Here is a 48,103-nt window from a genome sequence, read left to right on the forward strand (position 1 = left end):
ACAAGTAAGCCGAGTCCAAAGGATATCGAGCGAGTTCAAATCGGCATCGAAATGATGCAAGCTCAGTTTCAATTAATGGGATATTAAAAAGGAGAAGTTAAAATGACAGTATTAGATGTAAAACACGTTCAAAAGATTTATAAAACTCGCTTTCAAGGCAACCAAGTAGAAGCCCTGAAAGATATTCACTTTACAGTTGAAAAAGGCGACTACGTCGCTATCATGGGTGAGTCTGGTTCTGGGAAATCAACCCTACTCAATATTCTCGCCATGCTTGACAAACCAACTCGTGGTCAGGTCTTCCTAAATGGAACTGACACAGCTACCATTAAAAATACTGAAGCATCAAGCTTCCGTCGTGAAAAGTTAGGTTTTGTCTTCCAAGACTTCAATTTGTTAGATACGCTTTCTGTTAAAGACAATATCTTACTCCCTTTGGTATTGTCTAGAAAGCCTATAACAGAAATGATGAAAAAATTGGTCGTGACGGCCGAAAATCTTGGCATCAATCAATTGCAGGAGAAGTACCCTTATGAAATCTCTGGAGGGCAAAAACAAAGGGTTGCAGTTGCACGGGCCATTATCACAGAACCAGAAATTCTCCTTGCGGACGAGCCAACAGGTGCCCTAGACTCTAAGTCATCTGCTGCCCTCCTTGATATCTTTGATCAGATCAATGAGCAAGGGCAAACCATTCTCATGGTAACCCACTCGACAGCTGCGGCTAGCCGTGCGAAACGTGTCCTTTTCATCAAGGACGGCATTCTCTATAATCAAATCTACCGTGGTGAAAAAACGGATCGTCAGATGTTCCAAGAAATCTCTGATACCTTGACTGTTATGGCAAGTGAGGTGAACTAGTATGTTTCGATTAACCAATAAGTTGGCCATATCCAACTTAATCAAAAACCGCAAACTCTATTATCCTTTTGCTCTGTCTGTCATTTTGGCAGTCACTATTAGCTATCTCTTTTATTCCCTAGCCTTTAATCCTAAAATTGTGGATTTGCGTGGTGCATCCGCTATACAATTTACCCTACAACTAGGGCTTGTCGTAGTGACACTTGCATCTGCCATTATCGTGCTTTATGCCAACAGTTTTGTCATGAAAAATCGGTCCAAAGAACTGGGTGTATATGGCATGTTGGGCTTAGAGAAACGCCATTTGATTGGTATGACCTTCAAGGAACTCTTAATTTTTGGTCTGGTAACAGTGACTGCTGGTATTGGGATTGGTGCCCTCTTTGACAATCTCATCTTTGCCTTATTGCTCAAACTTGCAAAGATGAAGGTAGAGTTAGTTGCAACCTTCCAATGGTCCGTTGTTTTTTCTATCCTTCTAGTATTTGGACTTGTCTTTTTAGTCCTTGTCTTCCTAAATGCTATCCGCATTATCCGTATGGATGCCCTCCAACTCTCTCGTGAGAAATCAAAAGGTGAAAAGAAAGGGCGTTTCCTAGTCCTTCAAACTTTAGTAGGGCTAATTACTCTAGGTGGTGGCTACTACTTAGCACTAAGCGTAACAGATGCTTTCAAAGCTGTCGCTACTTTCTTTATTGCGGTTATGTTAGTTATTGTGGGAACCTATCTCTTATTCAATGCTGGTATTACAGTCTTCTTGCAGTTGCTCAAGAAAAACAAGAGATATTACTACCAACCCAACAACCTCATCTCTGTTTCTAACCTCATCTTCCGTATGAAGAAAAATGCTGTCGGATTAGCAACCATTGCCATCCTTTCAACTATGGTTTTAATCACCATGTCGGCAGCAACCAGTATCTACAACGGTTCTGAAAACATGAAAAAACTCCTATATCCTCACGATTTTGAAGTCAAGGGGCAACATGTAGAAGTTGAGGATTTAGACAAGCTTTTGACTCAATACGCTAGCGAAAAGAACCTAACCATCAGCACTAAGGATGTTCTCAGTTATGCAAGTTTCGGTCTTTCGAGTCAAGACGGGACCAAATTAACCATCTTTGAAAAAGGGCAAAATAGTGTTATGCCCAAGACTGTCTTCTTAGTTTTCGACCAAAAAGATTACGAAAAGATGACTGGTCAGAAATTAAATCTCACTGGAGATGAAGTAGGGCTTTGGGCTCGAAATGACCAACTTAAAGGACAGAAAGCATTTAGTCTAAACAATCAGAACTATACGATCAAGGAAGCAATCCAGCAGGATTTTATTGCCAATCATGTTTCCAATCCTTATGTACTATTGGTATCGGATTATAACTATCTTGTAGTAGCTGATATTCAAAGCTTTTTGGAACAATACCAGGATTCAGCTATATACACACAGCTCTACGGTGGTATGGATGTAACAGCTAGTCTAGAGGAACAGTTAAAGCTATCTGATGATTTTGAGGAGTTTGCAAATAATTTTAGTCATAATCTCAAAAATGAAGACGGTATGGTATATGGTGGAGGCACTGCAAGTGACGCAATTGCCCAAATGAATGCTCTCTTTGGAGGAGTTCTCTTTATTGGTATTTTCCTATCTATCATCTTTATGATTGGAACTGTACTCGTTATCTACTATAAACAAATCTCAGAAGGTTATGAAGACCGTGAACGCTTTGTCATCCTGCAAAAAGTTGGCTTGGACCACAAACAAATCAAGCAAACCATCAACAAGCAGGTCTTGACTGTTTTCTTCCTCCCTGTAATCTTCGCCTTTCTTCATCTGGCTTTTGCTTATCATATGTTGAGTTTGATTCTTAAGGTTATTGGCGTCGTGGATACCGCCATGATGTTAAGTGTAACACTTTCTATCTGTGGTATCTTTGCCCTCATCTACGTACTTATCTTTATGATTACTTCAAGAAGCTATCGTAGAATTGTTCAAATGTAAAAACAGAAACATCAAAAAGAGAGTGGGACAGAAATCGTTAATTCGTTAGAATTCGATTTCGTCGTCCCACCTCCGCACAGTTGAGTAGGGCTGTAAAAGCTGATGAAATCAGCGTAGTAGAGCCCACTCAACCACTACGTCTTGCTCGACAATCCAAAGACAATTGAGAGGCTAGGACTTTTGTCCCAGGTTTTATCTCTTATTTCTCAACACGTGATTTGTTGGCGATATCAGCTAGGATTGATGCTACAAACTCATCATATTTAAACATTAAAACGGTATCTACTTTCAGAGGAGATATCGTTTTTCTTCTTCTTCTTCGGATAAGGATACAATAATTTCTTCCTTTCTCTATCTTTTAAATTAATTGATTTGCTCAGAGAAAGACTGTAAAATTTTTGATATAATATGTAGGATGGACTGATGGATATTTAAAAGATAATGTTCAAAAGAATCACAGCTAAGAATTAAAACCATGTCAGTTTGGACAGAAGTCTCTCGACCATCATCCATGCAGAAACAAGATTATATGAAATAAAAGGAGTAACCAATGTCCGGAAACTATTCAACACGTGAATTCCGCGAGAAACTATATGATGACCTTCATGTTCGATTAAGAGATACACTGATTTTGATGTGTGCGATTTTTATTGCCTCTATAGGTCTAAATATGAATTCAACAGCTGTCATTATTGGAGCCATGCTGATTTCCCCTCTTATGACATCGATTGTTGGACTGGGTTTTGGTTTAGCTATTTTTGATACCCGTTTAATCAAACAATCTCTAGAGGTTTTATTTACTCAAGTATTGGTCAGTTTGCTTGTCTCGACTTTGTATTTCTGGATTTCTCCCTTATCTTATGCAAGTAGCGAACTGATTGCACGAACCTCTCCAACCATTTGGGATGTTCTCATTGCTATTGCTGGTGGGATAGCAGGTGTAATTGGATCAAGGGAAAAAGAAGCAAACAATATCGTGCCAGGAGTAGCCATTGCGACAGCTCTAATGCCACCTATCTGTACTGCAGGCTATGGTTTAGCTAATGGAAATGTACGATTTTTATTTGGGGCTCTCTATCTTTTCTTGATCAACTGTGTCTTTATCATGCTAGCCAACATTGTTGGAACAAGAATTTTGATGAGAAAATCTCCCTTAAGTTCATTTAAAGAGCTAAATATTAAAATGAAAATTGGCTTGATATCCTTGATTGTATTATTGGTTCTTCCAGCCAGTTATTCAGCAGTCACTCTGACGATAGATCAAGCGCGAAAAGAAGGAATCAAACAGTTTGTAGTAAAAGAGTTCGCCAATCACACGGTCATTAATCAAGTCTACAAGTCAAGGAACAATGAATTGGTCTTGACAGTTGTTGGAGATCCGATTTCAGAAGAAGAATTAGAAACCATCCGCCAAAAACAAGCCTCTTACGGTATTCAATCTGTTCAATTAAAAGTCAATCAAGTCCATAATTCGACAAAATTAGATAGTGAGACGACCAAGGAATTTTACGAAATAATTAACCAGTATATCGATCAAAAACTCTCTGAAAAAGATTCACAAAAAGACCTCGTAAAAGAAAATGAGGCAGACAAGGATTGAGGATATTGACCTTATCTAACTCATGGAAGCAAATCCTATATCCAAAAGTTAATGGATAGAAAGGATTGTTGATGAGGCTACCATTTGTGGTGATTTGCCCAATCACTACTAGCTCAGGCTAAATAAAGAAGCAACAACGTTTTCAGTTGTTGCTTCTTTATTTAGCTGGAATTTTTATCCCAGGTTTTATCGTTTATTTTTCAACTCGTGATTTGTTAGCGATGTCTGTAAGAATCAATTCTACAAATGCATCTACCGGCATGGTTTCTGTTTCTTTTTGACCATAACGACGAACGTTTACAGCCTTCTCTTCCATTTCCTTGTCTCCAACGATTAATTGGTAAGGAATCTTTTGAGTTTGTGAAGCACGGATCTTGAACTGCATTTTTTCATTGCGTTCATCGACATCAGCACGGACACCACGGTCACGGAGTTTCTTAGCTACTTCCCAAGCGTAGTCCACGTGTTTTTCGTTAGATACTGGGATGAGGGTTACTTGGTGTGGCGCAAGCCATGTTGGGAAGGCACCCTTGTAGTTCTCAATCAAGATAGCTGTGAAGCGTTCCATAGTTGAGATAACCCCACGGTGAATCATAACTGGACGGTGTTCTTCACCATCAGCTCCGATATATTTAAGGTCGAAGCGTTCTGGGAGCAAGAAGTCAAGCTGGATAGTAGAGAGGGTTTCTTCTTTTCCAAGGGCAGTCTTAACCTGGATATCCAATTTTGGTCCGTAGAAGGCTGCTTCCCCTTCAGCTTCAAAGTAGTCAACGCCCATCTCATCAAGGGCAGCACGAAGCATGGTTTGGGCATTTTCCCACATTTCATCGTTATCAAAGTACTTGTGAGTATCTTGAGGGTCACGAAGAGAAAGGCGGAAACGGTACTCGTTTAGGTTGAAGTCTCCGTAAACATCGATAATCAACTGAAGGGCACGTTGGAATTCTTCTTGGATTTGTTCTGGAGTCACAAAGAGGTGACCGTCATTAAGTGACATTTCACGTACACGTTGAAGCCCTGTGAGGGCACCAGATTTTTCATAGCGGTGCTGCATCCCAATTTCAGCGATACGGATTGGCAATTCACGGTATGAGTGAACATGGTGTTTAAAGACTTGGATGTGGTGTGGACAGTTCATTGGACGAAGGACAAATTCTTCCCCGTCACCCATGTCCATAGTTGGGAACATATCTTCTTGGTAATGATCCCAGTGACCAGAAGTCTTGTAAAGCTCAACAGAAGCAAGTGGTGGAGTGTAAACGTGTTGGTAGCCAGAAGCCAACTCCTTGTCAACAATGTAGCGTTCCAATTCACGACGGATAGTCGCACCATTTGGCAACCAGAATGGAAGTCCTTGACCAACCTCTTGAGAAATCATGAAGAGATCAAGCTCTTTACCAAGTTTACGGTGGTCACGTTCCTTAGCTTCTTCACGCATTTGAAGGTAGTTCTTCAAGTCTTTCTTGTCAAACCAAGCTGTACCGTAGATCCGTTGCATCATGGCATTGTCGCTATTTCCACGCCAGTAGGCACCAGCTACGTTGAGAAGGTGGAAGATTTGGATGCGACCTGTTGATGGGACGTGTGGGCCACGGCAAAGGTCTACATATTCACCTTGACGGTAGATGGTCAAACCACCCTCATCTTCTGAGTGCTCTTCAATCAATTCCAATTTGTATGGATCGTTTTTGAAAATTTCACGCGCTTCATCTTTAGTCACTTCCTCACGAATAGATGGGAAGTTTTCTTTCACGATTTTCTTCATTTCTTCTTCGATACGAGGAAGGTCTTCGTTAGAGATTTGACCCGCTTGGTTGTCTGTATCGTAGTAGAAACCATCTTCGATAGCTGGACCAACACCCAAGTGAATGTCTGGGAAGAGGCGACGAGCAGCTTGGGCAAATAAGTGAGCCGCTGAGTGACGCAAGATTGGAAGAGCATCTTCGTGATCAGGTGTCACGATTTCGATGCTCCCATCTTCAGTGATAGCACGAGTTGTGTCAATGAGTTTGCCGTTAAATTTACCAGCAAGAGCTTTTTTAGCCAAAGAATTGCTGATGGATTGGGCAATGTCAAAAGTTGTAACGCCAGATTCGAATTCACGAACAGCGCCATCTGGGAAAGTAATGTTAATCATGATTTTCTCCTTATATTGGTTATCCATTATTTATAAAGCAGAGGTGTTTCCCTATTTTGCAGTCTTAAATCAAGAAAAACAAAAAGCGACATCCTAAAAAGGACGTCGCAACGTGGTTCCACCTTCATTTATGTTCCTCAAAAAAGAGGGACACCTCTGATTGGCTCTAACGTGGCCACCGTTTTATGTTTGCATAAAAGTCAGTAGAGTAGTATCAGTTTAGGCTTCCTATGCGTTCTCAGCAACCACGCACTCTCTGGTAGAAAGGGGCTAAGTGACTTGTCTCTATGCATTATTATAGCATGATTGTGAGATTTTTCAAGGATTTTGTGAAAGTTTTTTGTTTTTTCTTTTTTGTATTTCTTTTTTGTAGAAGATACTTGATTCCAAGACCAGAAGCCATACCCGCGAGGGCAAAGATTTCATAGGCTAGGAAGTAGAGAAGGATAAATTCTCCGAAAGTAATGATGGTAAAGCAAAAGAGCAAGCCAACTCCAATTAACCACCAAACTGAGAACTTGAAACGATAAGAGTAGAATAGTGATACTATGAAAGTCACCAGTGGAGAGAAGATAATAACGTTGCCGATGGTGAGCTCCTTCAAGATATAGTTTTCAGTAATAGTCCATAATAACAGCTCATAAAGTGGCCAATAAAAGAAAAATATGACCAGATAGTAAGGGAGATAATGCGAGAATTTACGCATGGGAATCACCTCTCTTTTCAAGATGTCAACTTAGATATCCTTCCTATAACTATTATAGCACTTTTGCGGTAAGAATAGTAAATCAGTTGACAAAGAACTTAGTTATTGGTAAAATAGAAATTGTCGTAAGGACAAATAACTTCTTCTTGGTTACAGGCATGCCAACCTGTCACTCGGATGAAGCCAAATAAAAAGGAGAAACATCATGGCAATCTCAAAAGAGAAAAAAAATGAAATCATTGCACAATATGCACGTCACGAAGGTGATACAGGTTCAGTAGAGGTTCAAGTTGCTGTCCTTACTTGGGAAATCAACCACCTTAACGAACACATCAAACAACATAAAAAAGACCACGCTACTTACCGTGGATTGATGAAGAAAATCGGTCGCCGTCGTAACTTGCTTGCATACTTGCGTAAAAACGACGTTAACCGTTACCGTGAGTTGATCAACTCTCTAGGACTTCGTCGCTAATTCAAGATACAAAGGCCGTCAAAAGCACAAAGCAAAAATAGGAAAATTGACGAAGAAACTTCAGTTTCTAGGAGATTTTATCTTTTTTGCCAAGTGCTTAGGCCGTGTTCAATTGAGCATATCTTGAAAGTAAGGCTACTCTAGTTGAGTAGCTTTTTTTATTTTTGTCACCTTACCTCGATATACTCAAGTATAATCTTCGGTTACGGTTCCTAGCACTGTAAGGTAAAATAAACCAGAATGATCTCCCTTCGGGGAGATTTTTTTGTTTCACTAAAATTTTTGTACAATCTTCGGCTTGCCGCCTAGTCTATAAACGTTTTATCCAGCAAGAATCATGATGCTAAGGGCGTTAAAAATCCGTATGAAAATAGGGAAAGGACACAGTGTTCGATGAACACAAGGAGTTTCATATTTTTCACTAGGATTTTAGCCCATGATCAAATCAGCCCTCTGACTTCAGAGGGCTTTTTTGTGTGCTTTTTTCTAGCCTTGTTCCTGATTTAGAAATGTGGTATACTATTTATGAAAATTGTCTAAATTTTTAATTTTATTAAGGGAGAGTTTTATGATTTCCAAATCTTCTGGAAGCCATCAAAACCTGCGGTATGTTTTTCTCCTATCTCTGTTGCTCGGAACTTTGGGAGTTTCTCTATTTTTGGCTGTTTCTATGGGTTCAGTTCAAATTAGTTTGAGTGATACCTATCGGATTATATTGAGTAAGATGGGAGCTCCGTTGGATATAGGAGACCTTTCAAAATCTACACTTGCTATTGTTTGGAATATGAGGTTACCCCGGGTTTTTCTTGGTTTGATAGTTGGTGCTGGCCTTTCCATGTGTGGTAGTGTCATGCAGTCAACTGTCAACAATCCAATCGCAGAACCATATGTGTTAGGTATTTCTGCCGGGGCAACCTTTGGCGCGACTTTGAGTATCATTCTTGGTTTTAAAGTCATGATTGGACTTGGTTCTTTCATTGGCGCGATTTTAGCAACACTTGCAGTCCTTCTGATTGCTTCCATGCAAGGCAGGATGACAACTTCCAGCCTGATTTTATCAGGAACGGTTGTGAATGCCCTATTTTTGGCTTTTTCAAACTTTATTATCTCTATTGGTGCCAATGCTGATAGCGTTATGACCATCAAGTTTTGGACAATGGGTTCCTTAGCGGGAACCTCTTGGGGACACTTAACGTTACCAACTATAATCGTAGGAATCGCTTTTTTATTTTTCTCTACCCAATATCGTGTTTTCAATGCCATGATGATGGGAGATGAGGCGGCTTTGACTTTGGGAATTCCCTTGCGTTTTTATTGGTATCTCTATGTGACGATTGTAGCTGTGATGACGGCAGTCCTAGTTTCAACTTGTGGGATCATCGGTTTTGTCGGTTTGATTACACCACATTTGGCCCGAAGTTTGGTAGGAACAAATTACAAAAGGCTTTTTCCAATTGCAACCTTACTAGGCGCCCTCTTTGTCGTCTGGGCAGATGTCTTTGCTCGCGTTTTGATTCAAAATGCTGAACTACCGATTGGAATTTTCACAGCCCTAGTAGGTGCACCTTTCTTTATCTACATGGTTGCAAGTAGACGAAGGGAGGTGAGAGTCTGATATGGACTTAATGTGCCAGGATATTCACTTTGGAATCGGAGAAAAAAAGATTCTCAAAGGAGTCTCACTTAAACTTGAGGGAAACCAATTTCATACTATTTTGGGACCAAATGGAAGTGGAAAGACCAGCTTGCTGAAACTCTTCTATCGACAGGAAAAGCCGAATCAGGGCTTGATTTCTTTAGATGGGAAGCCTCTAGACCAAATGAGCGTCAAAGAAACGGCAAAGCAGATGGCAGTTATCACGCAGTTTAATCAACTCCAGTTTGATTGTACGGTTGAGGAGATTGTCATGCTGGGTAGAACTCCCCATCTCTCTTTCTTACAAAAGGAAAAAGACAGAGACTTTGCTTTGGTTGAGGATGCTTTGGTCAAGGTAGATCTTCTTGAGAAGAGAAATCGACTCTACTCTTCTTTGTCAGGAGGAGAGAAGCAGCGGGTTTTGTTAGCACGCGCCTTGGCCCAAGAGCCGAACCTCTTGCTCTTAGATGAACCGACCAATCATTTGGATATCAAGTATCAGCTAGACTTATTGACCATTGTCAAAAATCTTCAAATCAATGTGCTAGCTGTCTTGCATGATATTCAGCTGGCTTGTCGCTATTCAGACTATCTCTACCTCATGAAAGAAGGGGAGATTGTTTACCAAGGTACTCCAAAAGAGACCATCACACCCGAGTCATTACAGACTGTCTATGGCGTTCAAAGTAAGGTAACTTGGACAGAAGATCAGCAAGCCATGATTCACTATTTATAAAAATTAAAAAGGAAAATAAAAACATGAAAAAAACACTTAGTATTTTACTTGTAACAGTAGCTACCTTATCTTTGGCAGCTTGTGGTAACGCATCTAAAGAAACAGCAACGGCACCAGCTACAACAGAAGCTAGTCAAAAAGCTAATACAGAAACCAGCTATCCTGTAACTATCAAAACTTATGATGCTAAAGGAAACGAAGTCGAACAAGTATTTGAAAAGGCACCTGAAAAGGTCATCACCAACAACCTCTCAACAACTGAAATCCTGCTTGAACTCGGTTTGAAGGATAAAATTGCCGGTATGCTCAATCCTGATAATGCGGTAACTGGTAAATACAAGGAAGCAATTGAAGCCATCCCTCATATTGGTGATAAAAAATCTGTCTCACAAGAAACAGTTCTTTCTTATGAACCAGATGCCTTGATGGGCCGCAACATGATGTTTTCTGAAAAGTCAATGGGAACCATTAGTGCTTGGAATGAAAATAAAATCCCTGTTTATACGCAAAAAGCTTCACTTTCAAATATCCAACAGGATTTGGGAAATATCGTAGAAGATGTGAAGAATCTTGGTACCATTTTCAATGTCCAAGACAAGGCGAATCAATACGCAGAGCAATTACAAGCTAAAATCGATGCGGTTAAGAAAGCAAACCCCGAAACACAGGGTGAAAAGAAAAAGGCTTTGATTATGGTGGCCTACAATGATGAAACCTTTGGTGCCTACAAGTCAGCCCTTCAGGAAAGCTTGCTCAACCAACTTGGTTATACCAATGTTGCAACAGGAACTTCTGGTTTGACCTTGGAAAATCTAGTATCAATGGATCCAGAGTTGATTATCTATGTAACTAGTGACCGTAATCAAAAGTTAGATGAAAAAGCAGTGGATTTGATGAAGGCAAATGCTGTTTTGGAAAATGTCCCAGCAATTAAGAATCAAAAAATCATGACGATCTCTTACGATGAGTTGATGGATTACGGTCCTGCAGTGATTGATTCCCTTGAAAAGATCAATGACTTTATCAAGAAATAAGGAGTTTAACTGGGAAGGGATTCGAGTTAGGGTCAGTCTTCCTTCAAACTATGATCCTCAACAAGCCTACCCAATGATTCTTTTAAATGATGGACAATTGGACTATTTATCAGACCTATCCCAATCTGTAATTTTAGTGGGGTTGATTCCAGAAAATCGTCTGAATGACTTTACACCTTGGAAAGCTAGTGCTTTGAAAGAAGGAGCGCCAGACCTTGGTGGGAAGGTAGACCAATACCATCAGAAGCTCTTTCAAGGAATTCTAACAACTCTAAAAAAAGACTACTTAATAGATGAAAGTAGGATTGCTTATGGTGGTTATTCACTGGGTGGTCTTGCTGCCGTCTATAGTCTCTATAGTAGTTATCTTCCTGCGACCTGTATCTTCTCTATCTGTGGCTCTTTCTGGTATCCAGACTTTATAGACTTTTGTAGGGAACATGACCTGATACAGAGCCAAAGCCTGATTTATTTGCAAAATGGTCAGACAGAAGGTGCCAATCATTCCAATCGTCTGTCTAAGGCTCCTATTTATGCCAGAGATCTACATGATCTGATTTCAGAGAAAGTCCCTTCGACTTATTGCACATTTGATGCTTATGGGCATCATGAAGCTCTTAAGGAACGTTATCATCATTTTTGTGATTGGCTAAGGAAAGAGTGGAATCTTACGTAAAAATCTAATACTCTTTGTTTAGGATGGACAGAGAGTATTTTTCTTGTCATTATTCGGGTATATTTTGAAATTTCCACGTGATTATCTAAACCGAAAGTTTAACTGTAATGTATCAAAATGTGGTATAATGAGTAGATAGATAGAATCGAGGATATTATGTCATTTACGAAATTTAAGTTTAAAAAATATATAGAGGAAGCCTTGGAGGAGTTGAAGTTTACCACTCCAACAGAGGTGCAAGATAAGTTGATTCCTATTGTCCTGGCAGGTCGTGACTTGGTTGGTGAATCAAAAACAGGTTCAGGGAAAACTCATACCTTTTTGCTTCCAATTTTCCAACAGTTGGATGAAGAGAGCGATAGCGTGCAGGCAGTTATCACAGCTCCAAGTCGTGAATTAGCGACTCAGATTTACCAAGCTGCTCGTCAAATTGCAGGCCACTCGGATGTAGAAGTACGTGTCGTTAACTACGTTGGTGGAACAGACAAGGCGCGTCAGATTGACAAACTGGCAAGTAACCAGCCCCATATTGTTATCGGAACACCAGGTCGTATCTATGATTTGGTAAAATCAGGCGATTTGGCTATCCACAAGGCTAAGACCTTTGTAGTCGATGAAGCTGACATGACCTTGGATATGGGATTCTTGGAAACAGTTGATAAGATTGCAGGAAGTCTTCCAAAAGACTTACAGTTTATGGTCTTTTCAGCGACTATCCCACAAAAACTGCAACCATTCTTGAAAAAATACTTGTCTAATCCAGTTATGGAAAAAATCAAGACCAAAACAGTTATCTCAGATACCATTGATAACTGGTTGATTTCGACTAAAGGTCGTGATAAGAATGCCCAGATTTATGAGTTGACTCAAGTCATGCAGCCATACTTAGCAATGATTTTTGTCAATACAAAAACTCGTGCGGATGAATTGCATACATACTTAACAGCTCAAGGATTAAAGGTGGCAAAGATCCATGGGGATATTGCACCTCGTGAACGCAAACGGATCATGAATCAGGTCAAAAATCTTGATTTTGAGTATATCGTAGCAACTGACCTGGCTGCGCGTGGGATTGACATCGAAGGTGTCAGTCACGTTATTAATGATGCTATTCCACAAGACTTGTCCTTCTTTGTCCACCGTGTTGGACGAACTGGACGTAATGGTCTGCCAGGTACAGCCATTACCCTTTACCAGCCTAGTGACGACTCAGATATTCGTGAGTTAGAGAAATTAGGAATTAAGTTTGTGCCTAAGATGGTCAAAGACGGAGAATTCCAAGATACTTATGACCGTGATCGCCGTGCTAATCGTGAGAAGAAACAAGAAAAGCTGGACATCGAAATGATTGGCTTGGTTAAAAAGAAAAAGAAAAAAGTCAAACCAGGCTATAAGAAAAAAATCCAGTGGGCCGTCGATGAAAAACGCCGTAAAACCAAGCGTGCTGAAAGTCGTGCCCGTGGACGTGCAGAACGTAAAGCCAAACGCCAAACATTTTAAAAATAAGACAGTAGAACCAAGTCGGTTTTACTGTTTTTTTATAGTTCTACACTGGGATTGTCAGAATTCATAAGTGGATGATATTGGAAAACTTAAAGTTTAATCAGAACATTCTTTTAATTTTTTGAAGTTTATAGTATATTTAAATTAAAAGTTGATTGTAGGAGAAGGTAAATGAAAGATTTTATTGCTGGGATTGGTGAAATAAATGTTATTGCTTATTTGATATATGTGTGTACCGGTCTCTCTCCTCTCTTTCATATATTGGTCATCGGGTCAGAATTGAGTACTGGAAAAGTAGTGGTGCGTGATAATAATATCAGAAAGAGTAGATTTAATGGTAATCAGCATAGCATTAAATTGCGGTAAATAGATAAGTGAATTCTATTTTTCTAACTAATTATATAACAGTAAATGAATTGATTTTACTGTTATTTTAATTTATAATTATAATAGGTCAAATTTTCAGTTTTTGTTTAGAAGTATATCTAATACAAAACATAAAACTATGTAATATTGTATTAAGTTATTGGAGGATGCATTGATGCCAAGAAAAGGAGTGACTGTTTACGATTTATTGATTTCTTGCCCCGGAGATGTTAATGATTATCTTGAGTTAATTAAAGAAGCTGTTGATAATTTTAATAAACTTTATGGTAGTTTGAATAATATACAAGTATCAGTCAAGCATTGGTCAACGGATAGTTTTCCTGAGTCGGGTGATAAACCACAGGAATTATTAAATAAGCAAATTGTTAGGGACTGTGATGCAGCTGTTGCTATATTTTGGACAAGATTTGGTACTGCAACAGATAGGTATGGTTCTGGAACGGAAGAAGAAATTGAGGAGATGTTATTAGCAAAAAAACAAGTTTTTATGTATTTTCTAGATATTCCTATAACTCCTTCAGAAATAAATGAGGAGCAATTTACTGCTGTAAAAAATTTCAAAGAAAGATATAAGGATAGAGGAATATTTTTTACAGTTAAGGACAAAAGTGAATTTAAACGTCAGTTTACAAATCATTTAACATTATATTTTTTAAATTTAGTTAATGAAAAAGAAACTTTTCAAAATGAACAATTAAAACCTCTTTTAACGATAAGAGATAAGAATACATCTTCCGACGAATGTTCTGTTCCTATAAAATTTAATTTACTAGAGTCAAAATTTTTAAATGAAAACTACAAGAAAATTATTGACCATATTGAAGAATTAAATAAAACTGTTATTTCTGAGGTTCCAACTAAAGTAGATAATAATACTAAAAAGTTAACTCTTTCTCTAAATGAAGAAGATAACGTTAATTTTCTGTCTAAAATAGCTGATGATGTGACTATTAGTGATGATTTTAAAAAACTCACAAACGATTTTGCAATCAAAGAGGAAATCAAACTACATGAGAATTTCTGGTGTTTAGGAAATTTGAAGAAACATAAATTTCAAATGCCAACGCCTTTCGGAAAAAGTGCGCCTTCGTATATTGGAACCGATGAAGAAAGGAACCGATTTTCTTTATTAAAAAAATTATACTGGGAAATAAAATCATTCAATGAATACACAGAATATTTTACATTCATGGATAACATTGAATGTATAGAGTTAATGGTTTCTAATACAGGTAAGACATATGATGAAGATATTGATATTAAACTAATTGTACCTAAAGGTTGTCTTTTGAAACAACATGACTTATTGTATCCAGGAGAAAATATAATAGAGGAGATACAGGAAATTAAAATAGAAGAAATGCTATTTAAAATTGAAGAAACTGATACTGTTTGCGCATATGATTATCCTCAGCAACCCTTATTACGGTCAGAAGAAATAAATGTTTCTCCACTTCTAACATATAATAGAACATCTAGTTATGAAAGCCAAAAAAACTATTATAAAGATTCATTAAACGATATATTTATATACAGATATTTTGATAAACCAGAATCTGATATTTTAAGATTTGATATTGAGTATTTGAAACATAACACTTCAATGGCATTTCCTTCTAAACTATTATTTAAAAATATTCCTAGAACAATTGAATATGAAATAACATCGAAGTTTACACCAGATATGGTGAAAGGAAAAATAAATCTAAAATCCGATTAATTTGCTAAAAAAGTAGGAAGTTTTATAATAAATATATAAATAAGAACATGGTTTAATGAGGTTGATATGAATCAGAACAAAGAGTTAAGTTGTGAATTTGAGTATAAAAATGATTTATACCGAGTTTACGAATTAGATGAAGATGATAGTGATTATGTCAGAATTGTTAGTGAGTCTAAGAAAGGTATGTATATAGAAAGTACCAAAAATGTTAAAAGGATATTGGGTTTAGATAGTGAAAAATAGTTTTTTCGTTGTAAAATGTTGCCAAAGTAAAACAAAAAGCCTTAGAAACATTGATTTCTAGGCTTTTTTAACTTATTTACTCTACTCCCACTCAACAGTTGCAGGTGGTTTACTTGTGATATCGTAGACGATACGGTTAACGTGGTCAACTTCGTTTACGATGCGCACAGAAATCTTTTGGAGGACTTCCCAAGGGATCTTAGCGAAGTCAGCTGTCATACCATCGATAGAAGTGATAGCACGGATAGCGATGGTGTAGTCGTAAGTACGTCCATCTCCCATAACACCTACTGAACGAACGCCAGTGTTAACAGTGAAGTATTGCCAGATATCGCGGTCAAGACCTGCTTTAGCAATTTCTTCACGAAGGATAGCGTCTGATTCGCGAACTGTTTCAAGTTTCTCTTCAGTGATTTCACCCATGACACGAATAGCAAGACCTGGACCTGGGAATGGTTGGCGCCATACGATGTGGTCTGGCATGCCAAGTTCTGTACCAAGGGCACGAACTTCATCTTTGTAAAGAGTGTTGAGTGGTTCGATGAGTTCAAACTGCATGTCTTCTGGAAGTCCACCTACGTTGTGGTGAGACTTGATGGTTTGAGCAGTATCGGTACCAGACTCAATCACGTCAGTATAAAGAGTTCCTTGAGCAAGGAATTTCACATCTGTTAGTTTGCTTGCTTCGTCATCAAAGACATAAACAAACTCGTTACCGATAATCTTCCGTTTTTGTTCAGGATCAGATACACCAGCCAATTTATCAAGGAAACGTTTGGCAGCATCTGCTTTGACAATGTTCAAACCAAACTTACCACCAAGCATATCCATAACTTGGTCAGCTTCACCTTTACGGAGAAGACCGTGGTCTACAAAAATACAGATCAATTGATCCCCGATGGCTTTTTGGAGAAGAACCCCAACAACAGAAGAGTCAACACCACCAGAAAGTCCGAGGAGAACACGTTTGTCTCCAACTTTCTCACGGATTTGTTTGATTTGCATCTCGATGAAGTTATCCATTGTCCAGTCGCCTTTGGCACCACAGATGTTCAAGGCAAAGTTACGGAGGATATCATAACCGTGTACTGAGTGGCGAACTTCAGGGTGGAATTGGATACCATAGATTTTCTTGTCTGGATTTTCAATAGATGCGTAAGGACAGTCAGCAGAAGTTCCAGTACGAACAAAATCAGCAGGAATTTCTGTAACAGCATCCCCATGGCTCATCAAGACAAGTTGCTCATCTGGAGTACCCGCAAAAAGAGCTGATTCTGTGTGAGTCAATGTTGATTGACCGTATTCACGGTTACCAGCATCGCCAGCAGGAACAACCTTACCACCAAGCTTGTGAGTCAATAGCTGCATACCATAGCAGATTCCCAAAATCGGAATTCCAAGTTCAAAAATCTCTGGATCAATATCAAATGATCCTTCTTCGTAAACAGAGTTTGGACCACCTGAAAGTACAATCCCGATAGGATTGATAGCGCGGACTTCGTCAGCCGAAATCTTGTGACTTTTTAGTTCTGAAAAGACACCAATCTCACGGATACGACGTGAGATGAGTTGGTTGTACTGGCTACCATAGTCCAGTACGATGATCTTTTCGACATCTTGCAAATCAGTTGAAATGTTGCTCATCTTTTCCCTTTCTTAAAAGAAATATCTTCTTGAATATTCTATCATAAAAGGGTTAGAATTACCAACCAAACAAGTGCGGTTTGACTTTTCCCTATGAGATAGGGTACAATGGAAAAAATAAAGAAAAGAAGTGAGCAAGCATGTTACCAGCTTATATGAAAATCCACGACCAAATCAAGAAAGACATTGATGAGGGAAGTTGGAAAATTGGGGAAAGACTTCCAAGTGAGCGAGACTTAGCTGAGGAATTTGAAGTTAGCCGTATGACCCTGCGTCAAGCCATCTCCCTTTTGGTCGAGGAAGGAGTTTTGGAGCGTCGTGTGGGTAGCGGGACCTTTGTTTCTAGTACTCGTGTTCAGGAAAAAATGCGTGGAACGACTAGTTTTACGGAGATTGTAAAAGCTCAGGGTAAAACACCATCGAGTCATCTGATTTCCTATCGTCGAACGATCCCTAATGAGCAAGAAGTTGAAAAATTAGGGATCAAGGCTACTGAAAATATTATCCGGATGGAACGTGTTCGTTATGCAGATCAAGTTCCTGTAGTCTACGAGGTGGCTTCTATTCCTGAGAAATTTATCAAAAATTTTAAGAAAGAAGAAGTAACCAAGCATTTCTTTCAAACCTTGCAGAAACATGGTTATCGGATTGGTAAATCTCACCAGACCATTTATGCCCGCCTAGCCAAGGAAAAAATTGCTTATTACTTAGAGGTCGAAAAAGGGCATGCTATATTAGGACTGACTCAGGTGTCTTACTTTGATGATGGTACAGCTTTCGAGTATGTAAAGAGCCAATACGTCGGAGAACGTTTTGAGTTTTATCTAGAAAATAATTAGTTTTAACAATACTCTTGAAGTAAAATCAGATCTACTTTAAGAGTTTTTTTTATTTGGTTTGGATTAGAAAACATTTTCCTTCTGATAAAAATAGTAATCATACGAGTATTTTTCAAAGATTCGTGTTATAATAGTTAGGTTATATGGTCCCGATAAGGTGGCAGGATTGATTGCAAATACTCTTCCTACCAGTTCTTTGTAACTCTATAACGAATATTTTTTAAGGGGGGACATTTTTATGTCAGAACGTAAACTTTTCACGTCTGAATCTGTATCTGAGGGGCACCCAGATAAGATTGCAGACCAAATTTCAGATGCTATCTTGGATGCTATTTTAGAGCAAGATCCAGAAGCCCACGTTGCTGCTGAAACAGCTGTTTATACTGGTTCAGTGCATGTCTTTGGTGAAATTTCAACTACTGCTTATGTAGATATTAACCGAGTAGTTCGTGATACCATTGCAGAGATCGGTTATACCAATACTGAGTATGGATTCTCAGCTGAAACAGTAGGAGTTCATCCATCATTGGTAGAGCAATCTCCAGATATCGCTCAAGGTGTTAATGAAGCCTTGGAAGTTCGTGGAAATGCGGATCAAGATCCACTTGATTTGATTGGAGCTGGAGACCAAGGTCTCATGTTTGGTTTTGCGGTGGATGAAACTGAAGAACTTATGCCATTGCCAATCTCACTCAGCCACAAGTTGGTTCGTCGTTTAGCAGAGCTTCGTAAGTCTGGTGAAATTAGCTACCTTCGTCCAGATGCTAAATCTCAAGTTACTGTTGAGTACGATGAAAATGACCAGCCAGTGCGCGTGGATACAGTCGTTATTTCAACTCAACACGATCCAGAAGTGAGCAATGAACAAATTCATGAAGATGTGATTAACAAGGTTATCAAAGAAGTGATTCCAGCTTCTTATCTTGACGATGAGACTAAATTCTTCATCAATCCAACAGGTCGTTTCGTTATCGGAGGTCCTCAAGGGGACTCAGGTTTGACGGGTCGTAAGATCATCGTAGATACTTATGGTGGTTACTCACGTCACGGTGGTGGCGCTTTCTCTGGTAAGGATGCGACTAAGGTTGACCGTTCAGCATCTTATGCAGCTCGCTATATTGCCAAAAACATTGTTGCTGCAGGCCTTGCTAAGAAAGCAGAAGTACAATTGGCTTACGCAATTGGTGTAGCCCAACCTGTATCTGTTCGTATCGATACCTTCGGTACTGGTACAGTAGCGGAAAGCAAGCTTGAAAAAGCAGCGCGTCAAATTTTTGACCTTCGTCCAGCAGGAATCATTCAAATGCTTGACCTCAAACGTCCAATCTACCGTCAAACAGCGGCTTATGGACATATGGGACGTACAGATATCGACCTTCCATGGGAACGCTTGGATAAGGTTGATGCCTTGAAAGAAGCAGTTAAATAAAGTAAAAAGGAGTTGATTTAAACTCCTTTTTAGTTATGATTTATTGAGCGATATTCTTCAAAAAAGCCCAGTTACCAATGGACTTAGTCCCGTACTCTAACTCCATAAAATCTAGCAATACATAATCATTCTTTTTATAGAATGGAACATTTTTTTCTGTACTGGTAATGAGCCTTAAGCGCTTGCAGCCCTTGGATTTGACATAAGGCTCAACTGCGTCTCTAAGAAAAGCACTGCCCACACCTTGTCCTTTAACGGATGAATTGACTGCAAGGAGCATCAAATACCAGTCAAAGCTATTCGATTTTTTCAAATGTTCTTCGGAACGGTCTACTAGATCAAGATACTTCAAAAAATTTCGTGGGCTAATGTAGCGAAATAGTTTTATGACACCATTTAGCAAGTAAGATAGGATGGAAAAATCATTTTGTTGTAATAAGGCGACAGCTAGGATTTCTCCGTCTTGTTCAGCTACTAAGCAGGTCTCTTCTTTGATATAGAGGCGAGTCAGGAGACTTTCCAAGAGTTCTAAAAAAGCAGGATAGTTTTCAGGTTTCTTGAGATCATCTATGATTAGAGTTAAGAATGGATAGTCAAAGAAGCTATCGGCTATTACTTTTCCAATTTTTTGGTATTCGTCTAGCCTGGCTTTTCTGTATACTATGTTCTCCATTTATGAGCTCCTTTTTTATTGTTAGTAAATTATAATAACCGAGTTTTTACAAAAATATTGCCAAACTTAGTAAGTTGAAAGATTGTTAGAAAACTCTCTCTGTAACACTGAATCTGATTCTAGAATATCGGATCAGACAGACAAAGAACACTCTAAAAAGTTAGAATTTTTAGAGTGTAGTCCAATTATTGCTAAGTTTTATTTTGTTGGGATTGAGATTTCAATCAATTTTTCAGAGTAGAGGGTCTTGATATTAGCTTCATCGATATTTTGCTTGTCGATCTTACGATTCAAGAAAAATTCTTGGATTTTTTCAATTTCTTGTTCGCGGATAGCACGATGTTTATTGGAAATGAGGATTTCATAATGAAGCGGTGCCTGAGTAAAGATAACATCAGTGTTGCCTGCAGAGTAGACTTCTACGAGTGTAGCGTCGGTACTCTCTAGTTGGCTTTTAACAAGGTTTGAGTGAGAATTAGTAGTGTTGATGAGCTTCATAGGCTTTCCTCCTGTGTTTCTATGTCTATTATAGCACTTTTTGGAAAAATTGGAAAAGTTAATTTAAACTTGATGCTGTTTTTTCCAAGCTTCAATTGCCCATTTATGACTGCCACGTTTTAAGTTTGAAATAGCTTCATCAATTGGGAACCAAGCTAGGTGATTGAAGTCCTCCAAAGGTTTTTGGATTTCTTGATAAGAAGTAGCTTCATAGAGATAGGCTGGATTGTAGTAGTAGGTATCGCGATGGCTGGAATAGAAATACTCATCTGCTTGTCCATAATAAGTACCAATCTCAGCTGTAAAACCTAATTCTTCAATCAGTTCTCGTTTGAGAGCTTCAAAATGATCTTCGCCTGCTTCAATCTCGCCACCAGGCAAGAACCATGCACCATTTGGAGCTTGAACGAGGATAATCTTTTCATGTGCTGAGTCAGGGATGACTGCATAAACACCATATCTAGTTTTGTAGGTTACACCCTCTTTTTTTTCTCCAAAGGTTGGATTTGTCATAAATTTCTCCTTTATGTGTGCGCTTTCTTACTATAATAGTAAAGAATGCTCTTACTGTCAAGTAAGAACATTCTTTTAGTATGTGGAATTAGTCATTTGAGTTAACTGTTTCCAATTTATTTTTTGATTTAATCATGATTTTACCATTGCTAGTCATGACGGCTTTGAGGTTTTTCTCGCTTGGATTTTCAAGGTAGTAGTCTGTAATCGCATCTTCGATATAATCTTGGATTGTACGACGGAGTGGGCGAGCTCCCATTTTTGGATCGTAGCCAAGGTCTACGAGTTTCTCCTTAACCTTATCTGTTACATCCAAATGGATGTTATTACTTGAGAGTCGTTTATTGACATCATCTAACATGAGGTCAACGATTTGAAGGAGATTTTCCTTGCTGAGAGCCTTGAATTCGATAATGCCATCAAAACGGTTCATAAATTCTGGACTAAAGAAGTTGCCTAATTCCCCAAGGACAGAGTTAGTACGGCCTTCTCTAGCAGCACCAAATCCAACACTAGCTTCTGCCTTACCTGTACCTGCATTTGAGGTCATAATAATGATAGCGTCTTTAAAGCTGACAGTACGCCCTTGGCCGTCCGTTAAGCGCCCGTCATCTAAGACCTGAAGGAACATATGCATGACATCTGGATGGGCTTTTTCAACCTCATCTAGGAGGATCAGTGAGTAGGGGTTACGACGAACTTTTTCAGTCAATTGTCCAGCTTCATCATAGCCTACGTATCCCGGAGGGGCACCAACGAGTTTAGCAACGCTGTGTTTTTCCATGTATTCACTCATATCAAAGCGAATCATGCTATCAGCAGAACCAAAGAGTTCGATGGCCAGTTGTTTAGAAAGTTCTGTCTTACCGACACCGGTAGGACCAACAAAGAGGAAGCTACCAATTGGACGGTTTGGAGTACCGAGTCCGACACGGTTACGACGGATAGCCTTAGCAATCTTATCTACAGCGTCGTCTTGGCCAATAACATGAGCCTTGAGGTCATCTGCTAGATTGATAAGTTGAGACTGTTCTTTTTCTTTCAAATCACCAACTGGAATATTAGTCTTTTGCTCGATGATGTGTTCGATTGTCTTTTCGCTGATGATTGGAGTATCCTGATCCGTTACCTTGGTCTTTTGCATTTCCTTATATTTGGCAATCTGGTCACGGAAGTAGGCTGCTTTTTCAAAATCTTCATCGCGGGTTGCTTGTGCCTTGAGATTTTCTGCTTCGATTAAGCGTTGGTCGATGACCTTAGGATCTACAAAGTTCAAGGTTAAGTTCATTTTTGAACCAGCTTCATCTAGAAGGTCAATAGCCTTGTCTGGCAAGAAACGATCTTGGATGTAGCGGTTAGAAAGGGTAGCGGCAGCTTCGATAGCCCCATCAGTATAGTGAACATGATGGTAATCTTCGTATTTCTTTTGGATACCTTTCAGGATAATAATGGTTTCTTCAACGGTTGGTTCATCAACTTTAACAGGTTGCATACGACGTTCAAGGGCAGCATCTTTTTCGATGATGCGATATTCATTGAGGGTAGTAGCACCAACAAGTTGGAGTTCGCCACGAGCAAGAGCTGGTTTTAGGATATTTCCTGCATCCATATTCCCTTCTCCTGCTGAACCAGCACCGACAATTTCATGAATTTCGTCAATGAAGAGAATAACATCCTCGCGCTCACGAATTTCTTCCATGAGTTTTTGCATGCGCTCTTCAAACTGACCTCGGATACCTGTTCCTTGAACAAGGCTAACGACATCTAAGCGGATGACTTCTTTACCTTGAAGCTTATGGGGAACATCACCGTCAACAATTTTCTGAGCTAAACCTTCGACAACAGCTGTCTTACCAACACCAGGTTCACCGATAAGAACAGGATTGTTTTTAGTTCTGCGGTTGAGGATTTCAATGACACGGATAATCTCTTCGTCACGGCCAATTACAGGGTCAATATTTCCACGACGGGCAATCTCAGTGACATTGATACCATATTCATCCAAGAGTCCTTTTTCCTGGATTGGTGGTGGGGTTTGGGCAGGACCACGATTTTGGACACCATAGCCACCATTTCCACCGTATCCACCCCCTGACTGGGTTGGGGGGATATTGTTGTTATTAGAAGAAGGTCTAAAGTTGTTGAGATCGTTAAAGAAGTCTCCAAAGGGATCAAAATCACGGTTGTTTAAATCTGTAATGCCCTTGAATAAGCTATTGTTAGGATCTGTTTTGATAATTTTGTAGCAATTTTGGCAAAGATCGATTTGCTTTTGTTGTCCATTGAGATTGGTATAAAGATGAATTGTTGAGTCATTGATTTTACAGTTTTGACAGAGCATACCGCCACCTCATTTCTTTCTTAGTTTTGACTAAATCTAAAAGGTCAAAAATAGTCAAACAAGTATATAATTTAATTATATCATGATTATTGGGCAATTCAAGTAAAAAGATTGGATACTAGCACTATAAATAGTAGAGCGCTAATCATGAGAAAATCTTGATAGTAAGAAAAAAATCCTATTTGTCATACAAAAAGGATTCTCGTTGGTGAAAGGCGGTGGGACAGAAATCGATAGACAAAGTCTCGATTTCGTAGTCCCAGCCCCGCGAAGATGATTAGGAGTTTTGGGAGTCTAAAAGACGAACGAAAAGTCCAATCAGCTACCGCGTCAAAGTTTGATTGCTAATAAAAAGTGAGGTCGGGATCTTTTTATTAGCCTCTGTATATCTATCATTAGTATAGAAGTTCGTAGATTTCCATCGCAATCAAGTCGATGCTATCAAAAGTATATGTTTCACGAGCTTCAACATCACGAAGAGTAAAGATTGGGCCATTTTCTTCATCATGGTTAAAAGCAACTTCAGCTACAACAACTCCCTCGCGCTCAAAGTTACGTTTTAAGTTACCACCATCTTTTGTCATTGCTTCTAGGCGGTTGATGATTCTAACCAAATGTGATTCCATTTTGATTCTCCTCCATTTCTTATCGTTACTATTTTACCATAAAGAGTATCTACTTGACTAGGAAAAACTAAGATTTCTCGCTATTTCTGTTTTCTTTGAAATTTTATTGAAAATATCAGGAAAAGAAGTTGCATTTTTATGCAAAATATGTTATCCTTATACAAGTTTTAAGTTAGAAAGTAGTGTATCTATGAATTTTTCTTTTTTACCTAAATATCTGCCATATTTTAATTATGGTGCTCTCGTAACGGTCTTGATTTCTGTTTTGGTTGTCTTTTTGGGAACAATTTTAGGGATAGTCTTGGCTTTTGCTCAACGTTCTAAAATGAAGCCCTTAGCTTGGCTTGCCAATGTTTATATTTGGATTTTCCGTGGAACACCTATGATGGTACAGATCATGATTGCTTTCGCCCTTATGCACATCAATGCTCCGACAATTCAGATTGGAGTTTTGGGAGTTGATTTTTCACGTTTGATTCCAGGGATTATCATTATCTCTATGAATAGTGGTGCCTATGTATCAGAAACAGTTCGTGCTGGTATCAATGCAGTACCTAAAGGGCAATTAGAGGCGGCTTACTCTCTAGGGATTCGTCCTAAAAATGCTATGCGCTATGTCATCTTGCCACAGGCTATCAAGAATATCTTGCCAGCCTTGGGGAATGAGTTTATTACCATTATCAAGGATAGTTCACTCTTGTCAGCAATCGGTGTCATGGAATTGTGGAATGGAGCTACTACGGTGTCAACAACCACCTACCTACCTTTAACTCCACTCTTATTTGCGGCCTTTTACTACTTGATTATGACCTCTGTCTTGACACTAGCCTTGAAAGCTTTTGAAAATCGTATGGGACAAGGAGAGAAAAAATAATGACTGAAACGCTTATAAAAATTGAAAACCTTCATAAAAATTTTGGGAAAAATGAAGTTTTAAAAGGAATTGATCTGGAGATTAAAAAGGGAGAAGTTGTGGTGATTATCGGACCGTCAGGTAGCGGGAAGTCAACCCTCCTTCGCTCCATGAATCTCCTCGAAGAAGCGACAAAAGGCAAGGTCATCTTTGAAGGAGTGGATATTACGGATAAGAAAAATGACCTCTTTGCCATGCGTGAAAAGATGGGAATGGTATTCCAACAGTTCAATCTCTTTCCAAATATGACAGTAATGGAAAACATCACGCTTTCTCCTATTAAGACAAAAGGCGAAAGTAAGGAAGTTGCTGAGAAGAGAGCCCATGAGCTTTTGGAAAAGGTTGGTTTACCAGATAAGGCAGATGCTTATCCACAAAGTTTGTCTGGTGGACAGCAACAACGTATTGCTATCGCTCGTGGTCTTGCCATGGAACCAGATGTCCTACTCTTTGATGAACCGACTTCTGCCCTAGACCCAGAAATGGTAGGGGAAGTACTAGCAGTTATGCAAGAACTTGCTAAGTCAGGAATGACCATGGTCATCGTAACGCATGAGATGGGCTTTGCGCGTGAGGTAGCAGACCGTGTCATCTTTATGGCTGACGGTGTTGTTGTCGAAGACGGAACTCCAGAGCAAGTCTTTGAACAAACCCAAGAACAAAGAACCAAGGATTTCTTGAGTAAGGTTTTGTAAGAATATCGTAATCTAGAAAAGCTCGATAAGGGCTTTTTCTTATAGTTTCAGACTATAAGATCTCTTAGGTAAGAAGTGTTAGAGGGACAAGTATATTTTTGATATAATAGAAGATATTTGTTAGAAAAGAGAAAACACATGACACAGATGATTGATGGGAAGGCCTTGGCGGCCAAGTTACAGGGACAATTGGCTGAAAAGACTGCGAAATTGAAAGAAGAGACAGGCTTGGTGCCTGGTTTGGTCGTTATTTTAGTCGGAGAAAATCCAGCCAGCCAAGTTTACGTTCGTAACAAGGAACGTTCAGCTATTGCAGCAGGATTCCAGAGTGAAGTTGTGCGAGTTCCTGAAACAATTACCCAAGAGGAATTGTTGGATTTGATTGCCAAATACAATCAAGATCCAGCTTGGCATGGGATTTTGGTGCAGTTACCATTACCAAAACACATCGATGAAGAGGCTGTTCTACTAGCCATTGATCCAGAAAAGGATGTGGATGGTTTTCATCCGCTTAATATGGGACGCCTTTGGTCTGGTCACCCAGTTATGATTCCTTCAACTCCTGCTGGTATTATGGAAATGTTTCATGAGTATGGGATTGACTTAGAAGGCAAAAATGCTGTCGTTATTGGTCGTTCCAATATTGTTGGGAAACCCATGGCCCAGTTACTGTTGGCTAAGAATGCAACTGTAACCTTGACCCACTCTCGCACCCACAATCTAGCCCAAGTAGCTTCTAAAGCAGATATTCTAGTAGTAGCAATTGGTCGTGCTAAGTTTGTGACTGCTGACTTTGTCAAACCTGGAGCAGTTGTCATTGATGTGGGGATGAACCGAGATGAAAATGGCAAGCTCTGTGGCGATGTTGACTATGATGCTGTTGCACCAATTGCTAGTCATATCACCCCCGTACCTGGTGGAGTAGGACCTATGACCATTACTATGCTGATGGAGCAGACTTATCAGGCTGCATTGCGTAGCTTGGAAAAAAACTAGGTTTATAGGTTGCTAAAATGAATCATCAGAGTGGCAGTTAAACCAAAAGGTTGAATAGCAATATTTCTACCTTTTTTTGTCTATTGTAAAGACGGTTCTGTCAATTGAAGCTTCTTTTTATCTACTTTGTAGTATAATGAAGTAGAGGTGATTAGATGATTGTAAAAGTTTGTAATGCAGATTATAGTCTCCAGTGGGATGGAATCTATCAATTTGCTCTTGAAAACTATCCTCAGATTCAAGAATGGGAATTGGAGAAGCTAGCAAAGTTTATTGCTTATGAACAGGACCATCATCGTCAGACCATTGTGGAATGTGAGGATCTCGAATTAAATAAACAAATTCATGATTACTTGCAAGAGCATAGCTTTTTTCCTCCCTACAGACCAAGTCATCGCCTTGTAGCTTCTACTTATGATATTCAGAGGAAGTTGGTTACTTCAAATTATTGTAGTCATACTTGTACAGTTGAAGTGGCTCAGGCTATTTTTCAGACTGGAAAACTCATGTCGGCGGTAAAAGTATTTGGTAAAAGTGGGGCTGAACTAGTTACAGATAGTCGTAATGCAGCTTCTGATCCAGCAGACTATTTTGACTATATCATGTTTGGATGGTCTAATACGACTTCGGGTTACCGACTCGCTATGGAGCGTTTGTTAGGACGGGCACCGTCTGAGGAGGAATTGCAAGAAAAGTTCATTCCTGGCGTTAGTTTTTATTTTCTGTATGAAGAATTAATTCAAGCACCAGGTTATATCTTTGATGGCTATCATGTTGCGAAGGTAAGAGATAGGTTAGATTTGGATACCTTTCTTCATTTGTGTGTTATTCCTTCAAAAGATAAGGCTTGTTTTGAAGATTTGATTCCTTGTCAATTACAAGATAGAGTGATTTACCTAGACTATGAGGGAGAAGGGTTACAGGCTTGGAATACCAAGGTTAATCAAGTACTACATGGTAAGGATAAGTTGAAGGAGTAGTGTATGAAAGAGATTGATCAAGCTCTACTGAAAAAAAGTAATCATCGATCGTCCTCGTTCTAGTCATAAAGGAGACTACGGTCGTCTTCTCTTGATCGGAGGAACGTATCCCTATGGGGGAGCGATTATTATGGCTGCTTTAGGGGCGGTTAGAAGTGGCGCAGGCTTGGTGACAATAGCAACGGATAAAGAGAATATTCCAGCTCTGCATAGCCATCTGCCGGAGACTATGGCTTTTGACCTTGGTGATAAGCAATTGCTGGAGCAACAGTTGCAGAAAGCTAATATTGTCTTGGTCGGACCTGGACTAGTGGATGATGAGTGTGGAGAAGAGCTTCTCCAAACAGTCTTTCATCATTCAAATCAAGATCAGACCCTCATACTGGATGGTGGTGCCCTATCTATTTTAGCGAAGGTTGAAATGAAATTTCCTAAGGCTCAGCTTGTTTTAACGCCTCACCAAAGGGAATGGCAAGTCTTGTCAGGCTTAGATTTGACTTCCCAAGGAACTGAGGAAACAGGGGAGGCCTTGAAGAGATTTCCTTCAGGAACGATTCTAGTTCAAAAAGGTCCTGCGACTCGAATTTGGCAAGCTGGTCAAACTGATTGTTATCAGTTGAGTGTTGGAGGTCCCTATCAGGCGACTGGAGGAATGGGAGATACCTTAGCTGGGATGATTGCTGGTTTTGCTGGTCAATTCCCACAAGTTAGTCTCTATGAAAGAGTGACGGTAGCGACCTATCTACATTCAGCAATTGCTCAAGAATTGGCTGAGGACAACTTTGTAGTTCTGCCAACCACGATTAGTCAACATATCCCAGCATTCATGAAGAAAATACAAAAAGACACCTGATTTTTTCAGGTGTCTTTTGATAATTAGAAGAGGCCTTTGACCTTGTCTACAAGACCGTCAAGTCCTTCTGATCCTGAAACCAAATCTTGTGCTTGGCTTAGGTACTCACCGAGTTGATCTTTATTTTCTTCAACAAATGTTTTTGCTGCAGAAAAATCTTTGTTCTCAATGAGTTCTTTTACTTGATTAAACAAATCTAATGGGTTCATGATGTCCCTCCTTTTCTACATTTCTATTCAATCATTTTTTAGAAAAACTTGCAAGAAACTTGCCACTTCTAACAAAGTTCATGGATGTCAAATTGTGTAAATTTTGATATAATTTTTAATGATGAATTTTAGAAATGATCGGTATGTGGTCGTAGATTTAGAGGCGACCAGTACCGGAAGCAAGGCAAAAATTATCCAAGTGGGAATCGTGGTCATTGAAAATGGCGAGATTGTTGACCAATTTGCAACGGATGTCAATCCCCACGAACTCTTGGATTCTCATATCAAAGAATTAACGGGCTTGACCGATCAGCGACTGGCAGAGGCACCAGAGTTTTCTCAGGTTGCTGGAAAAATTTTTGACTTGGTCAAGGACGGTGTTTTTGTTGCGCACAATGTCCAGTTCGATGCTAATTTGTTGGCGGAATTCCTCTTTTTCGAAGGCTATGAATTGCGCACTCCCCGTATCGATACAGTCGAGTTGGCTCAGGTATTTTATCCTCAACTTGAAAAATACAATCTGGGGATTCTCTGTCAAGAGTTGGGAATTTCACTAGAAAAAGCCCATACTGCCCTATCAGATGCCCAAGCCACAGCAGAGCTCTTTCTCTGTATGCGACAAAAGATGTTTGGACTGCCAAAAGGCTTATTGGAGCGCTTGTTAAGTTTGTCAGATGGTTTATTATATGAGTCTTATCTGGTCATCGAGGAAGTTTATCAGAAGCAGTCCATCCTAGTTGAACATGACTTGGTAGAGGTGCAAGGTTTATTTTTAAGAAAAGAAAAGCCAGCCCTTTCTCCACGTAAACTATCTAAAGATTTCCAAACCAATATTGCCTTGTTGAATTTGGAAGATAGAGCTCCACAAGCTAGCTTTTCTCAAAAGGTTCAAGATTTTCTACAGAATGAGAAAATTGCTTTTGTGCAAGCTCAGACTGGAATTGGGAAAACCTACGGCTATTTGTTACCCGCTTTATCACTAGAAAACGAAAAAGGAATTCTCCTCAGTGTTCCTACTAAAGTTCTACAAAATCAAGTCATGCAAGAAGAGGCTCGTAGATTGGAAGAGGTCTTTCACCTTTCGATTCATAATCTTAAAGGACCACAGAATTATCTAAAACTAGATGCCTTTCATGCAGCGCTAGAGGAAGACGAATCCAATCGCTTGTACACACGTTTTAAGATGCAACTTCTAGTTTGGTTGACCGAAACAGAAACTGGAGATTTGGATGAGATTGGACAACTTTATCGCTACCAGCAGTTTTTACCAAACTTGGTACATGATGGGAATCTTCCCAAAGCTTCTCTCTTTTGGTTAGAGGATTTTTGGAGACGGGGGCAGAAAAAAGCTCGCTCTTGCCAGCTACTTGTGACAAATCATGCTTATCTCGTTACCCGACTTGAGGATGATCCCAGTCTACTAGAGGGCCGTCTCTTGATTTTGGATGAGGCCCAGAAGATCTTACTAACATTGGAAAGTCTTTTACAAAAGAGTTTCGTTTTAAACGACATAGTAGACCAGCTAGATCAAGCTCTAGTTCGAGAAGAAGGGACGCTTCAGAGACGCTTGATGGAGAGTATTCGCTTTGAGCTTTGTCATTTGATGGACCAGTTCCTATCTGGCAAACGAAGAATGTGCCCAGCGACAACAATGGCACAACTCCAACAGGATTTCTCAGAGTTAGAAGTTCAAGTTTTCCGGGATTGTCAGCGATTTTTCTGCACTGATGGAGAATTTTGGCTATCAGCCTCAGACTTGTCTAGCAAGAAGGTTGTCATTTCTTCCAGTCGCAATCAACGTCTGCTCTTTTCTGAGATTTTTCCAGAGAGTTGTCAACTCTTAGCTGTCTCTGCAACCTTGGAAATTAGTAGCAGAGTATCTTTGCCAGAACTAATGGGATTCCCGCATGCAGCCTTTGCCAGACTGGATGAGAATTTTCAAGAAAATCAAGAAATTTTGGTTGTCAAGGATTTTCCATTGGTGACTGAAACCTCTCAAGAAGACTATGCCCAGGCTCTTGTAGAAGTGCTGGAAGATTTGTCTTATCTTGAAGAACCCATGCTTGTTTTATTCACTTCAAAAGACCTTTTGTTGCAGGTATCAGATTCTTTATCTCTTTCTCATTTAGCCCAGTATAAGAACGGGGATCCTGCTCAACTCAAGAAACGATTTGAAAGAGGAGACTCTCAACTCTTGCTAGGGACAGGAAGTTTTTGGGAGGGAGTTGATTTTGCGACTCACCCTCGAGTGATTGAAGTGGTGACACGCTTGCCCTTCCAAAATCCAGAAGATCCCTTTACGAAAAAAATGAATCAGGAACTGCGTCTTGAAGGGAAAAATCCTTTCTACGACTATCAACTGCCAATGGCTATTATTCGCCTCAAACAAGCGATAGGTAGAACCATGCGTCGTCTAGGGCAACGCTCCTCTGTCCTTATCTTGGATAGCCGAATGACAAGCAAGCGATATGGAAAGCAGATTGGCAAGGCCTTGTCACAGACTAGTCGAGTCAGAGAAGTTGGCAAAGAGCAAATATTCTCAAAAGTTCAAGAATTTTTACACAAAAAATAAAATAAACATCTGAAAGAATGAAGGAGACCTTTATGAAACGTTCTCTCGACTCTCGAGTCGATTATAGTTTGATTCTACCAGTATTCTGTTTGCTGGTGATTGGAGTGGTAGCTATTTACATTGCTGTCAGCCATGACTATCCACATAATATCTGGCCTATTCTCGGTCAGCAACTAGCTTGGATCGTATTGGGAATTTTTATCAGCTTTGTAGTCATGTTCTTTAATACAAAATTTTTATGGCAGGCGACTCCCTATCTTTATGCCCTAGGTCTAGTCCTCATGGTCTTACCCTTGGTTTTCTATAACCCTAGTTTGGTCGCAGCAACGGGAGCAAAAAACTGGGTATCAATCGGTGGAGTGACGCTTTTCCAACCTTCCGAATTCATGAAAATTTCCTATATTTTGATCTTGGCTCGGGTCATTGTTCAATTCACACAGAAACACAAGGAAAGTGAACGAACGATTCCTTTAGACTTCCTCTTGATACTGTGGATGATTATCTTCACGCTACCAGTTTTAGGTTTACTGGCCCTGCAGAGTGACTTAGGAACAGCCTTGGTCTTTGTCGCAATCTTTGCGGGACTGGTCTTGCTTTCTGGGGTATCATGGAAAATCATCATTCCAATTTTTGTAACAGCTGTATCGGGAATTGCAGGATTTTTAGCAATTTTCATCACAAAAGATGGGCGTGCTTTCATACATCAAATCGGGATGCCAACCTATCAGATCAACCGTATCCTTGCTTGGCTCAATCCCTTTGATTATGCACAAACGACCACCTATCAACAAGCGCAAGGGCAAATCGCCATCGGTAGTGGAGGCTTGTTTGGTCAAGGCTTTAATGTATCCAATCTCCTCATTCCCGTTCGTGAGAGTGATATGATTTTTACAGTCATTGCAGAAGATTTTGGTTTTATCGGCTCTGTCCTCGTAATTACACTTTATCTTCTACTTATCTATCGAATGCTAAAAATCACTCTCAAGTCCAATAATCAATTTTATACCTACATTTCAACTGGCTTCATTATGATGCTCTTGTTCCATATCTTTGAAAATATCGGTGCGGTGACAGGTCTGCTGCCACTGACAGGGATTCCTCTGCCATTTATTTCCCAAGGGGGCTCAGCCATTATCAGTAATCTAATTGGTGTTGGTTTGCTTCTATCGATGAGTTATCAAACGCATCTAGCCGAAGAAAAGAGCGGTAAGACAAGATTTAAACGGAAGAAAGTTGTTTTGAAAAAAGTTAAATAAGGAGTAAATCATGGCTAAAGTAGCAGTTATCTTAGCAGATGGCTTTGAAGAAATCGAAGCCCTAACAGTGGTGGACGTATTACGTCGTGCCAATATTGCTTGTCATATGGTTGGTTTTGAAGCCCGAGTGACGGGATCACATGACATCCAAGTACAAGCAGATCGTGTGTTTGATGGTGATTTATCTGAGTACGACATGATTGTCTTACCAGGAGGTATGCCAGGTTCAGCTCACTTGCGTGATAATGAGCAATTGATTGCTGAACTTCAAAAATTTGAGCAAGTTGGTAAAAAAGTAGCAGCTATTTGTGCAGCACCAATTGTACTGAATCGAGCCGGTCTCCTCAAGGACAAAGAGTTCACCTGCTATGATGGTGTCCAAGAGCAAATTGCTGATGGTCACTATCGCAAGGAAACAGTAGTTGTCGATGGTCAGTTGACTACCAGTCGCGGTCCAGCAACTGCCCTTGCCTTTGCTTATAACTTAGTAGAACAACTTGGTGGAGATGCAAATGCTTTGAGAGAAGCCATGCTCTATCGTGATGTATTTGGAATAGATTAACTAAAACGAGAGGAATCTATCAATTAGGGGATTCTTCTCGTTTTTTACTGTTAAAATAGAAGGAAATCGTCGCTTTTTTGATAAAAAAATGCTATAATGAAGGGTATGAAATATCACGATTACATCTGGGATTTAGGTGGAACTTTACTTGATAATTATGAGACTTCGACCGCGGCTTTTGTGGAAACATTAGCTCAATTTGGAATTGAAGAAGAACATGATAAAGTTTACAATGCCTTGAAAGTGTCAACTGCTTTTGCGATTGACCAATTTGCCCCAACAATAGAGCATTTTTTAGAAAAATATAAGGAAAACGAAGCGCGAGAGCTTGAACATCCTGCCTTGTTTGAGGGAGTACCTGCTTTATTGGAGGAAATCTCAGACCAGGGAGGACGGAACTTTTTGGTTTCACATCGCAATGACCAAGTTTTGGATATTCTTGAAAAGACTGGTATTGCTGACTATTTTACAGAAGTAGTAACAGCTAGCTCTGGCTTTAAGAGAAAACCAAATCCAGAGTCTATGATCTATTTGCGAGATAAGTACAAGATAAGCTCTGGTATCGTTATTGGTGACCGTCCTATCGATATTGAAGCTGGACAAGCAGCAAGCTTAGCGACGCATCTCTTTGAAAATATCGTGACATTGAGACAAGTATTAGAAATGTAAGAAAAAGGGAAAAAATGACAGAAGAAATCAAAAACCAACAGGCACAGGATTATGATGCCAGTCAGATTCAAGTTTTGGAAGGTCTGGAAGCCGTTCGTATGCGTCCTGGAATGTATATCGGATCGACTTCAAAAGAAGGTCTTCACCACCTAGTCTGGGAAATCGTTGATAACTCTATCGATGAGGCCTTGGCGGGATTTGCTAGTCATATTCAGGTCTTTATTGAGCCAGATGACTCTATTACGGTTGTTGATGATGGACGTGGTATCCCTGTTGATATTCAAGAAAAGACAGGCCGTCCTGCCGTTGAAACTGTCTTTACCGTTCTTCACGCTGGAGGTAAATTTGGCGGTGGCGGTTACAAGGTTTCAGGTGGACTCCACGGTGTAGGTTCATCGGTTGTAAATGCCCTCTCAACTCAGTTGGATGTTCGTGTTCACAAAAATGGAAAAATCCATTACCAAGAATACCGTCGTGGACATGTTGTTGCTGACCTTGAGGTGATTGGAGATACAGATAAAACAGGTACAACAGTACACTTCACGCCAGACCCAGAGATTTTTACAGAAACAACAACTTTTGATTTTGATAAATTAAACAAGCGAATCCAAGAACTCGCCTTTCTGAATCGTGGCCTTCAAATCTCCATCACTGACAAGCGTGAGGGACTTGAACAAACAAGACACTACCACTACGAAGGTGGGATTGCGAGTTACGTTGAGTATATCAATGAAAACAAGGATGTCATTTTTGATACGCCAATCTACACTGATGGAGAAATGGATGACATCACAGTTGAAGTAGCCATGCAGTACACAACTGGCTACCATGAAAATGTCATGAGTTTCGCCAATAACATTCATACACATGAGGGTGGAACGCATGAACAAGGATTCCGTACAGCCTTAACCCGTGTCATTAACGACTACGCTCGTAAAAACAAACTCCTAAAAGATAACGAAGATAACCTTACAGGTGAGGATGTCCGTGAAGGATTGACTGCCGTTATCTCTGTGAAACATCCAAATCCGCAGTTTGAAGGACAAACGAAAACTAAACTTGGAAATAGTGAAGTTGTCAAGATTACTAATCGCCTCTTTAGTGAAGCATTTTCAGACTTCCTAATGGAAAATCCACAGATTGCTAAGCGGATTGTTGAAAAAGGGATTTTGGCAGCTAAGGCGCGTGTGGCAGCCAAGCGTGCGCGTGAGGTTACTCGGAAGAAATCTGGTTTAGAGATTTCAAACCTTCCAGGGAAATTAGCAGATTGTTCCTCAAACAATCCAGCTGAAACTGAACTTTTCATCGTCGAAGGAGATTCAGCGGGAGGTTCTGCAAAGTCTGGTCGTGACCGTGAATTCCAAGCGATTTTACCGATTCGCGGTAAAATCCTCAACGTTGAAAAGGCCAGCATGGATAAAATCCTTGCCAATGAAGAAATCCGTAGCCTTTTCACAGCTATGGGAACAGGCTTTGGTGCTGAATTTGATGTCAGCAAGGCACGTTACCAAAAACTCGTTATCATGACGGATGCCGATGTCGATGGAGCTCACATCCGTACCCTCTTGTTAACCTTGATTTATCGTTATATGAAACCCGTTTTAGAAGCAGGTTATGTTTATATCGCTCAACCACCAATTTACGGTGTTAAGGTCGGCAGTGAAATTAAAGAATACATCCAACCTGGAGCAGATCAAGAAATCCGTCTACAGGAAGCCTTAGCTCGCTATAGTGAAGGACGTTCAAAACCAACTATTCAGCGTTATAAAGGTCTTGGAGAAATGGATGACCATCAACTTTGGGAAACAACCATGAACCCAGAACATCGTCTCATGGCGCGTGTATCAGTTGATGATGCTGCAGAAGCAGATAAAATCTTTGATATGCTCATGGGTGACCGCGTAGAACCACGTCGAGAATTTATCGAAGAAAATGCTGTCTACAGTACGCTTGACGTTTAAAAAAATTGGGAAATAGTTCCCATGGTTTGAAAAATATGATATAATCATTACAATTGTTTCATGTATAAAAAGGAGTTTGATATGTCTGATAATCTGTTGATTATTACTATGATTGCAATCGCGGCTCTTCTGATTATTGCATATGTTGTGGCAGTTTTGTTACGCAAACGCAATGAAAAGAGGCTCGCAGTATTAGAAGAAAGAAAGGAAGAGTTGTATAACCTTCCAGTTAACGATGAAGTAGAAGCTGTTAAGAATATGCATCTGATTGGTCAAAGTCAGATTGCATTTAGAGAGTGGAACCAAAAATGGGTAGACCTATCCCTCAACTCATTTGCGGATATTGAGAATAATCTGTTTGAAGCAGAAGGGTACAATAATTCATTTCGTTTCTTGAAGGCTCAACACAAAATTGATCAAATTGAAAGCCAGATTACCCTTATCGAAGAAGATATTGCTTCCATTCGAAATGCTTTGGCAGATCTAGAAAAACAAGAATCCAAAAATAGTGGTCGTGTCTTGCATGCTTTAGATTTATTTGAAAGCCTGCAGAAAACAGTCGCAGAAGATTCTGAGAAATATGGTCAAGCGCTTCCTGAAATTGAAAAACAATTGGAGAACATCCAATCTGAATTTTCTCAATTTGTGACGCTAAACTCTTCAGGAGATCCAGTTGAAGCAGCAGGGATTTTGGATAATGCTGAAAATCATATTCTCGCTTTGACACATATCGTAGAGAGAATTCCAGCAATTGTTACTAAACTAACGACTGAACTTCCTGATCAACTTGAAGATCTAGAGGCTGGCTATCGTAAGTTGCTTGATGCCAACTATCACTTTGTAGAAACTGACATTGAATCTCGTTTGCAGTTATTGTATGAAGCATTGAAGAACAACCAAGAAAATATTAAAAAATTGGAATTGGACAATGCTGAATATGAAAACACTCAGATTCAAGAAGAAATCAATGCTCTCTATAATATTTTCACACGAGAGATTGCTTCTCAAAAAGTTGTTGAAAACTTGTTGTTAACACTTCCAACCTATCTTGACCACTTAAAAGACAACAATCAAGTCTTGGTGAAAGATATCGAGCGTTTGAGCAAGACCTACTTGATGGCTGAGAGTGATGTAAATCATGTTCGTCGTCTTCAAGTGGATTTGGATTCCCTAGAACTTACAGTTAGCGATTTGACTTCAGAACAAGAGGAATATTCTGATGCTTATTCTGTATTGGAAGAACGTTTAGAAAATGTTCAAGCTACATTAAAAGAAATTGAAGATGATCAAGTTTCAGTTAGCGAACGTCTGGTGCAAATTGAAAAAGACGATGTCAACGCTCGTCAAAAGGCAAATGTTTACGTCAATCGCCTCCACACGATCAAACGATACATGGAAAAGAGAAATCTTCCAGGAATACCACAGAGCTTCTTGAAATTGTTCTTTGCAGCTAGCCACAGTACTGAAGACTTGCTGGCAGAGTTAGAACAGTCACAAGTCAACATTGAGTCTGTCAACCGTATTTTAGAAATTGCAACTCACGATATGGAAATTCTGGAAACAGAAACATACAGCATCGTACAACATGCTACCTTGACTGAACAATTACTTCAATACTCTAACCGCTACAGATCATTTGATGAAGGGATTCAACAAGCCTTCCACGAATCTTTAGAAATCTTTGAAAATGCCTTTGATTATCAAGCATCTTTCGAAAAGATTTCCCAAGCTTTGGAAGTTGCTGAGCCAGGTGTAACAAACCGCTTCGTTTCTTCTTATGAAAAAACAAGAGAAACTATTCGTTTCTAAACAAAAGAAAGTCCTAGGGAGATCTAGGATTTTTCTTTTACCTTTCTTTTCCTAAAAAATGGACATTTTCCTATTTATCATTGAAATTATAGGCATGATTTGATATGATAAGACTATGACAAAAAAAAGAACAAGCCATAAAGTAAACGACAGAAAGAGAAGAAAATTGTGGATTATTGTGGGGCTTCTATTCTTCACAATCTTAACATTAGGAGCAGGTATTGCTTATAAATTCTTGACGAAGCAAGCTTTTGAGCAAAAAATTGAAGCACTGAAAAAAGAAAAAGATGATTCCTATTCACAAGGAAGTCAGAAAGATCATTTTCGTAAAGGGCAGGCAGAAATCATCACCTACTATCCTATGACGGGGGACAAGGTCATTACCCCTGTTCAGGATATCATTGTAAAAGATATCACGGATAAGGTAGAAGATAAGGAAGATTTGATCTTTTACTACTCTGAGAAAGATTCTTCTGCTATCAAAGGTGTGGAGAGTCATCTTGTGAAAAAACAGGTCTATGATTTGAGTAATTCTACTGTTGTAGAATTAGAAAATACATCATTAGATCAGCTTTATCTTAAGGAAGATGGGACCCTGTTTACTTTAGATCAGCTCTTTACAGATGCTAGCAAAGCCAAAGAAACATTTCTTGAGAATATCAAGTCAACGCTCCAAGATAAAAAGCTTGAACAAACTCTTGTTGATCAAGTAATAGCCGATTTTTCAGCTACCGATTTATCATCTTGGAAGTTCGCTTACAAAGATAGTCAATTGGTGTTATATCCAGTCAAAGCAACTAATAATGTAGAAGAAATAGCTTTGCCTATTTCAGACTTCTTTGATGTTATCCAATCGTCCTATCTAACTGAAAAGGATGCAGAACTTTATAAGAAGGCTCAGGCTGAGAAAAATAAAAAAGTAGTAGCTCTTACCTTTGATGATGGACCGGACGGAAATACAACACCACAGGCATTGGATATCTTAGCTAAATACAAGATTAAAGCAACTTTCTTTGTCCAAGGAAAGAATATTGCAGGTAATGAGTCGATTCTTAAACGTATGCAGTCTGAAGGTCATGAAGTTGGAAACCATAGTTGGAATCACCCAATTTTAACGAAACTGTCACTGGAAGATGCTAAGAAACAGCTCACAGATACCGAAGACGCTATTACAAAAGTTCTTGGAAAAAGTTCTAAATTGATGCGTCCGCCATACGGTGCAATCTCAGATGATATTCGCAATAGCCTTGATTTAAGCTTTATTATGTGGGATGTGGATAGTTTGGATTGGAAGAGTAAAAATGAAGCTGCGATTTTGACAGTAATTCAGCGCCAAGTGAGCAATGGATCTATCATTTTAATGCATGATATTCATCAAACATCTGTTAATTCACTACCCAAAGTAATTGAGTATTTGCAGGGACAAGGCTATAGTTTTGTGACTGTATCAGAGCTGCTGAGTGCTCGTTTGAAGCCACATGAGATTTATTATTCTCGTAATCAATAGATTGTAAGTCGGCAAAAATAGAAAAAATTAAAAAAAGATAGTTTTAATCTTGACAAGTAGGGGAAAACTTGATATCATATAAAAGTTGAGAAAAGCAGAAGTGAGAACTTCTCGCCTTGCGACTAACGTTGTCTGGCCCCTACGGATCAAATTTCAGAAATGAAATACAATCATGTAGTGCGGGTTTGCGTTAGCAAGTCCGCTCTTGTTTTTCTCTAAATTAAAAAAAGAGGTGAAAACCATAGCAAAACAAGACTTATTCATCAATGATGAAATTCGTGTACGCGAAGTTCGCTTAATCGGTCTTGAAGGTGAGCAATTGGGTATCAAACCACTAAGCGAAGCGCAAGCACTTGCGGACGAAGCTAATGTGGACTTGGTTCTCATTCAACCTCAAGCTAAACCTCCTGTTGCAAAAATTATGGACTACGGCAAGTTCAAATTTGAGTACCAGAAGAAACAAAAAGAACAACGCAAAAAACAAAGCGTTGTGACCGTGAAAGAAGTTCGTTTGAGCCCTGTTATCGACAAGGGAGATTTCGAAACTAAACTTCGCAATGCTCGCAAGTTCCTTGAAAAAGGGAACAAAGTGAAGGTATCCATTCGCTTTAAGGGGCGTATGATCACCCATAAAGAGATTGGTGCAAAAGTTTTAGCCGAGTTTGCTGAAGCAACACAAGATATTGCTATCATCGAACAACGTGCTAAAATGGATGGTCGCCAAATGTTCATGCAATTGGCGCCAGCAACTGACAAAAAATAATTGTCAGAAAGTTAAATAAAGGAGAAAAAATCATGCCAAAACAAAAAACACACCGCGCATCAGCTAAACGTTTCAAACGTACAGGTTCTGGTGGACTTAAACGTTTCCGTGCTTACACTTCTCACCGTTTCCACGGAAAAACTAAAAAACAACGTCGTCATCTTCGTAAAGCATCTATGGTGCATTCAGGAGATTTCAAACGTATCAAAGCAATGCTTACTCGCTTGAAATAATAGCCTAACAGTAAGTAAACAATTCTAGGAAATATTTGGAGGAAATAAAACATGGCACGTGTTAAAGGTGGCGTTGTATCACGCAAACGTCGTAAACGTATTCTTAAATTAGCAAAAGGTTACTATGGAGCTAAACACATCTTGTTCCGTACTGCAAAAGAACAAGTAATGAACTCTTACTACTATGCATACCGTGACCGTCGTCAAAAGAAACGTGACTTCCGTAAATTGTGGATCACACGTATCAATGCGGCAGCTCGTTTGAACGGACTTTCATACTCACAATTGATGCATGGTTTGAAATTGGCTGAGATCGAAGTTAACCGTAAAATGCTTGCTGACTTGGCTGTTAACGATGCAGCAGCTTTCACAGCTCTTGCAGATGCAGCTAAAGCAAAACTTGGTAAATAATTATTCATAAGACTGGTGCAAGTTTGTCCCAGTCTTTTTTAAACAAAGGAGAAAAAATGGCTTCTAAAATGCTACACACTTGTTTGCGAGTAGAAAATCTTGAAAAATCAATCGCTTTTTATCAAGATGCTTTTGGTTTTAAAGAATTACGTCGTAGAGACTTTCCAGACTATGCTTTCACTATTGTTTATCTTGGACTTGAAGGTGATGATTATGAATTGGAGTTGACTTACAACTATGATCATGGACCTTATGTTGTCGGTGACGGTTTTGCTCACATTGCCCTAAGTACACCTGATCTTGAGGCTCTTCATAAAGAACATAGCGACAAAGGCTATGAAGTAACAGCACCTAATGGACTTCCAGGGACTCAACCAAACTATTACTTTATCAAAGATCCAGATGGATACAAGGTAGAAGTGATTCGTGAAAATTCATTATAGTTCCTATCGAGTAGCTTGTATGCTACTCTTTTTTAGAATTTGTGGTAGAATGAAAGAAAAAGAATGGAGGCAAAGTCATGAAAGTTCATGTAAAAGATGATTTTTGGCAACTATTTCCAGATGCTCAAATCTCTGTATTGGTGGTAAAAGGTCTCAACAATACTATTGATGAGAGTGAGGATCCCTATTTTAAAGCTTTACTAGATGAAGGAACCCAAAAAGCCCGGACTTTTATACCAGATGATAATTTCACTCAGAATGAAGTGATTCAAGAATGGCGTCAGGCATTCACAAAATTCAAAACAAAAAAAGGTGCTCGTTCTTCTATTGAAGCCTTATTAAAGCGTGTGAGTCAAGGAAGAGAATTTAATCCAATAAATCCTTTGGTAGATATCTATAATAGTGTTTCACTTTCTTACGCTGTTCCTTGTGGGGGAGAGGATTTAGCTAAGATTGTTGGTGACTTATGTCTTGGGAGAGCTCAAGGGAATGAATCCTTCTTTCCACTAGGGGCTGAAAGTGATGCTCCTGCCTTAGCTGATGAAATGATTTATTTTGATGAACAAGGTGCGGTTTGTCGGTGTTTAAACTGGCGTGAAGCCCAAAGAACCATGTTAACAGAAGAAACCAAAGATGCTGTTTTAGTCATTGAAGCTATCAATGAAGAACAGGCATCACGAGCTCGGGAAGCAATGCTAGAATTACATACTAAAATTGAGGAATATTTCGGTGTTAGTGGCAAGATCAGTCACTTGACAGCTACAAATCCTATCTTGGAAATAGAATGATAAGTGAGAATCACGGTTAATTTAACTGTGGTTCTTTTTTCTACAAGGGAAGAAAGAAATTGTTTTTCTATTTTTTAAAATGGTATAATATAAGGAGAAAAAGGGAGGTGATAGCGAGTGATTGCACAACTTGATACAAAAACGGTTTATAGTTTCATGGAGAGTATGATTTCCATTCAGAAGTATGTTGACCAAGGGAAAGCATACGGTTACTCAGCACTTGGAATCATGGATATTGATAATCTCTATGGAGCTTATTATTTTATCAAAGAGTGCCAAAAGCAAGGGATCCAGCCCTTATTAGGTCTTGAGATGACCGTTCATCATAAGGAAGAACTGATTAATCTGCGCTTTCTAGCCCTATCAAATCATGGTTATCGAAATCTCATGAAGCTTTCGAGTCAAAAAATGACAGGTAAAAAGGAATGGACTGATTTTTCTCCCTATCTAGAAGATGTTTGTGTTATTGTTCCCTATTTCCATGAAATAGCTCACTTAGATTTGGGACATGATTATTATATCGGAGTGTATCCAGATACAGCTCAGTCGAATTTTTCTCGACCAATTCTCCCTCTTTATCGTGTTAATTCTTTCGAACCTGAGGATTTAGAAACACTTCAAATGCTCAAGGCGATTAAGGAAAATGTGACCTTGCGAGAGGTGGATGTTCAATCGCAACAAGGCTTGTTTTTACCTGCTGACCGTCTTGAACAATTTTTTGTAGAAAAATTTCCAAAAGCTTTAGACAATCTATCTGAACTGATTGGAGCAACTACTTATGAGATTGATAATAGTCTCAAGCTTCCTCGCTTCAATCCAGAGAGACCAGCTGTTGAGGAATTGCGTGAAAGAGCTATTAAGGGCTTGGAACTGAAGGGCTTATTAAATTCAGTTTATCAGGCTCGTTTAGAAGAAGAGCTATCTGTGATTCATGACATGGGATTCGATGACTATTTCTTGGTTGTCTGGGACCTCTTACGTTTCGGTCGTTCTCAAGGATATTATATGGGTATGGGACGTGGATCTGCAGTTGGAAGTCTAGTGGCCTATGCCTTAGATATCACTGGTATCGACCCTGTAGCTAAAAATCTCATCTTTGAACGCTTTTTAAATCGTGAACGTTATACCATGCCCGATATCGATATTGATATTCCCGATATCTATCGTCCTGAATTTATCCGCTATGTTCGTGACCGTTATGGTAGTATTCACGCTGCTCAGATAGTCACCTACTCAACCTTTGGTGCTAAACAGGCCGTCAGAGATGTTTTTAAACGCTATGGTGTACCTGAGTATGAATTAACGGCTATTACCAAAAAAATTGGTTTCAAAGATACCTTAACAAGTGCCTATGAAGGGAATCTAGGATTTAGACAACTGATTCAAGGTAAGATTGAGTACCAAAAGGCTTTTGAAATTGCTAAAAAGATAGAAGGATATCCTCGGCAAACTTCCATCCACGCTGCTGGTGTCGTGATTAGTGATAAAAATCTAACGGACTATATTCCTCTTAAGTATGGTGAGGATATGCTCATTACCCAGTATGATGCGCATGGAGTTGAAGGAAATGGCTTGCTCAAAATGGATTTCTTGGGCTTACGAAACCTAACTTTTGCTCAAAAAATGCAGGAGCTCTTATTTGAAACTCAAGGAATTCAGCTAAGGATTGAGGAAATTGACCTTGAGGATAGGGAAACTTTAGCCCTCTTTGCAGCTGGGAAGACCAAGGGAATTTTTCAGTTTGAACAACCTGGTGCTATTCGCTTATTAAAGCGCGTGAAACCAGAAAGCTTTGAAGAAGTAGTGGCAACGACTTCCCTCAACAGACCGGGGGCGAGCGACTATATCGATAACTTTGTGGCTCGAAAACATGGCAAAGAAAAGGTGACAGTTCTTGATCCTGTGCTAGAAGATATTTTAGCTCCTACCTATGGTATCATGCTCTATCAAGAGCAGGTTATGCAAGTAGCCCAACGCTACGCTGGCTTTAGTCTTGGAAAGGCCGATATTTTACGTCGCGCCATGGGGAAAAAGAATGCTGCGGAAATGCATCAAATGCAAGAGAGCTTCATTCAAGGTGCACTCGAAAAAGGTCATGGAAAGGAACAGGCTCAGCAGGTTTTTGCTGTCATGGAAAAATTTGCTGGTTATGGTTTCAACCGATCGCATGCTTATGCTTATGCGGCTTTAGCCTTTCAGCTTGCCTACTTTAAAACACATTACCCAGCAATCTTTTATCAGGTCATGCTCAATTATGCAAGTGGAGACTATATCCTCGATGCTCTTGAAATGGGTTTTGAACTAACACCACTCTCTATCAATACAATCCCATATCAGGATAAATTGACAGACCAGACTATTTACTTGGGACTTAAGAGTATCAAGGGGATGCCTCGAGATTTTGCCTATTGGATCTTAGAAAATCGTCCTTTTACAAGTGTTGAAGATTTTGTCACACGATTACCCAAAAATTATCAAAAGATTAGCCTCTTAACTCCCCTAGTCGAGATTGGTTTATTCGATAGTTTCGAAAAAAATCGCCAAAAAATCTTATCCAACTTACCTACTTTATTTATTTTTGTGGAAGAATTGGGTAGTTTATTTGCAGATAATAGCTACAATTGGCTTGAGAGTGAGGATTTTACGCAAGTCGAAAAGTTCCGTAAGGAACAGGAGTGGCTTGGAGTAGGTATCAGTCCGCATCCTTTATTGATCTTAGCAAAGAATCCTTTGTACCCAATTGTGAGTTTGTCTGAACTATTTGAAGGACAGACAGCTACAGTACTCGTTGAGATTCAGTCTATCCGAGTAATCAGAACTAAAAAAGGTGAAAACATGGCTTTTCTGAAAGTTAGTGATAGTAAAACGAAGCTTGAAGTCACAGTTTTTTCTGACCAGTATCGCCAATTTAAAAATCTCTTACATGAAGGAAGATTCTACTACCTTAATGGAAAAGTACAGGCAAGAGATGGTCGGCTTCAATTAGTGTTAAATAATCTAAAAGAAGCAGTGAGTGAACGATTTTGGATACAGGCTGCTGATCATGAACATGATACTGAAATTTATCATATTTTAGAGCAATATAAGGGAGAAATTCCAGTCATCATTCGCTACGAAAATGAACAAAAAAATGTCCTTTTACCGAGTTATTTTGTTGCAAAAGATGTTAGTTTACAGGAATCTTTAAGTCAGATAGTTATGAAAACGATTTATCGTTAAAAATCAATGAAAATAAAAGAATTTTAACTTTAATTATGGTATAATCAGTTAGAATGTTAAAAGAAAAAGGAGCAAAACCAAATGAAACGTATTGCTGTTTTGACTAGTGGTGGAGACGCCCCTGGTATGAATGCTGCTATCCGTGCAGTAGTTCGTCAAGCAATCTCAGAAGGAATGGAAGTTTTTGGTATCTATGATGGATACGCTGGTATGGTTGCTGGTGAGATTTATCCACTTGATGCTGCTTCAGTAGGAGACATCATTTCACGTGGTGGTACTTTCCTTCACTCAGCTCGTTACCCTGAGTTTGCAAAACTCGAAGGTCAACTTAAAGGGATTGAGCAGTTGAAAAAACACGGTATCGAAGGTGTCGTGGTTATCGGTGGTGACGGTTCTTATCATGGAGCTATGCGCTTGACTGAGCATGGATTCCCTGCTATCGGACTTCCGGGAACAATCGATAACGATATCGTAGGTACTGATTTCACAATCGGATTTGATACTGCAGTTACAACTGCGATGGACGCCATCGATAAGATTCGTGATACATCATCAAGTCACCGTCGTACTTTCGTAGTTGAAGTAATGGGACGTAATGCCGGAGATATCGCTCTTTGGGCAGGTATTGCCACTGGTGCTGATGAAATTATCATCCCTGAAGAAGATTTCAAGATGGAAGACATCGTAGCAAGTATCAAAGCTGGATATGAACACGGTAAGAAACACAACATTATCGTTTTGGCAGAAGGTGTTATGTCAGCGGCAGAATTTGGTCAAAAACTAAAAGAAGCTGGAGATACAAGCGACCTTCGTGTAACTGAACTTGGTCACATCCAACGTGGTGGATCACCAACTGCTCGTGACCGGGTATTGGCGTCACGCATGGGTGCACATGCTGTTAAACTCCTTAAACAAGGAATCGGTGGTGTCGCTGTTGGTATTCGCAATGAGAAAATGGTTGAAAATCCAATTCTTGGAACTGCAGAAGAAGGAGCTTTGTTTAGCCTAACAGCTGATGGCAATATCGTTGTTAACAACCCTCATAAAGCTGACCTTGAACTTTCTGCTTTGAACAAGAGCTTGTCATAATCAACTTTAACTAAACTGGTAAAATGACCATGAAAGGTCAAATTATATAAAGGAGTCACAAAAATCATGAACAAACGTGTAAAAATCGTTGCAACTTTGGGTCCTGCGGTAGAAATCCGTGGTGGTAAAAAATTCGGTGAAGACGGATACTGGGGTGAAAAACTTGACGTTGAAGCTTCAGCTAAAAACATTGCTCAATTGATTGAAGCAGGAGCTAACACTTTCCGTTTCAACTTCTCACACGGTGACCACCAAGAACAAGGTGACCGTATGGCAACTGTTAAACTTGCTGAAAAACTTGCAGGTAAAAAAGTTGGTTTCCTTCTTGATACTAAAGGACCAGAAATCCGTACTGAATTGTTCGAAGGTGAAGCTAAAGAATACTCATACAAAACTGGTGAAAAAATCCGTGTTGCAACTAAACAAGGTATCAAATCAACTCGTGAAGTGATTGCTTTGAACGTTGCTGGAGCACTTGACATCTATGATGATGTTGAAGTTGGTCGTCAAGTATTGGTTGACGATGGTAAACTTGGTCTTCGTGTTGTAGAAAAAGACGATGCAAGTCGTGAATTTGTTGTTGAAGTTGAAAATGACGGTGTTATCGCTAAACAAAAAGGTGTAAACATCCCTAACACTAAAATTCCTTTCCCAGCTCTTGCTGAACGTGATAACGCTGATATCCGCTTCGGTTTGGAACAAGGTATCAACTTCATCGCGATCTCATTCGTACGTACTGCAAAAGACGTGAATGAAGTTCGTGCAATCTGTGAAGAAACTGGTAACGGTCACGTTCAATTGTTCGCTAAAATCGAAAACCAACAAGGTATCGATAACTTGGATGAAATCATTGAAGCTGCTGACGGTATCATGATCGCTCGTGGTGACATGGGTATCGAAGTACCATTTGAAATGGTTCCAGTTTACCAAAAAATGATCATTACTAAAGTGAACGCTGCTGGTAAAGTTGTTATCACTGCAACAAACATGCTTGAAACAATGACTGAAAAACCACGTGCAACTCGTTCAGAAGTATCAGACGTATTTAACGCTGTTATCGACGGAACTGATGCTACAATGCTTTCAGGTGAGTCAGCAAATGGTAAATACCCACTTGAGTCTGTTCGTACAATGGCAACTATCGATAAGAATGCTCAAACTCTTCTTAACGAATATGGACGTTTGAACTCAGATTCATTTGAACGTAACTCTAAGACAGAAGTTATGGCTTCAGCAGTTAAAGATGCTACAAACTCAATGGACATTAAATTGGTTGTAACTCTTACTAAGACTGGTCACACAGCACGTTTGATCTCTAAATACCGTCCAAATGCTGATATCTTGGCATTGACATTTGACGAATTGACAGAACGTGGATTGATGTTGAACTGGGGTGTTATCCCAATGTTGACAGAAACGCCATCATCAACTGATGATATGTTTGACATTGCTGAACGTAAAGCAGTTGAAGCAGGTCTTGTAAAATCTGGTGATGATATCGTTATCGTTGCAGGTGTGCCACTTGGTGAAGCAGTTCGTACTAACACAATGCGTATCCGCACTGTACGTTAATCTAATATTAAAAAGCCTATCATATCAAGCTTTCTAGCTTGTGTGGTAGGTCTTTTTTTGTGACGAGGGGCAAAAATATATAGTGGTTTGAAATGCAACTTCTACCTGCTTTGAAGCCCCCTCATGTCATTGTCATGGACAATGCAAGTTTTCATCCCAAGAAGATTTTATAGTCAATTGAAACAAGAGCAGGACAAAAGAGCCTCGAAAAAAGTATTGCAACTTGGCAACATCTTTTTGAGATGCTTTTTGATATGGGCCCATTTCTTCTCAATAGGATTGTACTCAGGTGAGTAGGGAGGCAGTGGTAAAAGTTTATGCCCAAATTCT

43 protein-coding genes, 1 pseudogene and 1 other annotated feature are annotated in these 48,103 nt (G+C 39.5%); of the genes and pseudogenes, 34 read left to right on the forward strand and 10 right to left on the reverse strand.

Going from position 1 to position 48,103, the window contains the following annotated elements; translation table 11 throughout:
- The first annotated feature begins 102 nt into the window (after window positions 1-102).
- From ADF68_RS09900 to ADF68_RS09910, 3 genes are all read left to right on the forward strand, one after another.
- Window positions 103-861: an ABC transporter ATP-binding protein gene (locus ADF68_RS09900; RefSeq protein ID WP_049548648.1), complete on the forward strand. Its 759-nt coding sequence runs from the start codon at window positions 103-105 to the stop codon at window positions 859-861.
- Between the two features lies 1 nt (window position 862).
- A complete protein-coding gene (locus tag ADF68_RS09905; RefSeq protein WP_049549673.1) occupies window positions 863-2,854 on the forward strand; it encodes an ABC transporter permease in 1,992 nt (663 codons plus the stop codon).
- A 550-nt stretch (window positions 2,855-3,404) separates the two neighbouring features.
- Window positions 3,405-4,454, forward strand: a complete 1,050-nt coding sequence (locus ADF68_RS09910) for a DUF389 domain-containing protein (RefSeq protein WP_049549674.1) — start codon at window positions 3,405-3,407, stop codon at window positions 4,452-4,454.
- A 193-nt stretch (window positions 4,455-4,647) separates the two neighbouring features.
- Here ADF68_RS09910 and thrS read toward each other — a convergent pair whose 3' ends face one another.
- On the reverse strand, window positions 4,648-6,591 hold the full coding sequence (thrS, locus tag ADF68_RS09915) for a threonine--tRNA ligase (RefSeq protein WP_049549675.1): 1,944 nt from the start codon (window positions 6,589-6,591) through the stop codon (window positions 4,648-4,650).
- A gap of 295 nt (window positions 6,592-6,886) precedes the next feature.
- Window positions 6,887-7,297, reverse strand: a complete 411-nt coding sequence (locus ADF68_RS09920) for a hypothetical protein (RefSeq protein WP_049549676.1) — start codon at window positions 7,295-7,297, stop codon at window positions 6,887-6,889.
- A gap of 205 nt (window positions 7,298-7,502) precedes the next feature.
- Between ADF68_RS09920 and rpsO the strand changes: the two genes are divergently transcribed.
- From rpsO to ADF68_RS09965, 9 genes are all read left to right on the forward strand, one after another.
- Window positions 7,503-7,772 (forward strand): 30S ribosomal protein S15, encoded by a 270-nt coding sequence (gene rpsO, locus ADF68_RS09925; RefSeq protein WP_001018251.1) that lies wholly within the window; start codon window positions 7,503-7,505, stop codon window positions 7,770-7,772.
- Between the two features lie 568 nt (window positions 7,773-8,340).
- Window positions 8,341-9,387: a FecCD family ABC transporter permease gene (locus ADF68_RS09930; RefSeq protein WP_049549677.1), complete on the forward strand. Its 1,047-nt coding sequence runs from the start codon at window positions 8,341-8,343 to the stop codon at window positions 9,385-9,387.
- A gap of 1 nt (window position 9,388) precedes the next feature.
- Window positions 9,389-10,144, forward strand: a complete 756-nt coding sequence (locus ADF68_RS09935) for an ABC transporter ATP-binding protein (protein ID WP_049549678.1) — start codon at window positions 9,389-9,391, stop codon at window positions 10,142-10,144.
- A gap of 23 nt (window positions 10,145-10,167) precedes the next feature.
- Window positions 10,168-11,178: an ABC transporter substrate-binding protein gene (locus tag ADF68_RS09940; protein WP_049549679.1), complete on the forward strand. Its 1,011-nt coding sequence runs from the start codon at window positions 10,168-10,170 to the stop codon at window positions 11,176-11,178.
- The gene (locus tag ADF68_RS09945) at window positions 11,159-11,854 is read left to right on the forward strand and encodes an alpha/beta hydrolase-fold protein (protein WP_049549680.1); all 696 of its coding nucleotides are present in this window, start codon (window positions 11,159-11,161) and stop codon (window positions 11,852-11,854) included. The genes ADF68_RS09940 and ADF68_RS09945 overlap by 20 nt, the downstream gene beginning before the upstream one ends.
- 156 nt (window positions 11,855-12,010) lie before the next feature.
- Window positions 12,011-13,354 (forward strand): DEAD/DEAH box helicase, encoded by a 1,344-nt coding sequence (locus ADF68_RS09950; protein ID WP_049549681.1) that lies wholly within the window; start codon window positions 12,011-12,013, stop codon window positions 13,352-13,354.
- A 174-nt stretch (window positions 13,355-13,528) separates the two neighbouring features.
- Window positions 13,529-13,723 (forward strand): hypothetical protein, encoded by a 195-nt coding sequence (locus tag ADF68_RS11310; RefSeq protein WP_049549682.1) that lies wholly within the window; start codon window positions 13,529-13,531, stop codon window positions 13,721-13,723.
- Window positions 13,724-13,898: 175 nt separating this feature from the next.
- Complete coding sequence (locus ADF68_RS09960; protein ID WP_049549683.1) at window positions 13,899-15,464, forward strand: hypothetical protein; 1,566 nt, start codon at window positions 13,899-13,901, stop codon at window positions 15,462-15,464.
- Between the two features lie 66 nt (window positions 15,465-15,530).
- Window positions 15,531-15,710, forward strand: a complete 180-nt coding sequence (locus ADF68_RS09965) for a hypothetical protein (RefSeq protein WP_049549684.1) — start codon at window positions 15,531-15,533, stop codon at window positions 15,708-15,710.
- 81 nt (window positions 15,711-15,791) lie between these two features.
- Here ADF68_RS09965 and guaA read toward each other — a convergent pair whose 3' ends face one another.
- Entirely contained in the window at window positions 15,792-17,354 is a 1,563-nt protein-coding gene (guaA, locus tag ADF68_RS09970; protein WP_004253965.1) for a glutamine-hydrolyzing GMP synthase, read from the reverse strand.
- A gap of 140 nt (window positions 17,355-17,494) precedes the next feature.
- Between guaA and ADF68_RS09975 the strand changes: the two genes are divergently transcribed.
- Entirely contained in the window at window positions 17,495-18,193 is a 699-nt protein-coding gene (locus tag ADF68_RS09975; protein ID WP_049549685.1) for a GntR family transcriptional regulator, read from the forward strand.
- 238 nt (window positions 18,194-18,431) lie between these two features.
- Window positions 18,432-19,622, forward strand: a complete 1,191-nt coding sequence (gene metK, locus ADF68_RS09980; protein ID WP_049549686.1) for a methionine adenosyltransferase — start codon at window positions 18,432-18,434, stop codon at window positions 19,620-19,622.
- Window positions 19,623-19,662: 40 nt separating this feature from the next.
- On the opposite strand, the gene ADF68_RS09985 is transcribed toward metK, so the two are convergent.
- The 5 genes from ADF68_RS09985 to ADF68_RS10005 all read right to left on the reverse strand — a co-directional run bounded on the left by ADF68_RS09985 (window position 19,663) and on the right by ADF68_RS10005 (window position 24,273).
- Window positions 19,663-20,295 (reverse strand): GNAT family N-acetyltransferase, encoded by a 633-nt coding sequence (locus ADF68_RS09985; RefSeq protein WP_049549687.1) that lies wholly within the window; start codon window positions 20,293-20,295, stop codon window positions 19,663-19,665.
- 198 nt (window positions 20,296-20,493) lie between these two features.
- Complete coding sequence (locus tag ADF68_RS09990; protein ID WP_049549688.1) at window positions 20,494-20,793, reverse strand: DUF1827 family protein; 300 nt, start codon at window positions 20,791-20,793, stop codon at window positions 20,494-20,496.
- A gap of 63 nt (window positions 20,794-20,856) precedes the next feature.
- Window positions 20,857-21,306, reverse strand: a complete 450-nt coding sequence (locus ADF68_RS09995) for an NUDIX hydrolase (protein WP_049549689.1) — start codon at window positions 21,304-21,306, stop codon at window positions 20,857-20,859.
- Between the two features lie 88 nt (window positions 21,307-21,394).
- A complete protein-coding gene (locus ADF68_RS10000; protein ID WP_049549690.1) occupies window positions 21,395-23,647 on the reverse strand; it encodes an ATP-dependent Clp protease ATP-binding subunit in 2,253 nt (750 codons plus the stop codon).
- Window positions 23,648-24,042: 395 nt separating this feature from the next.
- On the reverse strand, window positions 24,043-24,273 hold the full coding sequence (locus ADF68_RS10005; RefSeq protein ID WP_000443576.1) for a DUF1797 family protein: 231 nt from the start codon (window positions 24,271-24,273) through the stop codon (window positions 24,043-24,045).
- A 190-nt stretch (window positions 24,274-24,463) separates the two neighbouring features.
- Between ADF68_RS10005 and ADF68_RS10010 the strand changes: the two genes are divergently transcribed.
- The 5 genes and pseudogenes from ADF68_RS10010 (at window position 24,464) to ADF68_RS10030 (ending at window position 28,710) form a co-directional block, all read left to right on the forward strand.
- Window positions 24,464-25,147 carry an amino acid ABC transporter permease gene (locus tag ADF68_RS10010; RefSeq protein WP_049549691.1) on the forward strand — a complete coding sequence of 228 codons (684 nt, stop codon included), beginning with the start codon at window positions 24,464-24,466 and terminating at the stop codon, window positions 25,145-25,147.
- Window positions 25,147-25,881 (forward strand): amino acid ABC transporter ATP-binding protein, encoded by a 735-nt coding sequence (locus ADF68_RS10015; protein ID WP_049502721.1) that lies wholly within the window; start codon window positions 25,147-25,149, stop codon window positions 25,879-25,881. Before ADF68_RS10010 ends, ADF68_RS10015 begins: the two co-directional genes overlap by 1 nt.
- Before the next feature lie 138 nt (window positions 25,882-26,019).
- Window positions 26,020-26,877 (forward strand): bifunctional methylenetetrahydrofolate dehydrogenase/methenyltetrahydrofolate cyclohydrolase, encoded by an 858-nt coding sequence (locus ADF68_RS10020; protein WP_049549692.1) that lies wholly within the window; start codon window positions 26,020-26,022, stop codon window positions 26,875-26,877.
- 155 nt (window positions 26,878-27,032) lie between these two features.
- Window positions 27,033-27,857 (forward strand): hypothetical protein, encoded by an 825-nt coding sequence (locus tag ADF68_RS10025; RefSeq protein WP_049549693.1) that lies wholly within the window; start codon window positions 27,033-27,035, stop codon window positions 27,855-27,857.
- 3 nt (window positions 27,858-27,860) lie between these two features.
- Window positions 27,861-28,710 (forward strand): annotated as a pseudogene (locus ADF68_RS10030) (NAD(P)H-hydrate dehydratase).
- 23 nt (window positions 28,711-28,733) lie between these two features.
- Here ADF68_RS10030 and ADF68_RS10035 read toward each other — a convergent pair.
- Window positions 28,734-28,919 (reverse strand): hypothetical protein, encoded by a 186-nt coding sequence (locus ADF68_RS10035; protein WP_049549694.1) that lies wholly within the window; start codon window positions 28,917-28,919, stop codon window positions 28,734-28,736.
- Window positions 28,920-29,037: 118 nt separating this feature from the next.
- Here ADF68_RS10035 and ADF68_RS10040 point away from each other — a divergent pair, with 118 nt between their 5' ends.
- From ADF68_RS10040 to pyk, 15 genes are all read left to right on the forward strand, one after another.
- Window positions 29,038-31,491: a bifunctional DnaQ family exonuclease/ATP-dependent helicase gene (locus tag ADF68_RS10040; protein WP_186823211.1), complete on the forward strand. Its 2,454-nt coding sequence runs from the start codon at window positions 29,038-29,040 to the stop codon at window positions 31,489-31,491.
- Window positions 31,492-31,523: 32 nt separating this feature from the next.
- Entirely contained in the window at window positions 31,524-32,747 is a 1,224-nt protein-coding gene (locus tag ADF68_RS10045; protein ID WP_049549695.1) for an FtsW/RodA/SpoVE family cell cycle protein, read from the forward strand.
- Window positions 32,748-32,757: 10 nt separating this feature from the next.
- Window positions 32,758-33,309 carry a DJ-1 family glyoxalase III gene (locus ADF68_RS10050; protein ID WP_049549696.1) on the forward strand — a complete coding sequence of 184 codons (552 nt, stop codon included), beginning with the start codon at window positions 32,758-32,760 and terminating at the stop codon, window positions 33,307-33,309.
- Between the two features lie 105 nt (window positions 33,310-33,414).
- Window positions 33,415-33,978, forward strand: a complete 564-nt coding sequence (locus ADF68_RS10055) for an HAD family hydrolase (RefSeq protein WP_049549705.1) — start codon at window positions 33,415-33,417, stop codon at window positions 33,976-33,978.
- 14 nt (window positions 33,979-33,992) lie between these two features.
- Window positions 33,993-35,939, forward strand: a complete 1,947-nt coding sequence (gene gyrB / locus ADF68_RS10060) for a DNA topoisomerase (ATP-hydrolyzing) subunit B (RefSeq protein WP_000134067.1) — start codon at window positions 33,993-33,995, stop codon at window positions 35,937-35,939.
- Between the two features lie 81 nt (window positions 35,940-36,020).
- Window positions 36,021-37,748 (forward strand): septation ring formation regulator EzrA, encoded by a 1,728-nt coding sequence (gene ezrA / locus ADF68_RS10065; protein WP_049549697.1) that lies wholly within the window; start codon window positions 36,021-36,023, stop codon window positions 37,746-37,748.
- A gap of 115 nt (window positions 37,749-37,863) precedes the next feature.
- Window positions 37,864-39,255, forward strand: a complete 1,392-nt coding sequence (gene pgdA / locus ADF68_RS10070) for a peptidoglycan-N-acetylglucosamine deacetylase PgdA (protein WP_049549698.1) — start codon at window positions 37,864-37,866, stop codon at window positions 39,253-39,255.
- Window positions 39,256-39,341: 86 nt separating this feature from the next.
- Window positions 39,342-39,472 (forward strand) — a sequence feature (ribosomal protein L20 leader region).
- Window positions 39,473-39,487: 15 nt separating this feature from the next.
- A complete protein-coding gene (gene infC / locus ADF68_RS10075; protein WP_000848177.1) occupies window positions 39,488-40,018 on the forward strand; it encodes a translation initiation factor IF-3 in 531 nt (176 codons plus the stop codon).
- Window positions 40,019-40,050: 32 nt separating this feature from the next.
- The gene (gene rpmI / locus ADF68_RS10080) at window positions 40,051-40,251 is read left to right on the forward strand and encodes a 50S ribosomal protein L35 (RefSeq protein WP_001125942.1); all 201 of its coding nucleotides are present in this window, start codon (window positions 40,051-40,053) and stop codon (window positions 40,249-40,251) included.
- 51 nt (window positions 40,252-40,302) lie between these two features.
- Window positions 40,303-40,662 (forward strand): 50S ribosomal protein L20, encoded by a 360-nt coding sequence (gene rplT, locus ADF68_RS10085; protein WP_000124830.1) that lies wholly within the window; start codon window positions 40,303-40,305, stop codon window positions 40,660-40,662.
- Between the two features lie 56 nt (window positions 40,663-40,718).
- Window positions 40,719-41,105: a VOC family protein gene (locus ADF68_RS10090; protein ID WP_000157160.1), complete on the forward strand. Its 387-nt coding sequence runs from the start codon at window positions 40,719-40,721 to the stop codon at window positions 41,103-41,105.
- A 77-nt stretch (window positions 41,106-41,182) separates the two neighbouring features.
- Entirely contained in the window at window positions 41,183-41,893 is a 711-nt protein-coding gene (locus tag ADF68_RS10095) for a B3/B4 domain-containing protein (protein ID WP_049549699.1), read from the forward strand.
- A gap of 117 nt (window positions 41,894-42,010) precedes the next feature.
- Window positions 42,011-45,112 (forward strand): DNA polymerase III subunit alpha, encoded by a 3,102-nt coding sequence (locus ADF68_RS10100; protein ID WP_049549700.1) that lies wholly within the window; start codon window positions 42,011-42,013, stop codon window positions 45,110-45,112.
- An 81-nt stretch (window positions 45,113-45,193) separates the two neighbouring features.
- Window positions 45,194-46,201: a 6-phosphofructokinase gene (pfkA, locus tag ADF68_RS10105; protein ID WP_049549701.1), complete on the forward strand. Its 1,008-nt coding sequence runs from the start codon at window positions 45,194-45,196 to the stop codon at window positions 46,199-46,201.
- 66 nt (window positions 46,202-46,267) lie between these two features.
- Entirely contained in the window at window positions 46,268-47,773 is a 1,506-nt protein-coding gene (pyk, locus tag ADF68_RS10110) for a pyruvate kinase (protein ID WP_049549702.1), read from the forward strand.
- Window positions 47,774-47,946: 173 nt separating this feature from the next.
- On the opposite strand, the gene ADF68_RS10725 is transcribed toward pyk, so the two are convergent.
- Window positions 47,947-48,103 (reverse strand): transposase (locus ADF68_RS10725; RefSeq protein WP_193388991.1); only part of this gene is annotated, 157 nt, incomplete at its 5' end.

The sequence above is a fragment of the Streptococcus pseudopneumoniae genome, assembly GCF_001068775.1.
In the GTDB taxonomy this organism is placed as follows: Bacteria; Bacillota; Bacilli; order Lactobacillales; family Streptococcaceae; genus Streptococcus; species Streptococcus pseudopneumoniae_N.

Excerpts from the sequence above, each read along its gene's own strand:
- ADF68_RS09900 (WP_049548648.1), top strand. The coding sequence starts at position 103 with ATGACAGTATTAGATGTAAAACACGTTCAAAAGATTTATAAAACTCGC.
- ADF68_RS09905 (WP_049549673.1), top strand. The coding sequence starts at position 863 with ATGTTTCGATTAACCAATAAGTTGGCCATATCCAACTTAATCAAAAAC.
- ADF68_RS09910 (WP_049549674.1), top strand. The coding sequence starts at position 3,405 with ATGTCCGGAAACTATTCAACACGTGAATTCCGCGAGAAACTATATGAT.
- thrS (WP_049549675.1), bottom strand. The coding sequence starts at position 6,591 with ATGATTAACATTACTTTCCCAGATGGCGCTGTTCGTGAATTCGAATCT.
- ADF68_RS09920 (WP_049549676.1), bottom strand. The coding sequence starts at position 7,297 with ATGCGTAAATTCTCGCATTATCTCCCTTACTATCTGGTCATATTTTTC.
- rpsO (WP_001018251.1), top strand. The coding sequence starts at position 7,503 with ATGGCAATCTCAAAAGAGAAAAAAAATGAAATCATTGCACAATATGCA.
- ADF68_RS09930 (WP_049549677.1), top strand. The coding sequence starts at position 8,341 with ATGATTTCCAAATCTTCTGGAAGCCATCAAAACCTGCGGTATGTTTTT.
- ADF68_RS09935 (WP_049549678.1), top strand. The coding sequence starts at position 9,389 with ATGGACTTAATGTGCCAGGATATTCACTTTGGAATCGGAGAAAAAAAG.
- ADF68_RS09940 (WP_049549679.1), top strand. The coding sequence starts at position 10,168 with ATGAAAAAAACACTTAGTATTTTACTTGTAACAGTAGCTACCTTATCT.
- ADF68_RS09945 (WP_049549680.1), top strand. The coding sequence starts at position 11,159 with ATGACTTTATCAAGAAATAAGGAGTTTAACTGGGAAGGGATTCGAGTT.
- ADF68_RS09950 (WP_049549681.1), top strand. The coding sequence starts at position 12,011 with ATGTCATTTACGAAATTTAAGTTTAAAAAATATATAGAGGAAGCCTTG.
- ADF68_RS11310 (WP_049549682.1), top strand. The coding sequence starts at position 13,529 with ATGAAAGATTTTATTGCTGGGATTGGTGAAATAAATGTTATTGCTTAT.
- ADF68_RS09960 (WP_049549683.1), top strand. The coding sequence starts at position 13,899 with ATGCCAAGAAAAGGAGTGACTGTTTACGATTTATTGATTTCTTGCCCC.
- ADF68_RS09965 (WP_049549684.1), top strand. The coding sequence starts at position 15,531 with ATGAATCAGAACAAAGAGTTAAGTTGTGAATTTGAGTATAAAAATGAT.
- guaA (WP_004253965.1), bottom strand. The coding sequence starts at position 17,354 with ATGAGCAACATTTCAACTGATTTGCAAGATGTCGAAAAGATCATCGTA.
- ADF68_RS09975 (WP_049549685.1), top strand. The coding sequence starts at position 17,495 with ATGTTACCAGCTTATATGAAAATCCACGACCAAATCAAGAAAGACATT.
- metK (WP_049549686.1), top strand. The coding sequence starts at position 18,432 with ATGTCAGAACGTAAACTTTTCACGTCTGAATCTGTATCTGAGGGGCAC.
- ADF68_RS09985 (WP_049549687.1), bottom strand. The coding sequence starts at position 20,295 with ATGGAGAACATAGTATACAGAAAAGCCAGGCTAGACGAATACCAAAAA.
- ADF68_RS09990 (WP_049549688.1), bottom strand. The coding sequence starts at position 20,793 with ATGAAGCTCATCAACACTACTAATTCTCACTCAAACCTTGTTAAAAGC.
- ADF68_RS09995 (WP_049549689.1), bottom strand. The coding sequence starts at position 21,306 with ATGACAAATCCAACCTTTGGAGAAAAAAAAGAGGGTGTAACCTACAAA.
- ADF68_RS10000 (WP_049549690.1), bottom strand. The coding sequence starts at position 23,647 with ATGCTCTGTCAAAACTGTAAAATCAATGACTCAACAATTCATCTTTAT.
- ADF68_RS10005 (WP_000443576.1), bottom strand. The coding sequence starts at position 24,273 with ATGGAATCACATTTGGTTAGAATCATCAACCGCCTAGAAGCAATGACA.
- ADF68_RS10010 (WP_049549691.1), top strand. The coding sequence starts at position 24,464 with ATGAATTTTTCTTTTTTACCTAAATATCTGCCATATTTTAATTATGGT.
- ADF68_RS10015 (WP_049502721.1), top strand. The coding sequence starts at position 25,147 with ATGACTGAAACGCTTATAAAAATTGAAAACCTTCATAAAAATTTTGGG.
- ADF68_RS10020 (WP_049549692.1), top strand. The coding sequence starts at position 26,020 with ATGACACAGATGATTGATGGGAAGGCCTTGGCGGCCAAGTTACAGGGA.
- ADF68_RS10025 (WP_049549693.1), top strand. The coding sequence starts at position 27,033 with ATGATTGTAAAAGTTTGTAATGCAGATTATAGTCTCCAGTGGGATGGA.
- ADF68_RS10035 (WP_049549694.1), bottom strand. The coding sequence starts at position 28,919 with ATGAACCCATTAGATTTGTTTAATCAAGTAAAAGAACTCATTGAGAAC.
- ADF68_RS10040 (WP_186823211.1), top strand. The coding sequence starts at position 29,038 with ATGATGAATTTTAGAAATGATCGGTATGTGGTCGTAGATTTAGAGGCG.
- ADF68_RS10045 (WP_049549695.1), top strand. The coding sequence starts at position 31,524 with ATGAAACGTTCTCTCGACTCTCGAGTCGATTATAGTTTGATTCTACCA.
- ADF68_RS10050 (WP_049549696.1), top strand. The coding sequence starts at position 32,758 with ATGGCTAAAGTAGCAGTTATCTTAGCAGATGGCTTTGAAGAAATCGAA.
- ADF68_RS10055 (WP_049549705.1), top strand. The coding sequence starts at position 33,415 with ATGAAATATCACGATTACATCTGGGATTTAGGTGGAACTTTACTTGAT.
- gyrB (WP_000134067.1), top strand. The coding sequence starts at position 33,993 with ATGACAGAAGAAATCAAAAACCAACAGGCACAGGATTATGATGCCAGT.
- ezrA (WP_049549697.1), top strand. The coding sequence starts at position 36,021 with ATGTCTGATAATCTGTTGATTATTACTATGATTGCAATCGCGGCTCTT.
- pgdA (WP_049549698.1), top strand. The coding sequence starts at position 37,864 with ATGACAAAAAAAAGAACAAGCCATAAAGTAAACGACAGAAAGAGAAGA.
- rpmI (WP_001125942.1), top strand. The coding sequence starts at position 40,051 with ATGCCAAAACAAAAAACACACCGCGCATCAGCTAAACGTTTCAAACGT.
- rplT (WP_000124830.1), top strand. The coding sequence starts at position 40,303 with ATGGCACGTGTTAAAGGTGGCGTTGTATCACGCAAACGTCGTAAACGT.
- ADF68_RS10090 (WP_000157160.1), top strand. The coding sequence starts at position 40,719 with ATGGCTTCTAAAATGCTACACACTTGTTTGCGAGTAGAAAATCTTGAA.
- ADF68_RS10095 (WP_049549699.1), top strand. The coding sequence starts at position 41,183 with ATGAAAGTTCATGTAAAAGATGATTTTTGGCAACTATTTCCAGATGCT.
- pfkA (WP_049549701.1), top strand. The coding sequence starts at position 45,194 with ATGAAACGTATTGCTGTTTTGACTAGTGGTGGAGACGCCCCTGGTATG.
- pyk (WP_049549702.1), top strand. The coding sequence starts at position 46,268 with ATGAACAAACGTGTAAAAATCGTTGCAACTTTGGGTCCTGCGGTAGAA.